Raw genomic sequence first — 57,671 nt, forward strand, 5'->3', positions numbered from 1 at the left:
TTTGGTAATCTCGTTAAAGACCACGCGCTCATACTTACTGTCTGCGCCGCCGATGACTTCTTTTAGATGCCAAGCAATCGCTTCCCCTTCTCTATCCATATCCGTTGCGAGATAGATTTTATCAGCGTCTTTAGCTAAGGCTTTAAGCTCTTTGATGACCTTGGTCTTGTTGGGCAATACTTCATAGACTGCCGCCCAGTTATGTTCTGGGTCAACGCCCATGCGCCGTACCAATGCTTGTTGGGTTTTTTCTTCTTTGCTCAGGCTGTCATCTTTTTTGCTCGCCGCTGGCTTCTTCGCGCTTTTGCTCGCGCCCACTGGCAAATCACGCACATGACCGATACTTGAGCGTACGATAAAGTCGTCGCCCAAGTATTTGTTAATGGTTTTTGCCTTGGCGGGTGATTCTACGATCACCAAAGACTTGCCCTTTGGACTGTCTTTAGTTTTGTCAGCAGCCGCAGCTGGACTTTTTTTGGTTGCGGGTTTTGCCATAAGTGACGACACCATAATAAGTAGATTAAAATAAGGATAAATTCAGCAGCATGGCAATTTATAATAGTTAGTTATAATGGCTCAGCGAATTATTGTAGTAAGGGCTGCTGATAAAAACGGTTATAAAACAAACAATAACCATAACGCATACATACAGTTATAAAGACGTTACACTGCTAAGCATTAAGCTGTCAACTTAAAATGACTGAGAGTTTGCCAAAAGGACTTGCATATTGCCTCTTAATGGAGACGAAAAACTAATTTGCTAGCTTGCAACGACTTTTATAGCTGCTTTTGCATCTGTAATGCCCATCTCTCAAGGTTTTCTTTCAGTATTAATAAGTCGGTTTCAATGGCTTTTTGCTGATAAGCAGGGTTGGTTATGGGGCGCACATAGGCAATATCTTCCCAATAAATAATAATGCTATTCGACTTAACCAATAATGCTTTTACAAATGGCTCAATACCAACGGGCAGCGCTAAAGGCTCTTTATCCAAGCTAAAATTGGCCTGTATTGCTAAGCCATTGTTTAAGCTGTTGTTGTCGCTACTGGCATTGATATTGTTACTGCTGGCATTGCTAGCCGGACGCCATTGTCCATCTATCACCTGATAGCGCGTCAACGGCAGCTTGACATTATCCAGCACCAAACCATATTGTCCAATCATGCCGCGACCATACTCATTGTCTTTGCCCTTTACCCAATCTGGGCAAGTAACTAACTTGGGATTGAGTTGTAAGCGACGCGCCGTCATACGCAGCTTATCCAAACGCTGGTCGATTCCGCTAGGTTTGAGCGCCATCATACTCCCTAATACGAATAGTACAATGGCGATCGCAATCCACATTCCCATAACAGTCAGACCTTTTAGCTTAAATGAAGTAATGCTATAAATTAAAATAGGGCTAATAACCTATAAGCGTGGTTATTGATATAAAAAGCTTAAATACAAACGGCTGCTAGCTAGGTGCTTATAATGAGCGCAAACCTTTAAAAATCAAGCGCCCTTAAATGCTATCGTTGATAACTAGCGAAATGCTGAGTAAACCTGGCACTTAGCAATGCCTTATTATTTATAGTGGTATATCAAATACTTAGTACAGAAAGCCACTGATTCGATAACAAGATGCAAAAAGTTGGTCGCCTAAAAAAGTGCTATGATAAACCATAATTTTAAACACGCGCAGGTTTATTATGAATTATCATCTTAAGCGAAACTCATCGACCGCCTCACAAGTAAGTAAATGCGTCGGTAAAATCATGCGTAAACCTCGTCTTGCTATCTCGCTAATGGGCGCGGCTTTGTTTACATTATCCGGCTGTGCGACGACCCAAAACTTAACGCCCGAACAATGCCAAAGTAGCAATTGGCAAGAAGTCGGCTATGCGGATGGTATCCGTGGGCGCTCAGGGGCCTACTTTGGGCACTATACCAATCAATGCGCAAGTGTCGTTGGCGCAACGCCAAACCGCGTATTGTGGGAACAAGGTCGCCAGCAAGGGCTGAAAAATTACTGTACTGAGCTCAATGCTTATAAGCTTGGCCGCGAAGGCTATGATTGGCAGCCTGTCTGTCCGCTCGAAGGTATCGAAAAGCTCGAGGAAGCGTACTCCCAAGGGCGTTACTATTATATCCGCCAGCGTGACCTTGATTATCTGCGCTCGCCCTATCCGTTTGGTTATGGCTCTGGACGCTTAGGTTATGGTTATCGCCCATTTGGCTATGGCTGGTAATCGCTATATAAAGCATTCAACTTATAAGCTATTCGCTTAGCTCAAAGGCAGCTGAAAAAAAGATAACCTCGCAAGGTTGCCCAAGCGAGGCCGGAGAAAAGAGTTATTATTTTAATTATTCTTGTTATTGTCTTGGTTATTTTTTTATTGCTAAGCCTGCTGGTTTATCTTGGCAGTCTGTTTTTCTAGAGACTGTTTTTCTAAAGGCTGTTTTTCATAGCACATGTACTTTTGAGCATTACTCGTTTAAACCTTACTCGTTAACAAATGCAATCTTACTTAGCCCCGCTTGACTGGCAGCCGCCAATACTTGCGCCACGGTATCATACTTACCTTCTTTATCGGCACGCAGCTGGATAGACGGATCCTTACCGCTCGCCGACTGCGCTTGCAGACGCGCTGCTAACGCTTCCATACTGATAGGCTCATCATCCCAAAATAAACCCGCATCTTTATCAATGCTAATTTGAATGGCTTCTGGCGGCGCTTGGTTTAGCTCAGCACTGGTCTTTGGTAAATCTAAGGGTACGGTTGGGTTTAGCACCGTCGCCGTCAATAAAAAGATAATCATCAATACCAGCATGATATCAATAAGCGGAATAAGGTTCATCTCATTCATGCTTTGAACGTCATCATCACCCAATTGAAATGCCATAATTATTCTCAATATTGTTAATTAGCGTCTTTGCCGCTTGTGCTTCCAACTGATTTTCGCGTTGCTTTTTTTAAACTGCTTTTTAAACTGCTTTAGCTTAGCGCTTTATTGTTAAACAATCATGACAACTGCGCTGGCGCTGACTTGCGATAAGGTTTGGATGACTGAACGGCTTTTTGCTCAGAATTCATACTTTTGGTTGATTGTGCTTGATTGGCGCTAGACAAATTGTCTGCTGTTGATTGCTGAACTGATGGTTGCTGAGAAGCCGCAATGTCGGCAGATTGCGCCAATAAATCATGCGCTCTATCATTGGCATGGTACATCACGCGGCGATTGATACGCACTGAAAGGTTATAAAACACCACCGCTGGAATGGCAACAGCGATACCCAAACCCGTCATAATAAGAGCTTCACCAACTGGGCCTGCTACTTGCCCTAGTCCCGCTTGCCCACTGACACCAATATTATGTAGCGCATGAAAAATACCCCACACCGTGCCAAACAATCCGATAAATGGCGCAATTGCTGCCGTCGTACCAAGGATAGGCAGTCCGCGCTCACTGGCAAAACGGTAGCGACCGATATGCTTAAGTAAGGTCTGCTCAATCACCAAACGCCGTGTCGCACCATCCGTATCAACCAAACGTGCCTGCTTGCTATGAATCTGCGCACTCAAATCATCGGCGACACTAGCGGCCAGTTTGCGACTTTGCAGTATGCGAATGATACCGGTCACCCAAGAGACGATAGATAAGGCAAGGAGCAAGAAAAATAAGGTTCTGGTCACCATATCGCTATATTGCCAGTAGGTTGTAAAGTCCATATCAGACTCCTTAAAGTGGGATGTCATTACTTGTTATTTTATAATTATAGATAACAGTTGGCGGCAATAATGTGTGCCATTTAGATATCTTGATAACTGGTTTTTATATCTCTATGGAACTGTATAAGCGATAGGCAAGGTCACATTACCAACCACTGGCACACCGTTTTTGCTAAAGGGTTTAAATTTACCAGAGCGTACCTGACGCTGCGCCTCTTTATCGACCAGTGAGTTGCCTGATGATTGGGCAATTCTCACGCTATCGATACCGCCTTGTTTATTGACCCTTAGCACTAATACCACGTTGAGCGTATCGCCTGAACGGGCTCGCTTGGCGGCACGCTCAGTAAAGCTAAAGTTTGGCGCTGATGCCCAATTGGCATTGCTGGCGGTAAAATTGACAGGCTCATTACTCGCCGCCGCAGCTTTGGCGTCAGCATCTGCTTTTGCTCGAGCAGCCGCCTCTGTTGCTTCCCTTTCAGCCTTTGCCTGTGCTGCTTTTTGAGCGGCCTCTTTTGCAGTCTTTGCATCTGCAGCAGCTTGTGCCTCGCGGGCAGCTTTGGCGTCTGCAACTGCCCTAGCGTGGGCGTCTTGAGCGGCTTTTTCCGCTTGTGCCGCTATTATCTTACGTTGCTCATCGGCCATCGATGTATCTATTTTAGGAGATTCTTTCTTAATAACGTCAGGCTTTTTGTTTTCTACTTTAGCAACAGGTTCGACATCAGCCGTTTTGTTCTTTATCTCTGTTGGCTTTGCTGTTGGCTTTACTGTTACTACTTTAGCCTTCGGTTCTGCTATTGGTTTTTGTTGCGGCTGCGATTTAGGCGGTTCTATTCGCTCAGACTCTACTTTTGGCTGAGGCTTTTGCTGAGCGGTTAGTTGCTCCGCTTCTACCTCAGGCTCGGTATTTGGAGCAGGCAATGAGATTAACTCTATCTCGATAGGCAGCGTTTCTTTGATAGGCTCAATTTTAGGCTCAGACGGTTTTATCGTCACCAAAGCCACTGCCGTGAGCACATGTAATCCCACCACAACGATAATAGCGATAAGTATTGCTTTCAGTGGTGGCGCGTCTAAATCCGTTGAACTCATAACACCCTAACATTTAACCGTCATAGAATGGTGTCGATAATAATGCAAACGATAATTATTATCAATAGTAAATTTCCAATATCTTTAGTCTAATCTCTCATATTCTAGAAAATCCTGATCAGCAAAACCCAATATAAATAATTACTGACACCTTATGACGTAAGCATTTTATAAGATTAATATAGTAAAAATTGTCAACGTTAATAAAAACCATTATCATTGTTATTGATAATAAGTCTCAATTAATTTATCATGATGGCTGTTTTATGATACTTATATAAGCAATTTATCATAAAAAACCAATTATAAAGCAACGATAGAAAACAGCCTTGATAAGTTATAAGTTGATTCATTATTTAGCAGTTTTTATTTAGTATTTTTCCTATAAGACTGCCCAACCCTTTGATAAACCGAGTTATTTATGCCTACTACTTTATGCTCAAACCACAACGCTAGCCCCCTTTTTAAGCGTCCTTTATTAGCTGCCATGATGACAGCGCTGATTGCCAGCATTGGCATGGCAGGCTGTAGTTCGCCTGAATCCAATGACTCTGAGCCAGCAGATGCCAAGACTGAGAACCAAACGGCTGACAAATCCTCGAACGTTGCCAATAATGACAATGTTTCTGTGGCGACTATTGCCGTCGATACGACAAAAGGTAAGGTCGACTTGGCAATGAATCCGTCACCATTGGTCGTTTATGACATGACCTTGATGCAAGATTTGGCGGCACTTGATGTGGCGGTCGATGGCATGCCAAGTGGGCTTCATTTAGATAATTTACACTCAAAAACTCAGCCTGAACCAAAATCAGTCGGTACGGTATTTGAGCCAGACCTTGAAGCCTTGAACGCTATGCAGCCACAAGCTATCTTGGTCGGCTCACGGATGGCAGAAAAATACGACGCGCTATCAAGCATTGCGCCAACGCTTGATATGACCATTGATACGACAAATATTTATGAGTCGAGCAAGCAACGCCTGCATGATTTGGGCGCTTTGTTTGGTAAAAGTGCTCAGGCAGCGAAACTACAAGGCAATATTGATGGTCTTATCGCTGATACTAAAACCTTAACCAAAGATAAAGGTAAAGGCTTAGTGGTTATGGTGAATGGCAATAAGCTGTCCGCCTATGGTGATAAGTCGCGCTATGGTTTTATTCATACGGTATTAGATATCCCGATGGCTGATGACCAAATCGCCGACGCGCGTCACGGTCAGCCAATATCTTTTGAGTATCTACAAAAAACCAATCCAGACTGGCTATTCGTCGTCGATCGCAGTGCAGCAATTGGGGAAGATGGCGCTGGTGCAAAAGCAGTATTGGACAATCCATTGGTCGCGCAAACCAATGCTTGGAGTAAAGGACAAGTGGTTTACCTTAGCCCAGATTCTTACCTAGCATTTGGTGGCTACTATCAATGGATGCAGGACTTGACCACGATTAAAGATGCTTTTGCTAGCGCAAAATAAACGCAATTACTGTTCGAGCAACCGTTACTGATTGCATATTTAATCATTCATTTCTAAGCCAGTAGACGTTATGTCGTTATTTTCATCTCGCGCTGATGCCAGTGTCAAAGACAATCCTTCTTTGCCAGCTATACCATCAAGTTGGCAAAAAAAGACCCGCAATGGTCTGAGTCCTAACCATCAACGTGCCGCCATACCACCGTGGTTAATCAACACGGGCAGCCTCATTATGATGGGGCTTTTGGTGCTGCTAAGTCTATCGATTGGGGTGGCGGATTTTTCGTGGTCAGGTATCTTCCATAGTATTATCAATCATAGCGCCAACTCGGACAGCTCACTGCTATTGGTCAGCCGCATACCGCGCACCATTGCCATTATCTTGACTGGTATCGCTATGGCTGTTGCAGGGATGATTATCCAAGTGGTGCTAAAGAACCGCTTTGTTGAGCCATCGATGGTTGGGGCGACTCAAAGTGCGGCATTGGGATTATTGGTCGTCAGCTTACTGTTTCCTGCGAGTGCGCTGCTTATTAAAATGGGCGTCGCGACCATTACTGCAATGTTTGGCATGATGCTATTTATGCTGCTTATTCACCGTATTCCGCCGACGGATTTTTTAATGATTCCGCTGATTGGCATTGTTTTTGGCGGCATTATCGAGGCGGTGACAACTTTTATTGCTTATCAAACTGAGTCGTTACAGATGCTTAGCGTTTGGCAGTTTGGTGACTTCTCGGCTGTATTAGCGGGGCGTTATGAATTGCTCTGGCTGACAGGTGGATTGTGCGTACTGGCTTATATTATCGCCGACAAGCTAACCATCGTTGGGCTAGGGGATAATATCGCGCTGAACTTAGGAATTAGCAAACGCCAAGTCACGTGGCTTGGCGTCGGTATGGTGGCGATGATGAGCGCTGTCGTCGTTGTCACAGTTGGTATGATTCCCTTTATTGGCCTGGTCGTGCCCAATATCGTCAGCCGTCTGATGGGTGATAAATTACGCCGTAGCTTGCCAGCAGTCGCACTACTAGGTGCTTCAGCAGTACTGCTTTGCGATATCATCGGGCGCTCTATTCGTTATCCATTTGAAGTGCCAGTGGCCACTGTCTTTGGTGTGGTCGGTACGGTGCTGTTTTTATGGCTGTTATTACGCGCGCCTGCTGAGCAATAATATATATCACAATAAGACAGCTCCCTAATTGTTATTAACTCTTTTCTTAATTTATTCGTCCTGTTGTCTGATTAGATAAGCTTGGCGTTGTTACTATTAAAGGTAGCATAGTAGGATTTACGTATGTTCTCATCGTCTAAGCATAACTTTATAAATGACAGTTCTACAAAGACTGGCTCGGTAGAAAAGAGTGTTCTAGCAAATGATACTTTAGAAAATGATACTTTAGAAAATAACAGCTACGCTAATACTTCTATGCAAGGACGCTTAGCACAATTTTGGGCATTTATCGCCAACCATCCAAAATCAATTGCCGCCATTATTTTATTGATCTCAATGACGCTATTTTTGACGCTCAACGTCAATGGTTATTGGGATTTCGCGCTGCCGTTACGTGCTAAGAAATTACTGGCGCTAATGGTAGTCGGCTATGCGATTGGCGTATCGACCTTACTGTTTCAAACCTTAACGCACAATCCCATTCTGACGCCGTCACTATTGGGTTTTGATTCGCTATATGTTTTGCTACAAAGCTTATTGGTGTTCTTTTTGGGTGCGATGAGCTTTACCAGCATCAATCCTATTGCCAAATTTACCCTTGAGATTGTCCTCATGTTTGGCGCGTCGTTATTGTTATTTCGGCTGTTATTTTCAAAGAGCAGTCAGGATTTGACGCGGTTGATATTGGTAGGTGTCATCTTTGGCGTATTGTTTCGCAGCTTATCAGCATTGATTGCCCGCCTGATTAATCCTGATGATTTTGTCGTCGTACAATCTGCCAGTTACGCGCAATTTAATACAGTCAATCCACAGCTACTGGGTATCAGCCTCTTTATTTGTGTCATTAGCGCTGTATTCATCTGGCGCTGGTGCTATCAATGCGATGTATTGATGCTTGGCAAATCACAAGCGATTAACCTTGGTATTAATTATCAACGCCTAGCCTTTGGACTATTAACGGTCATCGCAGTATTGGTTGCCACGGCAACTGCTTTGGTCGGTCCGGTAACCTTTTTTGGCTTACTAGTCTGCGCTTTAACCAATCGCATCGCGCGGCACATGTATCATAGCGAGCGCCTGATATTGGTCAGTTTAGTAGCGATGATTTGCTTAGTACTCGGTCAGACGGTATTTGAGCAAGTATTGGGCATGGCAGGGGTACTGTCGGTAGTGATTGAATTGGCAGGCGGCTTGGTCTTCTTAATACTAATTTTTATGACCCAGCGCCGTTAATTATGGCTCAGTAAGACTGCACGGATCAAAAAAACTTTAACGACAAGATATATAAATACATACGAATGCTAGTGGAATAAATTTTTGCAGCCTCTGTCTGCATCGGCGCAGCAAGCGAAAAAAACTTATTCCATTAGCGTTATAGCGTTTTTAAATCGGACCAACTGTATGATTAAACTCGATAATATCTCCCACCATATTGGCAAACAACAAATCCTGCATGACATTACCTTGTCTTTACCACCCTCACAAGTGATTGCTTTAATTGGCCCCAATGGCGCAGGTAAATCCACCCTGTTTTCAGTAATGGCACGTTTGCAACCGCTACAGTCAGGACAGGTAAGTTTTGCTGTAGATAATGAGGAACGTGATATCGTCAGCTGTCATGCGCGAACCTTGTCTAAGACAGTAGCGATGCTTGGACAAGACAATCAAGTACAAGGGCGATTGCGCGTGCATGAGCTGCTGATGTTTGGGCGCTATCCCTATCATCAAGGGCAACCAACGGCGAACGATGAGCAAAAAGTGCAGGATATTATTGAACGCTTTGAGCTTGAGCCATTAGCCGAGCGTTTTTTATCAACATTGTCTGGTGGTCAGCGGCAGCGCGTACTGATTGCGATGATTGTCTGCCAAGATACGCCGTATTTATTACTTGATGAGCCGCTAAATAATCTAGATATGTACCATGCTGGGCGTCTAATGCGTGAGCTATGCGAGCTGAGTCATAGCCAGCAAAAAACGGTGGTGATTGTCCTACATGATATCAATCAAGCGGCGCAGTTTGCCGATACCGTGGTCACGATGAAAGCAGGTCAGGTAATGGCCGTTGGTAAACCTGCCGATGTCATTACCCAAGAGACAATGAAGGACCTATATAATGTCGATGTGACGGTATTAAATCATCAAGGTCGGCCAGTAATTATAGATACGGTTTAAAGGTATAAACATCAGTTTTATCTCAATTTTTGCAAAACCTTCAAACGTTGCTGTCTAACTTTATACCATAAATACACACCCGTACCGGATAATACCGCCACCGCTAATCCAATCAACGCTAAGAATATCTGATAGACAAAATGACTGACGCCGTGACTGATATGTCCCATATGCAGCGTCGATAACCATTGGTCAGCCTTACTGCCAAATGTGCTTTGATAACCAAAGTTAACGCGCACAACGCTACCGGTTGCTGCATCGACAGTGATAGACGAAGCGCCGCTGTGAATACCTATATCCTTATCCGTTTTAAAGCGCATCTGCCATTGATTGTCCTCTGCTACCCAGCGTATGCCCAATAACTGCTGCACGGTTACCCCGTTTTTTTGCGCGGCAAGATTCGCCCGCTTGCTAACATACTCAATACTATTGGTCTTATTGACAATATCAGCAGTTGCGTTGATAACTGGCGTAACATTTGGCAGAACTTGCGCGCTAAATTTATCCGGTTTATGCGACTTACCTTTTTCTCTTTCTTTACCTTCTTTACCTTCTCTGCTTTCAAGTCCGACCACCGCTTGCATCACAGGTTGATACACCGATTTCAAATTAAAACCGACACTCGACCAAGCAATGACAAATAGCATCAGCCACAGCCATAAACCAAAGGCGTGATGCACATCATAATTGAGCTTAAAGGTGTTGGTTTTGCGGCGTATTTTCCATGCCGGTAGCCAGCGTTTTAATACAGAAGCGCGTTTTTTAACTGTTTTTCGATGGGTTTCATGACTCTTCTTCAAGGTACGTGGCAAGGTTAAATAAAAGCCTATAAAGCAATTAATCGTCCATAGCAGTGCAATCACGCCTAATAGCAACTTACCGATATCGCCAAGCAATAAATCACGGTGTAGCCAAAACACCTTCCACATAGTATTGCGCCACGCCCATTCATCTTTATCACGCGTCCCTAAAATATCGCCGTTATAAGGGTTTATATAAACCTCTTGAAACGGCGCTTTTGGCTGATTTTTACTGGCCTTATCGCGGACTCTATCTACCGAAAATACCGCAGATTTATCCGCTGCTACTGAAGTTGGCATACTAGAAAAACTGTATTTTGGATAGGCGCTAATTACCTTATCATGCAGTATTGCAATGGGTAATGGCGGCGTATTTTGCTTATCGATGTGAGCCAATTTATGATTAAACGTAGTATCCAGCTCGTCATGGAATGCCAATAGCGCGCCAGTGAAACCCGCCATGATTAAAAACCCTGCCATCACAAGCCCCGTATAAAGGTGAATCCAAAGGCAAATGCGGCGCAGATTAAATGAAAAGGAGGACAATGAAAACGAGGTCATAAGTGCTGATTCTTTATAAATGTAGATAGTTAATCGTGATACCGTCAAAGTCGAAGCTGAGCACAATTTCCAAAAAAAGGGCGATAAAAAAGCCAGCTCTCTGTTATAGACAGCTGGCTTTTTTGCTATTAGAAAATAAATGCAGGCTTAAAACTGATAGGTTAATGAAGCTTTGATATTACGACCCGGCTCAAAGTCGGTGCGTAAAGTACCATCGTCAGGGCTTGGCGCCACGATACGTGAAGCATGACTGGCATAGGTTTCGTCAAAGATATTGTAGACCCCAACCGTCGCTTTTAAACCGTCTACTTGTTTTGGCGAATAACTCATAAAAATATCATGGACGTCATAGCTCGGTTTTTCGATATCATCACCACCCGTATTTGGCGTCACTGAGGCAACATAGGTACTGCGCCAGCCAAGCTCGGTGGTGTCCGTTGGCTCATAAGCCAAATTGACCATGTATTTATCGCCAGAATCAGAGCTGCTGCCTGTCACTGAAGAAATGCTATGACCGCTGTCGTCACCTTTACTACGGGCATGAGCGTAGCTTAAACCCATACTAAAATTATCCATCTTATAGTCAGCGGCAAGCTCAACACCTTTAATTTTATAGTCTTCGTCTTTATTAATCGCACCTTGGCAGCTACCGCCTAACTGACCTGTTGTACAATCTAAACCAATACGACTACCGCCAGAACGTACAAATTCAATATAATTTTCGATATTGGTTTCAAAGTATTTCGCACTTAATTGCAGCGCGTCATCAGTAGTGGTCAAACCACGTAAGGTGCTGACAATACCAATCTCTGCGTTATCGCCTTCTTCTGCCTTTAAGTCATTGTTAACAAAGGTTCCAGCACCATCTTGGTTAAAAATCGCTTGGCTTAAATCTGGACCATTAAATAACTGCGTATAGCTGGCAAATAATTGCGTACGCGGGGCAATCTCATAGCTAGCAGCCAAGCCACCGACGACATTATTATAAGTTTTACCACCAGCGACGAACTCTGGAGATTCATAACGGTCATAGCGTACGCCCGGCGTTAAGCTAAATTTGCCCATTTGCCATTGGTCTTCTAGATAAACTGAGGTATTTTTTGCCTCATCGTTACCCGTCTTAGCAGCGTCACGTGCCATTTCAGACTCTTTTTTATAATACTCAACCCCAGCGATAAGCGTATGAGTACCTGAGATACCCTCAACGATACTCTTATCAATCACACTGGTATTCTGAATTTTACCGCCTGTTGTTTTAACGCCTGCTTCCCAGTCATAACCAGGATTTACCGTATAATCAGTATCTCTTGAAATCCGAGTTTTGGTTTGATAAACATTGCTATCAATATCAATCAATTTATTAACGGGATTGTAAGTATAGTCTAGCCCATACGTATCGCGTTTTACTTTCTGCGGTAGTATCTCATTCCAGCTACCCACGCCTGGACTGGCAGGGAAATCGGGGCGTAATGGGAATCTCCCTTCGTTTTCCGTACTGCTAAAGCTGGCGCCTACATGATGATCATCGCCGATATAGACACCGGCTTTTAATAGGATATTCTCACCCTTGCTGTCTTCAGTTTGAATTTTACGGCCTTCACCGTCTTCACCAGCTTCGGCATCACGCTTCCCATAATAGGCAAGCAAATCCACGTTCTCAGTTGGTGCGGCAAATACTGTCGCTGACGTCAGTAGCTCATCATTATTGCTGGCATAACCTGCATGAAGCTTGGCACCTATCTTTTGGCCAGGTTTGAGTAAATCTGCGGCATCAACGGTTTTAAATGCCACCGCGCCGCCAAGCGCATCATTACCGAGCGTCACGGAGTTGTTACCCACCGAGACATCTGCTTGTTTTAGCAAGTCAGGGTCAATCGTCAAATCGCCCATATGATAAAACATCTTGCCCTGTTGGCGCGCGCCATCAATCGTGACTTTTAAATTGGTATCATCAAGACCACGGATGCGCACGCGCTGATTGACTGATGAGGTGCCGCCGACGGTGACACCAGGTACCACATTTAATACATCACTTAAATGGTTGGCCTGAGCGGCGGGCGTATAGTCTTCAATATAAACGCCATCTTCTTGTACCCTTTCACGTGCTGAGCTATTGGCAGTCACGGTGATGGTTTGTAAGGTGGTACTAGGCAATTCCTCTGCCGCCATTGCCATCTGTGACCATAAAACGGCTGAAACCGCCATGGATAAGACCGTTAGTTGATTAGAAAACGTTGCTGACTTAACTTCACGCATAACACACTCACTTTACTTACTATTAGGATTGAAGGAATTAAGAGCCACTTTTGAGAATTTATTTAAGAATTTTTTTATAAAGCTTATTTGAGGCTTTGCTCTACAACGACTGCTCTACTACTGCGCTAAAAAAATCTGTATCACCTATAAACTTGTCATACTTATTAATACACAACGCGTATTGCGAATCACATCGGTAGTGTTAATGATAATGATTAGCATTTAAATTATGACAGGCATAATAACGAAGTATTAACAATTTGGCAATAAATAATGTGAGAAATTCACTTCAATGATTAGGTTGTAAATGTAAGCATGCAATTAAGACTTGCTATCCATTTCCTATAAACAATTGATAATCTCAGGGTTTTTAGCCAGAGAGCTTGGACTGTGCGCTTTTAAACCATCATTATTGCGATATAAATAAATCTACGAGTATGAAAAAAAACGTTGCAATAGCAGAGCCTTTCACTATACCCTTAGATAGCTGACCAATTAGTCAGGTTTTTATTACAATGATTGGCAATCTTGATAAATAATGGTTAGGTATGATTATTTATTAGCACAAGGATAAGTGCGATTTTCTGTTGGCGATTGGCTTTTGAATAAATAAGCAATATGAATTGCTCTAGCGATGACATTATTTTTGTCGACTCTAGGTAGTTATGATATTGCTGAGTAAATGCCGCAGAGATTGGACTAAAAGTCACTTCAGGAGGAAGCCAAGATGAGTGAGCACACTCAAGGGAACCGCGATTTATTATATGGTTTGCACGATCGCCCCGCCCCTGCAAAAGCCTTTTTAGGCGCAACCCAACACGTACTTGCGAGCTTTGTCGGTATCATTACGCCATCACTAATTATAGGCGGCGTACTAGGTTTAGGAGAACACATCCCCTACCTCATCAGTATGTCTTTGATGGTATCAGGGGTTGCGACCTTTATTCAGACCCACAAAGTTGGACCCGTAGGCTCTGGATTGATGGCGCTACAGGGTACCAGTTTTGGTTTTTTAGCGGCGGTATTGGCAGCAGGTTTTGTGGTAAAAAACAAAGGCGGTAGTGCAGAGGAAATTCTCTCTGTGATTTTTGGGGTCTCGTTTCTCGGAGCATTCGTCGAGATTTTCTTAAGCCAATTTATTACCAAGCTTAAATCCTTGATGAGCCCTATCGTGACGGGTTGCGTGATTGTCACTATCGGACTTTCATTGACTAAAGTAGGTCTGACCGATTTGGCAGGCGGCGTCGGAGCAGAGAACTTTGGGAGTATGCAAAACCTATTGCTCGGTGGTGGTGTACTGGTCAGCGTGGTGTTAATCAGTATTATTGACAATAAAGTTATTCGCTCAAGTGCCATCTTTATTGGGTTAATGCTAGGCTTGATTGCCGCGATGTTTATGGGACGTATTGATTTCTCATTGGTCGCTGAAGCCCCAATCTTTACCCTACCTGTTCCTTTTAAATTCGGCTTTGGCTTTGAGTGGCAAGCGTTTATCCCCATTGCTTTTATGTATATTATTACCAGTATTGAAACCTCAGGGGATTTGACGGCGACCTCGATGATTTCAGGCGAACCCATTAAAGGCCCGCTATATGAAAAACGTATCAAAGGTGGGGTGTTAGGCGACGGGGTTAACTCGCTGATAGCGGCGGTATTCAATACCTTCCCAGTGACGACCTTTAGCCAAAATAATGGTGTCATTCAGATGACCGGCATTGCTAGCCGATATGTCGGCTTTTATGTAGGTGCTATCTTATTTACCATGGGCATGTTCCCTATCCTCGGCGCAATTTTTACGCAATTGCCAAAGCCAGTCGTTGGCGGTGTAACGCTGCTGATGTTTGCCACCGTTGCCACTGCTGGTATTCGTATCCTATCGACAGTCGAGTTTACCCACCGTAATATTTTAATCATTGCAACATCACTAGGCTTATCAATGGGTGTGGCCTTTGTGCCGGATGTATTCGCCCAAACGCCCCAGTTATTCCGCAATATCTTTGGTTCTGCGGTGACGATGTCAGGTATCGTTGCTATCGCTCTCGATATGATTTTGCCAAAAAATTACGGCGTCGAGTTTGATGAGCCAGAGCAACATGCTGATGAAAAGCTAACGCCTGTTCGTGAAATGTCTGAGAGCGCTATTGAAGGTCAGATATTATAGTTGTCATAACAGATATCATAATTGTTATAAAATGCCATTGAGCGCAGTGAGAGATTTTTTCTGCTTTTCAATCACTGCCTTAACGATAAAGTCGTCATAACGCTCTATCGTTAAGGCGATTTTCTGTATGTACCTTTTTACTTTGAATGGACTATATAAGATATTAAAGCCCGCAACCACGCAAAATAAATGGCACTAAAAAATCAGCAGCACGCGCTTCATCTTGCTTATCGTATTTATCCTTACCCATTAAACCGACGATTTCTGTCTCAAACTCGGCATAGCGTTGCGTCGTGGCCCAAATCAAAATTAATAATTGTAATGGATCACTAACACCAATCTTGCCTTGTTCATACCAAGTTTTCATGACCTGCGCCTTATCAACTGCCCATTCTTGCATCGTCGTTGACATAAAGTCGTGTAGGTGTGGCGCACCGCCAATGACTTCAAGCGCAAACAGCTTATGTTGGTTTGGGTGCGCAAATGCTTGATGCAGTTTCGTGCGCACAAATTTTTCGATCACTTCCTTGGGGTCACTCTCGACTGTCATGGTCACCAAGCCCTCATTCCACTCTTGGATGATAGAGTGCAGTACCGATTGGTAGAGATTCTTTTTATTTTTAAAATAGTAATGAATATTGGCTTTTGGCAGCTCAGCTCTATCGGCAATACCTTGCATCGTCGCACCGCGAAACCCTTGTAACACGAACTCTTCTTCTGCAGCTGCCAAAATGACAGCTTGATTGTGCGCGCGAATGTCTTGCTGATTGCGCTGGACATTTTGCTCTACAAGCACTTCTGAACTCTCTGGTGTATTAACGTCGTTATTGTGCGCCGTGTCTTTTCCAGTTGTAACACTTTTAGTCGTATCTTTTTTAGTTATAACACTTTTAATTGTATCGCTGGTGGCCATGATTAGTAACGCCTGTAATGATGTTCAATGAGTGGCGATGCGCCAATGTAGGTTTATATTTTAATAAAGCGTAAGGCTTATGGCCTGATTTTTATGAAATATATCTCACTAAAATAAATTATTTGCATAAAGCAGTTGACCAAATGGTCAGGTTTAAGGAGAATGGTTAATATTAAAGCAATTACTGATTGATGCATACCCATTTAGCATGAGATTTTTCATCAATAGATACTAATCAATAGATATTAGCATGCCGCTATACATCAATATCAGCTTATTCAGCCCTATGGATTGGGGACAAAGGAAAAGGATGCCACTGTGAAATTATCGCTACAGCAATTTAACCACCTAGCGCCAGCCGACGCGACCTCACACCTATTGACCTGTTGCACCAGTACAGCGTGGGCAAAAGAATTAGTCAGTAATCGTCCTTTCACTGATATAGATAACTTACTTACTAATAGTGACAACGCGTGGCAACAAGCACAATCCAACGAGGCCAATTTGCTCGAGGCCTTTGACGGCCACCCGCAAATCGGCAACGTCGACTCACTAAAAGAAAAATACCGCAACACTCAAGACAGTGCCGCGCATGAGCAATCAGGCGCAAATGATGCCGAGGATGAGGTGATTGCCGCCTTGGCGCAAGGCAATCAAGATTATCTGGATAAATTCGGCTTTATCTTTATCGTGTTTGCGACTGGCAAGAGCGCGCAGCAAATGCTGGATTTATTGTTAGCGCGTTTGCCAAACGATCGCGCTACTGAGCTGGTTAATGCCGCTGCTGAGCAAAATAAAATTACCCGTTTACGCTTACAAAAACTGCTGGGCGCCGCTTAATGTAAACGCTGCCTTACTGGTTCACTATATAAAAGGAATTATCATGTCAGGTACTCTCTCATCCCATATCTTAGATACCCATCTTGGCAAACCTGCCGCTGACATAGCGGTGACGCTACACCGCGTAAGCGCAAGCGGCGAGGCCTCATTATTAGCCAATGGCGTCACCAACGCTGATGGACGCGTGACACCAGACAGCTGGTCATTTAACCCTACTATTGATATTGCTGAATATCACTTAGATGTTGGTCGTTATACCTTAACCTTTGATACTCAAGCTTACTTTGATACACAAAACCTAACGGCTTTTTATCCGCAAGTAGTCATCGACTTTATCATAAGTGATAACGGTCACTATCATGTACCGCTGCTACTTAGCGCGCATGGCTATAGCACCTATCGCGGCTCGTAAAGGTATTACGTTATCGTTTAAAAGCACACTGGATGAAAGAACATTGGACAAAAGGACACTTGCCACATGGGCGCATATCTTCTCGATTGGGTAGCTTTATTTTTTCGCTGGTTTCACGTTATCGCTGGGATTGCATGGATTGGCGCGTCTTTCTATTTTGTTTGGTTGGATTTAAGCTTGCGAAAACCGCCACAGTGGAAAGCCGATAAAGGTATCTCGGGCGACTTATGGGCAGTACACGGCGGCGGCTTTTATGAGATTGCCAAATACAAGCTTGAACCTGAAGAGATGCCAAAGACCCTGCATTGGTTTAAATGGGAGGCTTATACCACGTGGCTGACTGGTATGGCGATGCTTGCTATCGTCTATTATGCCAATGCAACAGCTTACTTGATTGATCCCAGTAAAGTCGCTTTTGGTAGCAGTATCGGTGCCATATCAACCAGCTTATTATTCTTATTCGGTAGCTACTTTATTTATGAGGTGATTGTCCGTAGCCATTTAGGTAAAAACTCGTTTATTTTTAGCACCATTATTTTTATCTTATTAGTCATTGCTTGTTGGGGTTCTTATCAGTTGTTTAGTGACCGAGCCTCATTTATCCATATTGGTGCCATATTGGGTACAGTCATGGCCGGTAACGTCTTCTTCGGTATCATGCCCGCTCAGCGTGCGCTTGTAGACTGTGTTCGGCGCGGCGAAAAGCCGGGTAAAGAAGTCGCCGACTTAGCATTACAAGCAAAAAACCGCTCATTGATGAACAACTACTTTACCTTACCGCTTATCTTTACCATGATTAGTAACCACTATCCGATGATGTATTCTCATGCACACGGCTGGTTGGTATTGGTCTACGTCGGCATCATCACGGCGATTGTTCGCCATTACTTTAACCAAAAGCATTTAGACAATCATAAGCCGCGCTATTTGGTTATCCCTGCTGTTTTAACCGTTTTATTGATTATTTGGATGCGCCCAGCGCCAATCGAGCCGTTACCTGCTACTAGCGCTCCAGTCGCTGCCGCGCCTGCAGTAAATGACAGCACGCCACCAACGGCTGGCAATGACCTAGCAAGTAACGCGGTTAATTCTAATGCCAGCTCTAATGCCAGCTCTAATGCCAGCTCTGATGTTAAGTCTAATGAAAACGTTACCGCAGCAGCCGTTCCAGTGACGGCCTCAGCTGACGATGCCATCATGAATGTTGTGCATACGCGCTGTAGTACTTGTCATGCCGCGCAGCCAACTCAGCAAGGATTTGCAGCGCCGCCAGCAGGTATTATCATCCAAACACCGTCAGATATGAAAATCCATAAAGATAAAATCATTACGGCGGTGCAAACAGGCTATATGCCACTGGGTAATCTGACTCAATTGACTGATGCAGAACGCCAACAAATCGTTGCTTATACCTCAGGTTTGTAGCTTTAAATGTTAGTAGCTAATTAGCGATACTCACTCTTATGTTGCTTTAAGATATTTAGGATATATTTACAATGAATAAAAAAATAACCAGCGATTTTAATCACGATACCTATGCACGCGACCTAAAAGGCTATGCAGGCAATCCACCGCAAGCCAACTGGCCGGGCGGTGCAAAAATTGCTGTGCAGTTCGTTCTCAATATCGAAGAAGGTGCTGAGAACAGCGTTATTCATGGAGATGCAGAATCAGAGCGTTTTTTGTCCGATATCTTAGGCACACCCTCATTTAATAACCGTCATCAGTCTATCGAATCGGCTTTTGAGTACGGCAGCCGTGTCGGTGTGTGGCGGGTGCTTGATGTGTTTAAAGACTATGGCCTGCCTATTACTACCTTTACTTGTGCTGCAGCGGCTGAAAAGACACCGCATATTATTGAGCGCGTCTTAGAGGACGGTCACGAAGTCGCCAGTCACGGACTGCGCTGGATTACCTATCAATATATGTATCGTGAGACCGAGCGCGAGCATGTGCGCCGTGCTACTGAAATCTTTGAGCGGATGCTTGGTGGGCAGCCGCTAGGTTGGTACACAGGTCGTGATAGTCCCAACACCCGTGAGCTGGTCGCCGAGCAAGGTGGCTATATTTATGACTCCGACTCTTACGCTGATGAGCTGCCTTACTGGCTTAATGTTAAGGTAGAAAACGGTAATAAAATCGCTCGTAAGCCGCATCTGGTTATTCCCTATAGCCTTGAAACCAATGACATGCGCTTTTCATCAAGCCCGGGATTTACTCATGCCGAACCCTTTTATCAGTATCTAAAAGACAGCTTTGACACGCTTTATGAAGAAGGTCAGCACACGCCAAAAATGCTGACCATCGGTTTGCATTGCCGTATCATTGGCCGCGCTGGTCGCATCACCGCGCTTAAAAAGTTTTTAAAATATATTACGGACAAACCTGATGTTTGGATATGTCGCCGCGATGAGATTGCCAAGCACTGGTATGAAAACCATCCCGCCACGGCTGATAATACCGCTGACTGGATGTAATCTTAAATTCAGATGCTAAGTTCAGATAATAAGTTCAGACACCAATTTTAGACACCAGTTTATCGCGGCACAAAACCATTAAGGATTATTAACCATGTCAACAAAAAGCACTTATTATGCACCAACTGGCGGCTTGCCTCCGCAAACACAGCTACTATCCGATCGCGCTATCTTCACCGAAGCGTATGCGATTATCCCCAAACGTGTACTAACCGACATTGTTATTAGCTACCTGCCGTTTTGGGAAGGCATGCGCATGTGGGTGATTGCCCGCCCTTTAAGCGGTTTTGCAGAAACTTTCTCACAATATATCGTTGAAGTCGCACCAAATGGCGGCTCTCAAAAGCCTGAGCTGGATACCACAGCAGAAGCCGTATTATTTGTTGTTGAAGGTGCAATGGATATTACTATTGAAGGCGAAGCGCATCATCTTGAAGCGGGTGGCTATGTATTTTTACCACCGGCATGTAAGTGGACGCTGAAAAACAATAGCGACAAGCACGTTAAATTCCATTGGATTCGTAAAGCTTATCAGTTTGTAGACGGTATTGATGCGCCTGAACCTTTTGTCACCAGCGATCACGATGTTGCAGCGATTGAGATGCCCGGTACTAATGGTGTATGGGCAACCACCAGATTCACCGAGCAATCAGATATGCGTCACGATATGCATGTGAACATAGTCACTTTTCAACCCGGTGGCGTGATTCCATTTGATGAAACGCATGTTATGGAACATGGTTTGTATGTGCTAGAAGGTAAAGCGGTATATCACTTAAACGGTGAATGGGTAGAAGTTGAGGCGGGTGATTTTATGTGGCTGCGCGCGTTTTGCCCACAATCTTGTTACGCCGGCGGACCCGGTCCATTTAGATACTTACTATATAAAGACGTGAATAGACATATGCCATTTATTCGCCCAGAACGATAAGCAATCCGGAATAATAAATAGTATAAAAGCATAATCGTTAATGCGAATACGGGTCTAGGGTAAATTTACTGCTACTGCCAATTAAACGACCCTATCAATTAACTCACGTTACTAATTCAACTAACGTTACTAACCCTTATTAAGGTGAATTCATGAGTACTACAATCATAGCCAAACCTTTGACTAAAGCTGAGTTTGCGCCCTATGGTAAGGTTATTGAGCCGTATGATAAAGACGAAGAAACGCCTGAAAATTGTTATGAGATTAACAATGGCTACGCCAAGCGCCATCATGCTATCGCCGAGTCTAAGCTCGATGGTGGCAATGTCGGCATGAGTATTTTCTGTGCCAAAAAGCGCGAGTCTCCTATTGCCTTATCAGTAATGGAATATCACCCGTTTGGTACACAGGCTTTCTTTTCGATGAATGGTCAGGATTACATTGTCGTGGTTGCGCCTAAAGGCGAGCCGCCACAGTCTGCTGATGATTTGACTGTATTTTATGCCAAATCGCATCAAGGTGTGCAATATGACGCCAATGTTTGGCATCATCCCCTGCTCGCACTTGGTCGTGATTCTGACTTTTTAGTGATTGACCGTATCAACGGTGAAGGCAAAAACTGTTATGAGCTCGATATCAATGATTGGCGGGTACAAATTGAGCTTGCAGAATAGTAAGCTTAAGTATTAGCAGCTCATGTCTCAGCAATTTATATTAATAAGATATTAACGCTAACGTCATATTTAATAACGCTCTAATCGACACTGCCATTCAATGACTTTATCAAAAAAAATAGACAAGCCAGCTAATGGCGATTAGCTGGCTTGTTATGCTGAATAGCTCAAACTTAACACATTAAGTCAGATTACTTGTTTTTTATGTACTACTGTACTAGAATACTGAAACAACATACTGCTTACCTGACTATTATAAAGATTACATACTATGAGCACTAATCCCTATCACAGTTTATTAACTCATCTCGCAAATTGTAATGACAGTGCCGCTATTGAGCGGCTATTCAGTGCGTTATTGACCGATAAAGAGCAGCAAGAAATCGCCAATCGTATCCGTATTTTTGATTTGCTTGAACGCGGTGTGACCCAGCGTGAGATATCTGAGCAACTGGGTGTTGGTATCGCCACTGTCTCGCGCGGTGCTAAAGCAATGCAAGCACATGATGTGAGCGCTTTATTAAAGACTCATAGAGAAAGTACATCTATAAATAGCACACCTACTAAAGACGCTTAACTCGTTAAAAATTATGATGTTAATCCGCCTTATTTTTATTTGATAAATCATTGAACTATTTTGGACATTGTTATGACCTCTGCTACCTCCAAGCCTAACCAACCTGCTGCCATTGAAATTCCTAGTAAGCCACAGCGCATTAAACTCACGCAGGATATCGATTTTTTCGCATTATTTAAACGTATTGAGCGCGCTTTTGAGACCTGTTATTTACTCGAATCATTGGGTGAAGACGGTCATATGGCGCGCCATCATGCCATTGGCTTTGACCCCGTTATGACCATTGCCGCTATCGACCGTACAACTTTAGCGATTACTGATAATAAAACCGCTGAAACCAGTCATTATCAAACCGACAACCCTTACGAGCTATTGCGTAAAATTACCCCACAGCACGTTATTGCTCGCGATCAAAGCGGTGGACTGGTCGGCTATTTAGGCTATGACAGTGTCAATTTCTTTGAGCCAAGTCTCAATGCTAAAGCCAGTGACGACTTTGAACCCTTTAAATTTGGTGTCTATTTAGATGGTCTGACGCTTGATAAGATGACCGGTGAGATTTTCTATTTCTACTATCCGACCGCGCAGCAAGACAATCGTATCGAGCAAATCAAAGCCTTGCTAGATGCGCCCATTCCAAATTATGAGCCGCCCACCGTTGAGTTTTTGGGTGATGGTATGAGCCAAGAACAGCATGCCAAAGTCGTGATGCAAGTCAAAGAAGACATCATCTCTGGGCGGATCTTTCAGTGTGAGGTTGGCTTTAAGTCCAAATATCGCATTGTAGGCGACAAGATGCCGATTTATGAAAAGCTGCGCGCGGTCAATCCATCACCGCATATGTACTTTATGAAATTTGCTCAGCAATGCATCATTGGCGCCTCCCCTGAGCTACTGTTTCGCTTACGTCAAGGTGAAATGGAAACCTATCCTCTCGCAGGCACCGCCAAGCGCGGTGTCGATATCGCAGAAGACCGTAAGCTTGCTCGCGCTTTGCTAAACGATGCTAAAGAGATTGCCGAGCACAATATGCTCGTTGACCTGCATCGTAACGATATCGGTCGCGTCGCACGCTTTGGTACGGTAAAAGTACGTAGTTTAATGGATATCAAACGCTTCTCACACGTCCAACATATCTCCTCTGAAATCGTTGGGATTTTGCATCCTGATGAAGATATGTTTAGCGCGCTTGCCAGCAACTTCCCCGCTGGGACATTGTCAGGTGCGCCAAAAGTCGAAGCCATTAAAGTCATCAATGAGCTAGAGCCAGATGGTCGCGGTGCTTATGGCGGTGCGCTTGGGTCATTTAACTTTAATGGTGACTGTATTTTTGCCATTCCTATTCGCAGTCTATTTATCAACGGTGAGTCGGCTTATGCGCAAACCTGCGGCGGTAATGTCTACGACTCCAATCCTGCTGATGAATACTTAGAAATTCAGCGTAAGCTTTCTGCCATGAAAGTGGTCTTAGACAGCTTTATGACAGCCTAAACTCCCTATATTTCAGCAAAGAGCTTATGACTTATGAATGTTTTAATTATCGATAACTACGATTCTTTTACCTTTAATCTTTATCAATATATCGGTGAGATTCTGCAAACCATGGACAGTGATAAAGACGGTACTAAAGAAGCAGCCAACGTCATCGTCAAACGTAATAACGAGATTACCTTGGCCGATGTGCAGGCGATGAATCTTGACCGTATCATTATCTCACCCGGTCCTGGTGCCCCTGATGACCCCGCTTATTTTGGCATTTGTGCAGAAGTGATTGAGGTGATGGGCAAAACAACGCCGCTTCTTGGCGTCTGCTTGGGTATGCAGGGTATCGCCCACGTATTTGGCGGTGATGTGGTACGAGCTAGCGTACCGATGCATGGCAAAGTCTCAGCCATTCGCCATGACGATGCAGGTGTCTATCAAGGCTTGCCACAAGAGATAGAAATCATGCGCTATCATTCTTTAATGGTGCAAGCAGATACCTTACCTGACTGCCTAACCGTCACCGCTGTCGTTGCTAATGACGAACATCATGATTTAAGTTTGGCTGAGTCGGCGCTAGCCGGTGATGAGATTATGGGATTGCAGCATAAAGACTATCCGATTCAAGGCGTACAGTTCCACCCAGAGTCCTTTGCCACTGAAGGGGCTAAGCGCTTGCTAAGCAATTTTCTACTACAAGTTTAAATCATGCAGCCCAAGTAAATTGAATTTTAAGTTTAATGGACTTGTGTTAGTCCTTCATTAACGCTTTAATGTTAGACTGAAAATAATAAATAAAAGGCAGCCTTTAACAAGGTTGTCTTTTGTTATTTCAGCATAGGATTGAGCAATGGGCAATGAGCACCAAGTCAAAAAAGTGCCATTAGCTAAAAAACTTACACAGTTTATTGTTTAAATTTTCTAGGAAATAAAATAGAGAGCGATATGGCAAACACCGGTAGCGCAATGTCAGCACGGCAGTCATGGATAGGCACCATTCAAATTATCACAGCCGCTGTCTGCTGGGGTACCTTGGGAATATTTTCGACCTACCTCAATCAAATCGGCTTTAGTGGCTGGCAAATTACCATTTTGCGTATTGTGACCGCTGCCTTTCTTATTCTCATTATGTTACCAAAGCTATGGCCATACCTCATTAAGCTGCGTCCAAAGCAGTGGCTTGGACTGGCGATACAATCGTTAATTGGCGTACTCGGTATGTCGGTATGCTATTTCTTTGCGGTTATCTATGTTGGTGCAGGTCCTGCCGTTGCTTTGCTTTATACCGCACCCGTTTTTAGCTTATTATTTTCGGCATTTTTGCTTGATGAATCCATTACTCGGCAGTCGGCATTACTGGCGCTCATGGCAGTATTCGGTGTTGGTTTAACCATGTTAGGCGATGCGGCACAAATTAACTGGGGCATCGTGCTTGGGCTGCTATCAGGCGTATGTTATTCCCTCTATGGTGTACTCGGCAAGCGCGCGATGCACTATGCGCACCCTGCCCCTTTGGTGTTTTTTACTTCTATCATTATCAGTGCTGGCGTATTGCTTTTACTACCCGAGACCTATAAAACGTATGGGCAATTATTAACCTTGCCTTTGCATACGTGGGGCTACGCCTTGGGACTGTCGTTGATTGGAACCGTCGTGCCCTTTGCCCTCTATATGAAGGCTTTAGAGAAGCTGCCTGCTACTCGAGCATCGGTGTTTACTATCTTTGAGCCTTTAACCGCGATTGCCCTTGCAACTCTACTGCTTCATCAATCATTATCATGGATTCAATATTTAGGCGTGGTACTCATTTTACTAGCGGCTTTATTTAATGCGATATTAAATGGTACGACCACTCGTGTGCCGCGTTGGTTAAGAAGACGGCAAAAGGTTTAGTCTTACGTTCTATTCGTTTTTATAAGACAAAAAAAGCCCCAACCATAAAATATCGTTGGGGCTTTTCACTTAACAGCTTTTAAAAAGCCTAAAACCTTACTTTATAGTAACTTATTTACGCTATAAAAACTTGATTAACACCTTAAATCATTCTTACTATTGCACAATACGCTGTAAAAACGCTTGCGTACGTGGATGCTTTGAGTCCTCAAACAACTGCTGCGCGCTGCCCTCTTCGACCACCACACCGTCTTCAATCAAGACCACATGATCAGCGACATCACGCGCAAAGTTAATTTCGTGGGTCACCACAACCATCGTCCAGCCTTCAGAGGCCAGCTGCTTCATCGTTCCTAGGACATCTTGTACCAGCTCTGGATCAAGCGCAGAGGTTGGCTCATCGAACAACAGTAACGACGGTTCAATAGCGAGCGCACGCGCAATACCAACTCGCTGCTGCTGACCGCCAGATAGCTGAAACGGGTACAAATCCGCTTTATCCGACAGACCGACTTTTTCAAGTAATGCTAAAGCCTGCGCGCGTGCTTGCGCTTTACTTTGCCCTTGTACCACCGTCGGCCCAAGCATTAAGTTTTCAAGCGCGGTCTTATGCGGAAACAAATTATAAGACTGAAATACCATCCCAGCTTTACGTTGTAATGCCAGCAGGGTTTTCTTTTTAGGCTTAGTAGCAAAGTCGACCGTCAAGCTACCATCATCAAAAGTAATAACGCCTTGATCAGGGATTTCTAGTGCATTTAAGCAGCGCAAAAAGGTAGTTTTACCCGAGCCTGACGGCCCTAATATCACAACCACTTGACCTTTATGAATGGTCAAATCAATGCCTTTGAGCACTTGATTACTACCAAAGGCTTTGTGAATATTGCTGACTTGAATCATAAAAGTTCCTGTTACGCGGTTAATGCTACATGCGGATATTGCTAAAACTGTCGTAAAATGAGTAGATGAGCAGATAAACTACTTAGCCACATAGCGGTCGAGTCTGGTTTCAAGCTTACCTTGGATAAAGGTCAAGAACAGACAAATACCCCAATAAATAACCGCCGCTTCGGTATAAACCAGCATAAACTCATAGTTACGCGCGGTGATAATCTGCGCTTCCTTAAACAGCTCAGTGACCAGTACCAATGATGCCAACGATGTATCTTTTACCAAACTAATAAAGGTATTGGATAACGGTGGCACTGAAACGCGTAACGCTTGCGGCAAAATCACATGGCGAAAAGTCTGTAGATACGTCAAGCCGACGGTTGAGCCTGCTTCCCATTGCCCTTTTGGAATAGACAAAATCGAGGCACGCACCGTCTCCGACGCATAAGCACCGATATTTAACGAGAAAGCTATAATCGCAGATGGAAAGGGATCAAGCTTTAAGCCAACACTTGGCAGCCCATAAAAAATAATAAATAGCTGCACCAGCATCGGCGTGCCACGAATGGCAGACACGTAAATACGGGCAAGTCTATAGATAATCTCATGGAACCAACCAGCACGCGGCACAATACGAATCAGCGCCACTGTTAGTGCAATGGCCATCCCAATCGCAAATGAAATCAATGCCAGCGGTATCGAATAATAGATACCGCCTTTGAGCATTGGCCAAAACGAATTGATAACGATTTGCGCCCGCGCAGGGTCCATAAATGGCAGTAGTGCCAGTAGTTCAGCTAACATAGACGTGATAGAAGCGAGCATTATTTTTGTTGACTTATATCAGCACCAAAGAATTCTTCGCTAAGTTTGGTTAGCGTCCCATCGGCGATTAGCGCGGCCATGGCTTCGTCTAGTTTTGCAACAACGGCATCATCACCTTTTAGCAATACCAATCCCGAACCGGTCTGCTCACTAACAGGGGCCGTCAGTTTAATCTCAAGCGCACTGTCTGGGAACTTCTTTAAATAATCCAATACGGCAAGATTGTCATTCATGGTAAAGTCAGCGCGGTCTTGTTTGACCAACTGAATCGCTTGCGCCATACCGTCTACAGGGACAACTTCTGCGCCATAACGCTCGGCTAGCTCGCCATAGTTACTGCTAAGCGACTGTGCTGAACGTAGACCTTTTAGGCCTTCCCACGAACTATAGCGATTGTCATCAGTTGGTGCTAAAACCACCGCACCTGACCAGCTATAAGCGGTCGCTTTATCATATTTTGCTAAACGCTCAGGGGTGGTTAGACTGACCTGATTGGCGACCATATCAAAACGTTTGGAGTCAAGTCCTGCCAGCATCGCATCCCACTGGGTTTCTTTAAATTCAACCTCAACGCCTAGTTTGTCAGCAACGGCACGCGTCACTTCGACATCATAACCGGTAAGCTTACCGCTCTCATCATGATACGTGAACGGCGGATAAGTGCCTTCAGTACCGACGTTGATGGTGCCGCCATTATTGATACGTTGTAACAAATCAGAACCACCTGTTGCGGCACTGTCAGCCGTATTGGTTTCGGCGTCAGTAGTAGGTGACTGATTACAAGCGGCAAGCAGTACGGTGCTGGCGGCAAGGGCTAAAAGAGTACGACGTTTCATAAGACGTCCTTATAAAGTAGGTGAATAATGCAAAAAAGTATCAGACCAACAAATAGGGAGAAAACGAGCAAACAGTTTTGACTAAAAATCGCGCCTATTGACTGTCATGCTTGGCTTTGGCTTCCCGATTTGAGGATGCTAAAGATATTTTTCAATACTGTTTTTATATTATGTTGCATAGGTCATGCTAAGTGACGGTTAACATTAATAATAATTTTAACCGACCATGCTGATTATGCAACACTGACTTGCTCCTATACTAACGTAATTGGGTAAGAATAAACGTACAAAAACAGTGAGCATGGGTAAGATTGCTAGCATCTACTGGTTGATAAATATTTATGTCTCAACTTTTAAATAAAACCAGCTATAAAAAAACCGCGCCTATCATATAAGATAAGCGCGGCTTTTAAGAGACAGCGTTAGTTTTTAAGAAATGCTTAGTTCAAAATCCCATAAGCACATAGCGCATCAGCCACACGCTTAAAGCCAACGATATTGGCACCGGTCATATAGTCAATATAGCCATTATCAGTCTGACCATAATTTTCTGACGCTTCAGCGGCGCAGTCATGAATGTTTTTCATAATACACTTTAAGCGCTCATCGACTTCTTCAAAGGTTTTATATTGGCGTACTGAGTTTTGCGACATCTCAAGACCAGAGACGGCAACACCGCCGGCATTGGCCGCTTTACCTGGCGCATAGTGCACACGGTGCAGACGAACGTAATCAATCGCTTCAGCGGTCAATGGCATGTTAGCGCCTTCGGCAATATATTTGATGCCGTTTTCAACCATTAACTTGGCATCGTCTTCGTTGACTTCGTTTTGAGTCGCTGATGGAATGGCGATATCACCTTTGATATGCCATGGCTTTTGCTTGGCCAACCATTCACCACCATACACATCGACATAGTCACACAATGGCTTGCTTTGGGCTTTTTGCTGTTTTAGCCAATCAATTTTTTCTTGATCCATGCCATTTGCATCATAAAGCGTCCCTTGTGAATCAGATACGGTCAGTACCGTTGCACCCAGCATATGGGCTTTTTCAGCAGCATGTAGTGACACGTTACCAGCACCTGATATCAGTACCTTTTTACCTTTGATATTGTCGTTTTGCGCAGCAAGCATGCTCTCTAAGAAATAGACCGCGCCATAGCCAGTCGCTTCGGTACGCATCAAGCTACCACCAAAACCCACGCCCTTACCAGTTAAGACACCGCCGTGCTCACGCGTCAGGTTCTTATACATCGCAAACATATAGCTGACTTCGCGCCCACCGACACCGATATCACCAGCCGGCACATCAATATCTTTACTGATGTAAGGATGCAGCTCACGCATAAAAGCGTAACAAAAACGACGGATTTCGCTGTCAGACTTACCCTTAGGATCAAAATCAGCACCACCTTTACCGCCGCCCATTGGTAAACCTGTTAATGCATTTTTAAAAATCTGCTCAAACCCTAAAAACTTTAGTACCGATTGGTTGACGGTAGGATGGAAGCGCACGCCCCCTTTATAAGGACCCAAGGCATTACTGAACTGCACACGCCAGCCGCGGTTTACCTGTACTTCACCTTTATCGTTTTCCCAGTTGATACGAAAAGCGAAAACACGGTCAGGCTCAACCAAACGCTCAAATATTTTAAAAGTATCATATTCCGGGTGGGCGTCGTATAGCGGAGCAATGGTGATTGCAACTTCTTTTACCGCCTGAATAAACTCAGGTTGGTGGGCGTAACGTGCTTCGACTTTTTCGATTGCCTGACTGATACTCATATAGGTTCCTTAGGGTAAAAATTGTAATCATGCTGATTTACACCGGCGTTTTATCGCTTAACCGCAAACGATGGGATGCAAAACGCGAGCGTGGGATTGAAATCGTGCCTATACGCTGCTGGGTGCTAGGTATAGGAACTGGTGGGATTAGAAGCCAACTGATTGTGTTTCTAAATCATAAACCCAGAAGCACAAACAAGTTTTATCTCATAACTATATATCATTTTTTTGGTGTATAAGTCTAGTAAATATCGCCATCATGAAAAGTTATAATGGACATTTTTCTCATTATAGGCTATCGACGACGTGGTCGTGAAAACTCATCGGTCAAAAAACCTTTACATTTATTTGGCTTTTTTCATGCCAGTGCATCGACAAAACATAAGGCGATGACATGGCATTGACTGTTTTATTTAACGGTGTAGATTATTAAGAAAAAATTCAAACTGGTAAAACACACCAATACTAATCAACTTATATTTACTAATAAAAGATTGTCTAAAATAGACGGTCATAAAAGCGCACTCAAAGGTTAAAAATAAGCAACTTTCAGCCTTTAACGAGACTTTCTCTATATCAATACTAATAGTAAGGGTTTATAATATTGCCCGCTCATCAAAGACTATTGAAGATTTTATTCCTTCTTATTGTGTCAATTTTTCCATTTAATCACTCGTTACAGAGAAATTGTTATGCGTACAGATTCATTCCAGCAAATCTTAGAAGACCTAAACAGCTCATCAGCCGATGTGGAAGCATCTGCCCTTATCTCCAACGACGGTCTTATGATTGCATCAGCCTTGCCGACAGGCGTTGATGAAGACCGTGTTGGCGCGATGTCTGCCGCTTTATTGTCATTGGGTGACCGCGCAGGTCGTGAATTGGCTCGTGGTAGCATCGACCGTATTATGATCCAAGGCGAAAAAGGCTACGTGATTATGACCTCATCAGGCGATGAAGCGGTATTAACCATTATGGCAAAACCAAATGCCAAACTGGGCTTGATTTTCTTAGACATTAAACGGGCCTCTGAAGCCCTTGCAAAACTGATTTAATTGCTAATTTTAAAGGTTTGTCGATACAGTGTTATGCCACATTCATACGATAAATCGCTTTAGAAACAATATTTTAATAAACAACACTTTAAATGAAAATTGACGCTCTGTCTTATAAAAATTATTTAAGGTAATGCACACTGTTTATATTGAATGCGCGATTGTTGAATAGCTGATTGTTGAATAGCCGATTGTTGAATAGGTGGTTGTTGAGTTGTTGATATAGATGATTAAGATTGATACCTGCTTAGTTTCTGGGCGACTTTGCAAGAGTAATCACTATAAAGCCAGTATCAAGCATATATCGAGACCTACTTAACAGTTTTAGCAGTTAAGTGTTTTATTTGAGTTTAACCATTTGGTTTCAGACAGCGGCTTACATGATACGTTTTAAAGATACGTTTAAGACCATAAACTGAAACCAAATCCGCTTTTTAATAATTATCAAAATAATGATAAATAAAGGAGATTACAATGGGTTCTCCACTCCCCGACGCCATGAAGCCTGAGATGCCTGCCGAACAAGTCAGCATGACTTATCACGATGGCACTTCGCGCACTGTTTATGATACCGGTATCGAACGCCCTTACCCTGATGGTAAGCTAATTGTGTCACGTACCGATTTAAACGGTGTTTTGACGCACGTTAATGATGCCTTCGTTGAGATTAGCGGCTATGACGTCGATGAATTAATCGGCAAGCAGCATTATATTTTACGTCACCCTGATATGCCAAAAGCGGCCTATAAAGACTTATGGGCGACCGCTGCTGCTGGGCAAAAATGGCATGGCTATGTGAAAAACTTATGTAAAGATGGCAGCCATTATTGGGTGTATGCCACTGTGGTGCCAAACGTGCGCCGCGGTGAAACCGTTGGCTATACTTCGGTGCGCCGTAAGCCATCACGCAGCAAGATTGATGCGGCAATCGCTCAATATGCCCAAATGAAACAAGACGAGGAAGGCTAAATCATGACGACACATAATATGTTAATCGCCCCTGATTTTTCGCCTGAGCGTTTTGCAGGCTGGCACATGTTTAACACTTTGATTCAAAAGCGTGCCAATCTCAATATGCACCTAAACATACCCGCCTCGCAGGCTGAGCAACAAGGCATTATCAATCAAGGCGATATTCAGGTTATTTATGCTAATCCTTTTGATGCTGCGACCCTTATCCGTGAGCAAGGTTACCGTGCAGTTGCGCGCCCTATCGGCAAATCTGATGAGATGGTCATTGCCGCTGCCGCCAATAGCGATATCAATAGCCTAGAGGACATCAAAGCTGGCGCTACCGTGGCGATGGCTGATAATCGCGATGTCAAGCTCATTGGTTTACGTCTGCTTGAAGCAGTTGATGTAGCAGAAGCTGACCTTAATTGGACGGTGACTGAGACTTATCAAGCGGCAGCGCGCCAAGTGATTAAAGGTGATGCGCAAGTGGCATTCTTTATGGCGGAGATTTTCCATAGTTTTTCACGCCTAACCAAAGCGCAGCTATCAGTGCTAATTGAGAGTGATTTGGCAGATATCAGCCATGTCTTATTGATTAAAGACGGCTTCCCAGATAGCGATATCTTGATGAATGCGATTCTTAATCTGCATAACGATGATGATGGTAAAGAAGCGTTGGCTGAACTTGGTATGCCGCAAGGTTTTGAAGCCATGGACGAAGAAGACGCTGAATTTATGATTGATTTGATGCAAACCTTACTTGATTAGCAGATTCATTGTTCATGATTCATGGTTAATTGGCATCTTACTTAAGTCATAGTGGTTGTTTAATAGCGCTAAACAATAACTGTTAAACCGCACTTATTGAATAACAGCTATGACTAACAGGACTCGCTTATGTCTGATTTAGATCTCATCAAAGAAAGTGAAATGGCGGCGCGGCGCGTCTATCGTCTTTACTCACGTAAGATATTTATCGCCCCCAACAATCGCCATTTTCACGAACAACGTATCAATGCCGCGCTACTGCTAAACGAGAAAGAGCCGCTACAAGGCGCGGTGGCCGACTTCTTTTATGGCTGCTGGTATGACATCCCCTATGATGTCACCAATATGTTTACCCGCTTGCAAGGTCGCATGCTGCCGCATATCGAACAAGGCTTTCGCGATTGTATTAATAAAAAAAGCTATATTCAAAAAAACAGCATGCTAGCAACGCGCTGGAGCGTACTGGTATCGCCATCGTTAAATGAACAAAGCCAGCGGCTGCGCATTAGTAGTGATGACGCCAAAGAAATCGCTAAAGATATCACCAGCGACTTGATGCTTGCGCGCGATAATCAAGACTGGGACACCATAGAGCAAATCGAAAACGAGTTTTTTGCCCATTGTATCGCTCGTCATGACCGTCTGGCGTTCTCCTTGGTGTGGTTTCGCTTGGGTAAAAGTGATTGGCAATTCGATGAGCGCTGGAATCATTGTCAGCAAAAACTTGACCAAACTAAAAATGTACAAGACGCTTAGAGCCTCAATCATTTTTAATACCATTATAAAAAATCCATCTAACGGGTAGCCGCTATGTCTTCTTATTTAAACGCTGATAAAACCTATCTGACTTTGACCCCAGCCGGCATTTTTGAGGCATTTTCGCAAAGTGAACCAACGGCTGAGCAGTTATCACTACAAGACTTATTGTCCTATAACGAAACTTTGTTAGCCGCTGATTGGCTCGAGCGTTATTCTGATCAGTGGCTAGACAGCTTTTTAGAGCATGGCTGGATTGAGAAGCTGTCGCTATTTTTGCCCGCGCCAAACTTACCATTAGACCAGTTTTTACCCTATGTGGTTTCAAGCTTGTCTGGGAAACGCCGTGCGGCAATTGGCTCTGATGAAGGGTTTTGTTTGGCGCGGATTGGCTATAGCCAAGAAGAAGCCGACATGTTGAGTGTGGCGGCAGCTGACTTTTCAGGTTTTATGTTGCGCCAAAAACAACGCGGCTGGGCAGTAGAAAGCCAAGCCATCTCTTTCTTTCAGCAAGTCGATTTGCTGATTCCTGAAACCAGCTTTGTATTTTTATGGATTGATGGCTCAGGCTACGTGCTTATCATCGATGGCGAACCTTTGACCAACAATCGCGCTTTTGTTGAGCTGGTATGGGCACTTAAAACCTCTGGGCTTAGATTTACGAATTAAACCCGTTCTTTATTAAAGCCATCATTATTAACACCATCATTAATTAAATTCGTACTTAATCAAGCTAGCTGTTTCATATAAATGCGCCCTTTAACCATAAGCGGTGCATTTTTATATCTACAGCTTAAACATTATAATAATAACTATCTGTCTAAAATCGGCTTCTATTTTTATAAAATCACACAGTAATAATAATACCCTTAGAATTAACAACAACTTGTCAAATGTTAGGTCATACTAGCTGCAACCATTTGATTATTTTGCATACTGTATAGCTATACAGATTTTTATAACATTTCTACATTCTTATATTTAAATATTGCTACATTTTCCCATCTCCAAGCGTTAACCCACCCTTTTACTAATTACCATCCCCGAAAGTGGCAGCCTTTGCCAAACCTTGCATTCTTGCTTATTTTTTAGGACAGTTTATGACTTCGCTGACTACCGTGCGCGTGCGTTATCAAACGATTGAAATTGGCAGCACCGACATCCACATTTGTACTTTACGTGACAATCAACAATTTAGTGACCCTGATAATGAGGCATCAGACCTCGGTATTTGCTCGGCGTCATGGCCGATGTTTGGCGTGATTTGGCCATCAAGCTTGGTGCTCGCCAATCATATGCTTGATTATGATATTGCGGGCAAGCGTATCTTGGAAGTTGGCTGCGGCATGGCGCTCTCTAGTCTGCTACTTAACCATCGCCATGCCGATATTACCGCGACTGATTATCATCCAACAGTTGAGTATTTCCTTGATAGAAATACCACACTAAATAATAATAAAGAGATTAACTTTGAGCGCTTAGACTGGGCCGAAGACAATAGCCATCTTGGCAAGTTCGATATCATTATCGGTAGCGATTTGCTTTATGAAGACCAGCATATTGATATCTTGGCGGAGTTTATCGAACGTCATGCACTGCCAACTTGTGAAGTTATTGTCGTTGACCCTGGGCGCGGGCGCAAAAACAAGTTGACCAATAAGATGGTTGAATTTGGTTTTAGCAGTAAGCACGTTAAACCTGAGGACACCACTTATCTTGAACTACCATTCAAAGGGCATATTTTGACCTTTTCGCGTTAAAATCTGAAAAACCAATAACTTATATAATAAAAAAAGACGCCATTCCACGGCGTCTTTTTTATGCATTTTATAGCGTGATTTATTGCTAGTGTCATTTATAAGTTTATGAGTTTATAAGCGTCTAACCAAAGGTGGTTGCACACGTGAATACATGATTAACGAGATGCCGTTAGAGATCAGCTCAACGGCTAATAGGACGCCGAGAATATAGGTCGCTGACTGCGGATAGCTGGTAAATATCATGATAGCCAACGCAATCGAGATAAGCCCTGAGATTAATATCGGCACAAAAGCAACGGTTCTACGTAAACCAAAAGCAACTATCACTCTGACAATACCCGTTGCCATAAATAAGATAGCAATTACCATGGTCAAGGTTAAAATACCTTGTAGCGGGTTTTGTAGCAGCTCAATACCGATAAATATGCCAAGCACACCGCCAATGGCCGCTAGCACTTTACCCGTCGTGGTATAAGCACGGAACAGGGCAATAAACTGTAAGATACCAACAAGAAGGAATACAAACCCAGCCAGTTGTTCAGCAGCGAAACTGGCGCTAAGAGGATTGAAAAAAGCAAAGATACCGCCAAGAATACTAATGATACCAACCACCAGCCATAATGTACGACTCATAAGACTCTCCTCCTATTTAATAAAAATTAAATTATATCGCAGAGCATTTACACTCTTGTATGACGGTCGTAATAGATTCAAATAGTCCTGTTACTATCTAAGCGTGAACATTGCATTGTCATCATAAGCCTGCTAATCGCTATTTTACTCACACCCCTATTTCTTCTCTCTCAGCTACCTAATGATAAATTATGCCATCGTAATCATCTGCCAACCAGCCGTTGTTTGATACTTATCTTGATGGGCAAAGAGCGGATGTTTTTGCGCTTCCGCAAGCGTGAGCACTGGCGTCACGCAAACATCAACGGCGCTAAATATTTCTTGCCAATGCGCCAGTGTTTGACTGGCAAACTTTTCTATCATGGCTTGCTCGGCTTTTTTACTTTCAGCGGTATTTGGCATAAAGCCGCGCTGCCAATGAGCATCAACGTATTCAGACAAATCCAACGTCTCGCACAACAATCGCCAAAATTTAAATTCTAATGAGCCGACTGCCATATGACGACCATCTTGGGTTTTATACAACCGATAGCAAGGTAACACGCCGCCTAAAAAATCATTCTGAGGCTCTGGGCGTTGTCCATTTATGTTTTCCATCATATCGGCAGTTGCTTTTGGCATTACTAAATGATGATATAAGCTATGCGTCATGCTGACGGCGATATGGCGCCCGCGCCCGGTGTTTTTAGCAGCAAATACCGCGGCCAATAAGGCAATGACGGCAGTATCACTGCCACCAGCCAAGTCGGCAAACTGCATATTGGGCATGGCTTGCTCGCCTGTAGCGGTCTTTAATTGTGCCAAAGTCCCACTCATCGCCATAAAATTGATATCGTGACCCGCTTTGGCCGTCCAAGATTCAGCCGTTTCATCAAGAGCATCAGCAATCCCGTAACCAGTGATAGAGACCATGACGAGCTTTGGATTGATAGCATGTAAAGTGGCAGCATCTAAACCCATACCTAGCAGCACTTCAGGACGAAAGCTATCAAGCATGACATCGGCATCCTTGATATGGGCTTTGATAGTTTCAATCCCTGCTGCACTGCGAAAATCGATTTTTTCGCAGTGCTTCCCATGGTTTAAAGCTTTAAACAATTCACCAAACGCCCGTCCTGGGTCGCCATTTTCTGGTTCGATTTTGACAATCTCTGCCCCCAAATCAGCAAGTAGGCGCGTCGCAAATGGACCGGGTAAATTACGCGTCAAATCGACTACCTTTAAACCGTGTAAGCAATCAGCCATCATGTCTGTCATTGAATGATTGTTAATCGAAGAGCTGGGCGTTGAATAACAGGGTATTGAAGAGCTGGGCATTGAATCACTATTAACCATCTGCAAACACCTCGCCTTTATTAGCCATCTCAACCAAAATCTGGGCAGGCTCAAAACGTGCGCCATATTTTGCGGCAAGTTTGCGACTACGCGCAACGAACTGCTCTACACCTGTGGCATTGATAAATTGTAAGGTGCCGCCTTGATGCGGGGCAAACCCCCAACCAAAGATAGAGCCTACGTTAGCTTCAGCGACAGAACGCAAAATCCCTTCTTCATAGCAGCGCGCTGACTCATTGGCTTGGATATAAAGTAGACGATCAATCAGCTCTTGCATGTCAGGCTGCTCAGCAAGTGGCGGATATAGCTCAGTCAGCGCGGGCCATAGCTGTTTATCATTTTGACCCTCAGCATTTTGCGCATAATCATAAAAACCTTTACCGACTTTTTTACCTAAGCGCTCATGGTCTTTTACCAGCGTAGTAAGCACCGCTTCTGCAGGGTGACTGACCCAGTCTTTACCCTCAGCAAGGGTATCTTTTTTGGACTGCGCCATAATCAACATCGATAAATCAAGCGAGACTTCGTCCTCCAGCGCCAGTGGCGGCATCGGCATGCCAGCTTTAAGACCTGCGACCTCGATACGGCGCGGATGCACGCCCTCGCCTAACATCGCGATGCCCTCTGACACATAAGTGCCAAACACGCGCGAGGTATAAAAACCGCGACTGTCATTGACGACGATAGGCGTCTTGCCAATTTGCAGCACAAAATCAAAGGCTTTTGCTAACGTTGCATCATCGGTCTGCGCGCCCATGATAATTTCAACCAAGGGCATCTTATCGACGGGCGAGAAAAAGTGCAGCCCGATAAATTGCGTCGGACGTTTGCTTGCTACCGCTAAGCTGGTGATAGGAATGGTTGAGGTATTAGACGCATAAACGGCTGATTCAGGAATAATTGCTTCGGCTTGCTCGGTGCACTTGGCTTTGATATCACGATTTTCAAATACCGCTTCAATGACCAAATCACAACCTGCAATATCGTTATAAGATGTCGTGGTTTGGATTTTACTTAATAACCCTGCTTTTTTGGTAGCGTTTGAGCGACCGCGGCTAATGGCTTTATCCAATAGCTTTTCTGAATACTGTTTGCCTGTATTGGCGTTCTCAATACTGGTATCTAATAGCACCACATCGATGCCCGCTTTGGCAGCAACATAAGCAATCCCCGCGCCCATCATCCCTGCGCCAAGTACTGCAACCTTATTTACTTTTTGACGCTCAAAACCCTTAGGACGTGACTGACCTTTTTTAATTTGATTAAGCTGCGTCCACATCGAGGTAATCATATTATTCGATTCAGGCGACAGCACACAAGCGACGAAGTAATTGGACTCCACTTCAAGCCCAGCGTCGATATCGAGCAAACTGCCTTCAAAGACGCAAGACATAATATGAATAATAGCGGGATAATTGCCATGTGATTTTTGATAGGCTAGCGCTGGGGCAATAGACAGCATTTGCGAGTTTTTTGGCTGATTGGCATTGCCACCTGGAATTTTAAAACCCTTGATATCCCACGGCTGCTGCGCGTTAGGATTGGCTTTAATCCATGCTTTAGCTTGGCTGAGCATGTCAGCTTCATCACTCGCGAGGGCATCGATAAAGCCCAGCTCCTTTGCCCGGCTGGCACTGACTATCTGACCTTGAGTCATCATCTCAAGCGACTTTTGCATGCCGATGAGGCGCATCAAGCGCTGAGTCCCACCGCCGCCCGGTAATAAACCTAGCTTTACCTCAGGCAGACCAAACTTGGCGGTAGGCTGATCGATAGCGAGTCGATAATGACAGCCCAACGCTACCTCAAGGCCACCGCCAAGCGCAGTGCCAGTCATCGCAGCAACGACAGGTTTACCGCATTTCTCAAGTTGACGCATACTTGATTTGAGATTCTCAACCAGCTCAAAAGCTTGCTCATGGGTTTGAATGTTCGCCAGCTGATCGATATCAGCGCCCGCAATAAAACTGTCTTTACCTGAGGTGATAATTAAGCCTTTAGCGGATTCATCATTGATAAAAGCGTCGCTTAAAGCTGCAAACGATTGATTAAAGTTATCATCAATCACATTCATCTTTCGATCAGCTTGATCAATAGTGACGGTCACAATACCTTCATCATCACGTTTAGCTGAAAAGTTTGCCAGCTCATTAATTATTTGGGTGCAGTCCATGCTCATTATTCTTCCTTTTTTACATTCAAATGTCTTATTTAACCACTAGTATTAACGATAACTTATACACGCTCAATGATGGTCGCGATGCCCATACCGCCACCAACGCATAAGCTAATAATGGCGGTTTTTAGGTTACGACGCTCAAGCTCTTCAAGGACGGTAGTAAGCAGCATCGCACCCGTTGCACCTAATGGATGACCCATAGCAATCGCACCGCCATTGACGTTGACTTTATCGAGTGAAATGCCCAAATCTTTTGCTGTTTTCATCGGTATCGCCGCAAAGGCTTCGTTAATCTCCCATAGGTCAATATCAGCGGCGGTCATACCGGCTTTTTTCAGCGCTTTTTGGCAAGCAGGCGTTGGACCAGTTAGCATAATAGACGGCTCAGAACCGATAACTGAGGCCATAATGACTTTCGCCCGTGGACGCAAACCTGCTTTTTTACCCGCCGCTACACTACCCAATAAACAAAGCGCGGCGCCATCAACGATACCAGAGGAGTTACCCGCATGATGGACATGATTGATACGCTCGATACTGGTGTATTTATCTAGCAAAACACTATCAAAGCCCAGCGCGCCAAGCTTGGCAAAAGACGGTTTTAATCCTGCTAACGTATCAACCGTGGTATTAGGACGAATGGTCTCGTCTTTATCAAGTAGCAAACGCCCATTTAAATCATGGACAGGCATTACGGCATTATCATAGTAACCAGCAGACCATGCGTTAGCAGCGCGCTGATGTGATTCGGTGGCAAAGGCATCGACATCCGTACGACTAAAGCCTTCGAGAGTAGCAATGGTATCGGCACCCACCCCTTGCGGCGCAAAGCCCGTGGCAGCATTCACGCGCGGATCGGTTGCCCAAGCACCGCCATCTGAGCCCATTGGTACACGGCTCATCGATTCAACGCCGCCTGCTACCACCATATCCTCCATACCTGACATGATTTTGCTGGCTGCTAAATTAATGGACTCAAGCCCTGAGGCGCAAAAACGCGACAAGGTTACCCCAGCGACGCTTTCATGCCAGCCTGCATCAAGCACCGCAATACGGGCAATGTCTGCGCCTTGTTCGCCGACTGGCGTCACGCAGCCAAGCACCACATCATCAACCAAGCTGGTATCTAAATCATTGCGCTGCTGCATGGCATTAAGTAAGGTGCGAACCAGCCAAATGGGCGTTACTTGATTTAAGCTGCCGCCCGCTTTGCCTTTGCCACGCGGGGTACGAATGGCATCGTAAATATAAGCCGTCTGAATCATGCTATGTCCTTATAGTCTTAAAAATTTATAATCTTAGAAGCCTGTAATCTTAGAAACTTGTAGTTTTAAAAACCTGTAGTTTTAAAGGTTGGTTTAAATGAAAAATTACATAAAGCGTGACGCCAGCTCTTTCATAATCTCATTGGTACCACCGTAGATTTTCTGCACCCGCGCATCGGCATATAAGCGCGCAATCGGATACTCCATCATGTAGCCATAACCGCCAAATAACTGTACGCACTCATCCATGACGATACATTGTTTTTCGGTTACCCAATATTTGATTAAAGCAGCATGCTGTACCGTTAGTTTATTCTCTACTAAGGCTTCGATAGCAGCATCGCAAAGGGCACTGGAGGCAATGTAATGGCTATTGCATTCGGCTAATTTAAAGCGGGTATTTTGAAAGCTCCAAACAGGCTTGCCAAAAGCGGTGCGCTCTTTGGTGTAATCAATGGTCAAATCCAATGCCAGTTTCATCGCCCCAATTGCAGCCAATGCCACAATCAAACGCTCTTGCGGTAGCTCTTGCATCAATTGTGCAAAGCCTAAGCCTTCAACCGTACCTAATAAATTGGCTTGCGGCACGCGCATATTATTAAAAAACAACTCAGAAGTATCTTGGGATGCCATACCAAGTTTTTTAAGCTTTTTGCCGCGCTCAAACCCCGGCGCATTGTCGGTTTCGACCACGATTAAGGAGACGCCTTTAGCGCCAAGGGAGCGGTCCGTTTTGCAAGCGACGATGATTAGATTACCCAGTTGACCATTGGTAATAAAAGTCTTTGAGCCGTTAATAATATAGTCATCGCCGTCTTTGACTGCATAGGTTTTGATGTTTTGCAAATCTGAGCCCGTGCCCGGCTCAGTCATAGCTATCGCACCGATTAACTCGCCGGTTGCCATTTTGGGTAGCCATGCCTGCTTTTGCGCTTCAGTACCGTGATGTAAAATATAAGGCGCGACAATCCCTGAATGTAAAAAGCCACCGAAACCTGCTTGATTGGCTTCAGATTGTGCATAAATCAGCGCCGCTTCATGGCGAAAATCACCACCGGCGCCGCCGTATTCTTCTGGCATTGAAGCACATAAAAATCCCATCTCGCCAGCTTCTAGCCAAGCCTCACGATCGAGCATGCCATTTTCACGCCATTTTTCATCATGCGCTTCCCAATCTCTAAAGACTTTAAGCGCACTCTCATGCAGCATCTCAATCTCTTCGTCCATCCATTTTGGCTTAAAGCAGGCAATAGTCATTGATCCATCCTTGGTTTTAATTGGTCATCATTAGTATTCATTAATAGGTATAAGCTTGATATTGCTTTCATTATTGATCAAGCCAGCCGCGATTTTGAGCATAAATAGGCTATTCGGGCTTATCAATATCATAACTGAGTTATTGATTGATAACTATCGGCATTTTCTTGGCTAACAATAGTAGTCTGCTTAGCGCTAATCAGTTAGCAATATCAGGTATCTCAGAAACTTTATACTGATAACCAATGTCTCTTATGATGGTTTCGCGCCAAATCCTCGAGTGTATGGGTTGTGTGTTTTAGTCAAACTATCTGACTGCTTTGGGTTAATATAACCTCTACTCGCTATCCACATTTATTAGGTATTAGAACAGGCTACGATAATTTGGCACAGCAGATATTCTCAATTCTTTATCCCAATTATTTATAAACCTCCTTATAAAAACCCTTTATAAACAAATAAAATATCAACAATAAAATAGGTAGAAAGTTATGGAAAATTCAAAACAGACATTATCAAAACAGCCACTACGCATCGATATCGTCTCAGACGTGGTTTGTCCTTGGTGTATTATCGGCTACCGTCAATTGGCTGAGGCGCTTAAGCAAACCAATACCGAACATGAAATACATTGGCATCCGTTTGAGCTAAACAGCAACATGCCAAGCGAAGGACAAAACTTACGCGAGCATATTATGGAGAAATATGGCTCAAGCAAGGAAGAGTCGGACGCTAGCCGCATTAGAATGACTGAGGCAGGCTCTGAAGTCGGTTTTGAGTTTAATTTCAATGACGATACCCGCATGCACAATACTTTTAATCTGCATCAGCTGCTGTACTGGGCAGATCAGCAAGGGCAAAAGCCGATGCATGATTTAAAGCAGGCGTTATTCAGCGCTCACTTTACCAAGGGTCGCAATATTTCTGATAATGCGGTGCTTGCTGATATTGCCGCGGAAGTAGGACTTGATCGTAGCGAGGCGCTCGCGGTATTAGAAGAGCAGCGTTTTGCTAAAGAGGTACGTGCAGAAGAGCAGCATTGGCAACAGCAAGGCATTCAAAGTGTACCGGCGATGATTTTTAACGAGCGACATTTGGTCAGCGGCGCGCAGGGCGTGGAAAATTACGTCAATATTTTAGAGCAATTGGCCACTATGCAAGAGTAGGTAATAAAGGAGCATTGCTTAATTTAACGGTTATTTAACATTTAGCTATCATTGAAATTTCAGTAATTATTTAAACATTTAAACATTGGACATCGTCATTGGCATGTCTCTTAGGAATAGTTTTATATGAGCAAAGATAAACTGATTACCTTATCAGATGAAGCAGAAGAAATCGTTTTGGATAAGCTGAGAGATTATATGAACGCAGAGTTTGATGTCGATATTGGTAATCTGCCCGCTAAGTTTTTATTAGACTTTATTATCGAAACCATAGGTCCACATTTATATAGTCAAGTGATTGAGGATATTGAACCTTGGCTATACGATAGATTCACGGCAGTGCTAGAAGATATGCATAGCTTTAAGAAAGACTAAACGATAAACATAAAAATGCCGCCCCATAATAAGAGCGGCATTTTTATTTTATAACACTGTTATTTTATAAGGCTAAATTTACAATCCCTATAATTAATAATGATGCTTAAAAATGAATAACCGTGCGGATACTCTCACCTTTATGCATCAAATCAAAGGCTTCATTGATGTCTTCTAATGGCATGGTATGGGTGATGAAATCCTGTAGTGGGATGTCACCTGCTAAATAACGCTCAACGTAGCCGGGCAGCTCTGAGCGACCTTTGACGCCGCCAAATGCTGAACCGCGCCAGACGCGACCAGTCACTAGCTGGAATGGACGGGTTGAGATTTCTTGCCCAGCACCAGCAACACCGATGATAACCGATTCGCCCCAACCTTTATGGCAGCACTCAAGCGCTGAACGCATGACATCGACATTACCGATACATTCAAACGAATAATCAACGCCGCCATCGGTTAATTCAACGATGACCTCTTGGATTGGTTTGTCATAATCTTTTGGATTAATACAATCTGTTGCGCCCAATTTTTTGGCAAGCTCAAACTTGCTTTCGTTGATATCAATGGCAATAATACGGCTGGCCTTTGCCATTTGTGCACCGATAACCGCCGATAGTCCAATACCGCCTAGACCAAAGATAGCAACCGTCGCGCCCTCTTCAACTTTTGCCGTATTCATGACCGCACCCATACCCGTGGTGACACCGCAACCAAGTAGGCAGACTTCTTCTAGTGGTGCTTCTTTGTTCACTTTCGCTAAAGAAATCTCAGGCAGCACCGTATATTCAGAGAAGGTTGAACAGCCCATATAATGATAAATAGGCTCACCATCTTTATAAAAACGCGTGGTACCGTCTGGCATTAAGCCTTTACCTTGGGTTTCGCGTACCGCTGAACACAGGTTGGTTTTACCTGAAGTACACATTTTACAAACGCCACATTCTGCGGTGTATAAAGGAATAACATGATCGCCCACTTGCACGCTAGTAACACCTTCACCGATTTGCTCAACGATACCGCCACCTTCATGACCTAGGATAGCTGGGAATACGCCTTCTGGATCTTCACCAGATAAGGTAAACGCATCGGTGTGGCAGACGCCACTAGCAACGATTTTTACCAGCACTTCGCCTTTGCGTGGCAGCATCACATCCACTTCTTCGATAGATAGTGGCTCATTTGGCCCCCAAGCAATGGCGGCTTTAGATTTAATAAATTTATCTGACATAATATTCTCTCTTTTTTAATTAATGTTATCGCTTATTGAGCACAGACCCATTCATCTTATAGTGCTGACTTAGTAGACACAAGCCACTGTTGTGCGAGCCCGTACAGCTTTAAACTTTTATACTGACCATTATAGTCGTTTCTGAAATGATAACAATGTGCTATATTTGCAAATATCTTTTACACAGTGGTAATAATCATGCGCTGGGATGGTATTAGCGAGTTTGTCTATGTAGCAGAGCACGAGAGCTTTACGCGCGCCGCAAAAGAATTGGGCATTTCTACCGCGCAGGTTAGTCGGCAGATAAGCGCTTTAGAAAAACGACTAAATATTAAATTGCTGTATCGCACGACGCGTAAGGTATCGCTCACCGAAGAAGGCCGCGTGTTTTATCAGCACTGCCGCGGTGTGCTCGATGGCTTGGATGCTGCTGAGCAAGCGGTGAGTAACTTACAATCAAAGCCGCAAGGCAGGATTAAACTGACCGCCCCTGTCACTTATGGCGAGCAGCAATTATTGCCACTGGTTAATGATTTCATGGTGCAATATAGTGATATCGAAGTGACGGCTTTTTTGAGCAATCAAAAAATCGATCTAATTGATGGCGGCTACGACTTGGCAATTCGTATTGGCAAATTAAGCGACTCAACCATGATGGCAAAAAAACTCAGCCGTCGTACCAACTTTGTCTGTGCCGCACCTGCTTATCTTGAAAAATACGGCACACCACATTCTTTGAGCGATCTGAGTCAACATAACTGCTTACTTGGTACGCGTGATTATTGGCACTTTATAGATTTTAAAGAAACAGATTATGGAAAAGACGCTGATAAAGAAAAAAACCTGCGCGTGTCTGGCACGGTGCAATACAACAGTGGTCACAGCCTAGTCGATGCCGCTTTAAAAGGTCTGGGTATCGTGCAGCTACCTGATTACTATGTGCAAAAATACTTAGCATCAGGCGAGCTAGTCAGCTTACTGGATAACTATAGAGAGCCAGAAGAAAGTATCTGGGCTGTCTACCCGCACAACCGTCATTTATCGCCAAAGATTCGATTACTGGTAGATTATCTAGCAGAGCGTTTGGCTGTGTAATTAGTTTTGGCTTATTAATTCTTTAAGAGGTGTGGTAATGCGACCCTTTACTATACGCAGTTTATTACGCACAATGTTATAGTTCACAATGAATATTCGATGTTGCTAACCATCAATCGCTGAATAAACAACCACCATAAAAAAGGACTTTTTATGATTAAAATTATCTCTATTGCGGCGTTAGCTTTGGCCGTTTCCTCTTGCGCCAGTGTTGAAAGTATTTTAAACGCACCAGACAAGGTGCAGTCAACGCCAAAAACGATAGCTGCTATCAATGCTGAAAAGGGTCTGGTGACGATGCAAAGTAATCACTCCGTTCAAGATACTGCGGATAAACTGGCATCGATTATCGAAAGCAAAGGCATGAAAGTATTTGCGCGCGTCGATCATCAGAAAAATGCGCAAGGTGTCGATTTAACATTAAGACCGACGCAAGTGATTATGTTTGGTAATCCGAAAGCGGGTACGCCATTGATGAATTGCGAGCAAAGCGTCGCTATTGATTTACCGCAAAAAATCCTTATCAGTGAAGATGCCGATAAAAAGGTCTGGTTGTCGTACAATAATCCTGAATATCTCAAAGACCGCCATAATATAAAGGGTTGTGATACCCAGTTAGCGAATATCGCAAAAGCCCTTGATGGTGTTAGTAAAGCAGCTATTGCGAAATAAACTTCTAGCAAAAACCTGAACAAAAAAAGGTGGGATACAAAAGCATAACCCACCTTTTTCATATTTTAGAAAATTAACTTATTAGGAGTTCTCAGATTGTGCTATTTGCTCATGTAACTCTACTTTCAACTTCTTTGCACATTCAATAATTTTCTTTCGATTGGCAGGAATAGCGCCATATTCAATCGCTGTCTCTCTCATTTGTACCGTAACATCATAGTGCGGATAGCTGGCATGACGGTGAAATAAGCGTTTATCCACTTCAATCAATGCCGCAAAGTCATGCAACTCTTGCAGGTTATCTGCCAACATATGGCACCATTTATAGCCTTTAAATTCTATCTGCATAAAATCGACGTATATCGCCATAGAGTCGCCTCCTTTATTATCATTAGCTATTTTATCATATGCTAAACAACGCTTTCACAAAGCAGCCATTAGAACAACTCACGTGCATCTTTCTTAAGCTGTTTCAGTACGGTTTGGTATTCGCTATCATTGGTTTCAAGGCTGCTTAGGCGTCCATAACGCAGTTGACGATAGTCCTGCCTCATCTGTATAATTTTTGCTTGTACAATCTCTGAATGCCCGCTATCTGTTAGCTTACTCACTTTACTGCTCTTATTACTACTTTTAGCATTGGTATCGGCGTTGATATCAGCGTCGATATCAGTATTTGAATCAATTTCTCGGTCATTAACCGCTATTGCCAAGCGCTCAAGCCAAGCCAGCTGTCCTTCGCTCTCTTGACGAGCCAACTCTTTATCACTTTTACCAATACGTTTTGATAACTGTGCAAGTGGCAGGTCTGCTGGATGCCAACGCTTACGGCGACGTTGCCAAATGATAAAGACCAAAATCACCATGACAGTAATAGCACTTGCCGCTAGCCAAATAATTTGCTGCATGATTGAACGGATGTTAAACCATTTGAGTAGCGAGTCGGCTTGCTTGTCCTGATCGTAACCAACGACATCTTTTTGCCAATAGTAGCTCGCTTGGTCGGATAGACGGCGTAAGCTCTGTAGCATTTGATACTGCTGATAGCTGATTTGTGCCCCAGCGCCATCACCGAACATTGCTGCCCCTTGTGCCTGCGTCAGTGCATCCATACCCTGCTCGACACGCTCAGGCGCTACAAAAGCCGTCGGATCGACACGTACCCAACCTTGACCGTCAAGCCAAACCTCCGTCCAAGCGTGCGCATCCTTTTGGCGTACTTCCCAAACATTACCACCGCGGCTCAGCTCGCCACCTTGATAGCCCGCCACGACGCGTGCTGGAATGCCAGCGGCGCGCATCATAAAGGTGAAGCTGGAAGAATAGTGCTCACAAAACCCCGCTTTGGTCTCAAATAAAAACTCATCAATACGGTTATTATTCAGTCGTGGCGGAGACAGTGTATAACGAAAGTCCGTTTGGTTAATCCAGCGCTCAAGTGCTTGCATGTAGCGTACTGGGTCTGAGTCTGACTGGACAAATAGCTGCTGCGCCAATACTCGTGCTTGCGGATTACCGTCAGCTGGTAGGGTAAGATTTAGACGTCGCGACTCATCAGAGAGAATCGGATCGATACGCATCGGTGCAAATTGCAATACCTCGTAGCGCAGCTGCTGGGTAACCGGCTGGTCTTTTAATAAGGTAAAGTCTGAGGTGATACTGACGTCTTGGCGCTGAGCAAAAGGATAATCAAGTCCAAACAGCCAGTTTTGCTGCGTTGGCTCTAGGATAATCTCATAGTTGGTCGGCGCAACTTTTACTTCATCAGGGATAGTTGCAAAGGCATTCTCAATCCAAGCAGGTGTTTGCGGTGCAGGCTGCCATTGTCGTTGCTGAGGGCTAGGACGCCAAGTGACTCCATCAAAGTCGCTAAACACCAAACCACGCCAATAGAGCTGCTGCTGTGGTGGGCGGTTATCTGCAAACTCTACCCGAAACGCAAGCTCGGTCGATTGTCCTAAATTGGCAAAATCACCGGGCGACATGCTATCAGAGACACCCGTGGTCGCTTGCTGACCTGAGAGCTGCACTGACCATAGCGGTGGCAAGCGCGGAAAGAACAAAAATAGCACGACCAATAACGGCAACGCCCCAATACCCAGTACACCTAAAGTACGCAAGCGACCATCGCCGTTAGTATTGCCATCGTCATTTAAAGCAATAAATGCCAACAACACAATGACCGCCCCGACGATTACTTCTAACGTCGTCACAAGACCTTGATCCATCAAAAATAGCGAGGCAAGGACAAATAGTGAAAGATTCAATACCACATAAGCATCACGGCGCTTATACATCTCCCACAACTTACTGATGAGACATAGCACCAAAAACGCCACGCCCATATCGAGACCGAAAGCGCTATTATAAGTCAGCCATAGACCTGTAAGCCCCAATAAGAAGCCGAGCATTTGCATGCTTTGATAGACACGTTTTAGATGCGCTAATTTTTTAAATCGCGCTTTCACACGCGGCAGCTGAGCAATGATACTGACCACCGCAAAACCCATTAGCCATAACGGCAAATGCGCTGCATGCGTTAAGATAATGACAACTTGAGCAATTAATACCCAATAATAGGCTGGTAAGGCGAGTAGCTTGCGAGTCCATTTAGCATTGCTGCCCTGCATAGCATGAGCATTGGTATGAGCATTGATATTTTGACCCAAAGCCAACTGCGCAAAGCTCGCGGAGTCTATAAAGTCTGACTTATCAGAGCCAATAGAGGCATCGATCGCTTTTTTTGAAAAAAATCTTTTAGAATTGGTCATATTAGTCATGGCGCTTTTGCCAACCTTAGCAAGCACGCTTGCGCAAAGCCATTACCGTCACCCATCGTTGCAGCAGAAGGCGTGTCGCCGGCTAAACGCATGTTAAATGGCACACCCAACTCACCTAATGTCACTACGCCATAAGCCAGTTGTGCGAGTTTTTGTTCATGATGCGCCGCTGGCATATCAGCATAATCCAACGTTTGCTCATGACCGACTGGGTCGGCAAAATGCTTGGTAAACATTCCCTGACCGCGCGCCACGTGACCCCAAGAAACCCTTGCTAGCGACTCACCTTCGATATAGTTATCTAGCCGCTCAAAATCGTCCTGACCTTGCCTAGTCTGTCCACCAGTTGGCAAATCCTCCTGACTGGCAACGGCATACTGGGCCTGCCAATCAAAGACTTCAGGTTTTGGATACACCCAAGCGCTACGGGCAAAATAGACATAAGACCATGCGCGCATAATACCTAACGGATAAACGGTTTTGATAATTAATCTTGGTAATGTCAGCTGCCCACGACTGTGCGTTTGTACAGGCAAACGAATCACTTGCTCGCCTTGCAGTCGTGTCACCAGTATCGACTCTTGAGTATTAGCGCTATTTTTGATTTTCTTATTGGCTTTTTTATCTGTCTTATTATTAGCCTTGCTATTAATCTTGTCGTCAGTCTGCTCAAAGCTAAATAATAGCTGCCGTCTTGGTTGGCGGCTCTCACTAATCAGCTGCAAGGTCACCCAGACAGGCGCACCTGCTTCTGCCATGGTCACTTCTATCAACTGTACTTTAAGACCTGAGATATGGGCAAAGGTCACATGAAAGCTGATAAGCCAAACGCTGACCAGATAAAAACACAGACCCAACACCAAGTTATTGCCATAGTTGATACCAGCAATAAAGGTGATGATTAATAACACCGCATATAGCAGCCCTTCGCGGCTAAAAAATATATAGACATTACGCAAATTGAGCGTGGCGCTATCGCTTTTTGGGGCCCGCGCGGCAAACCAACGGCGTAATGCGGAACTAGCTGGTACGGTAAAGGCTTTTGGCAAAAGACTCATGACTACCCTATTCTTAAAATTAATAGTCTTATCGCTAATAAACGAGCAGCTTTGGAAGTGAATCTATTATGAGCAAACAAATGGTCAAACAATAATAGCCACGTCTGCCAAAATACGTTGGGCGATGGTCTGAGTCGCTTGCCCACCAGTCACATGCGCGGGTACAAAACGCTGACCGAGGCGATGATCAGTGACGGCAGCAAACACGGCTTGGATATCTTCAGGCGTGACCTCCCTATGCCCTGATACATAAGCATAAGCCTGCGCAGCACGCTGTAGCGACAGTACGCCACGTGGTGAAAGACCGTGATACTCAGAGCTTGCACGTGTTTTGGCGACCAGTCTTTGCAGATAATCTAAAACCACATCCGCGACATACACCTGCTTGACACCTTGTTGCGCTAATAATACAGCCTGCGTATCAAGCACCGCGGGCAGCTCTTTTAATAGCTCGCGGCGGTCTTGACCTCTTAGAAGCTCGCGCTCCGCGGCAGGTGATGGATATCCTAGCGACAAGCACAATAAAAACCGATCTAGCTGCGATTCAGGCAGTGGATAAACGCCCGCTTGCTGCAATGGGTTTTGCGTAGCAATCACAAAAAACGGCTGCGGCAAAGCATAAGTCTGCCCATCTTGGGTTACTTGCCGCTCTTCCATCGCTTCTAGTAGCGCACTTTGGGTCTTGGGACTAGAGCGATTGATTTCATCAGCCAGCAACAACTGAGTAAAGATAGGCCCGGGACGAAACTCAAACTGCTGTTTGCTTTGGTCATAGATGCTCATGCCCAAAATATCGGCCGGCAGCATGTCATTGGTAAACTGCACGCGGCTAAAGCTCAGACCGAGTAATTGCGCTAAGCCTTGCGCCAACGTCGTTTTCCCCATGCCCGGCAAATCTTGCAACAATAGATGCCCACCTGCCAGTATGCCGCTCAGCGCTAACTTGATGGCTTGCGGTTTATCTAGCACAATTTGATTTAACTGCGTCATTAGCTGCGCAATTTTTTGCTGGTTGCGGGGATAGTCATTGGCGGCATGGTTCATTATCAATTCTTAGCTCATTTTTTATGGTGATGATTATTTTAAATAGCCATGTGAAATAGCCCTGTCAAATAATCAGGTTAAATCGGGCGTTACTTTATATCATCAGCCGTTGGTACCGGTGCACGAAGCGTTGATAGATAGGCAATCACATCGGTACGCTCCTGAGCATCTGGCATCGGATCCGAGAGCATTTTCGAGTCTGGCATGGCTTTTTCTGCATCAGCGATATAAGTATCTAGCGTTTCAGCATCCCATACCCAACCTGATGCCTTAAGCCCCTCACTATAAGTATAATCTGCAAGCTCAGCCGCTTTGGCACCATAAATATTCATCAACTGCGGACCTTTTTTATTGAGTCCAGGATTTAGCTGATGACATTGACCGCAAGCATCTTGATATATAAGCGCACCATTATCGGCGTCGCCCTCGGTATAAAGTGGCAACGTTACAGGATCGCGATAGTCAGGCGGCGTTTTCTCACAAGCGCTGAGCAATAAAACAGCGGCAAACATACCGCTTAATTGATATTTTTTGAGTATAGACATGTTGTAGAAATCTTTAATTGAGGGGCATTGGCTATGTATGCGTCTACCTCGACCATTATACAAGGCAAAGAGTGATGAACCTACATAGCACTGCGTAGGAAATATAGGGGTAACTGCTAAAAATTAATAATTGCTGATTTTGCTAACATAAAAGTTGCTTGGCTCGCCTTTAGTTAAAATCCAATTCGCCTTTTAAAACTCAGTTGCCAGTTAAAGCCCAGTTGCCTGATAATATTTCACGTATTAGGTTTAGGCTTGGATTTATACTATGATTTAGGCTTAAATAACACCTTAACTCTCGCTAGCCACTTTGATGCTATTGCTAGGCGCTTCGAGATAAAAACCCTGCAGGTAACGCGCACCCACGCTCCAAGCAACCGACATGGTCGCAGCATCTTCAATATAAGGCATCAAGACATCGACGCCAATCTCATTGGTACGGACGATAAGCGATTTAACCGTCTCTAGATTTTCAGGGGTATCTATCCCTTCCACGTAACTACGGGCTAGACGCACCATATCAGGTTGCACGAAATTGGCAACCTCAACAGCCTTAGCAGACGAGCCAAAATTATTGATACATAACTGGCAATTTACTTGATTAAGGGCGGTAAACTGAGATTTAGAGACGGTTAAATGGTCAGCAATATCGTTTTCATTAAACTGTAAGGTTAATGCACCCGCTTTACCGCCCACCGCATTAATTAATTGACTGGCCACACTTGGCAGCTTTTTATCTATCAAAGAGGCGTTGGTCAGTTGTACCAGTAAGCGCGCTTCTGGATGGGATTTACGCACGTCATTGATTTTTTTACAGGCATTGATGAGTATCCAGCGGTCTATTTTTTCAAGTAAATTATGCGCTTTGGCCACTGCCATAAACTGGTCAGGCGTCAATATCGTATTGTCCGCATCCGCCAATGGCAAGCGCAGGTATACCTCAAAGAAATCACTGCGATCATGATTAATGTCATATATCGGCTGAAACAACAGCTCAAAGCGATTATTGGCAATCGCATCGACCAGAGATTCGGCCAGCGCATGATCATCACTATTGGCATGTTCACTGGCGTCATATAGATGATATCTGCCGCCATGACTGGAGGTTTCAATCAGAATTTGATTGATCGCATCCATCGCCCGCTCGAGTAGCACTCTCGGTTCAGGAGTATTTTTTTCTATCTTAACGATAGCGATACTTGCTGTGGTATTTGTCGTCCGCTTATCGACTTCGATAAACAGCTCACTGATGGTTGAACCAATTTTCCCAGCCAGTTTTTCAAGATCTGCGGTGCTTTTATTTTCCACCAAGATGGTAAAGACCGTATCACTAAAACGGCTTACATGGCTTTCTTCTAAGAGCTCATCTGTTACCAGCTTATCTAAAGCATAGGCAACTTGCTTAACGGTGGCATCTATCCCTTGCAGACCCAGACTGCTTCTAATTTTACCCACATTATCAAGCTGAATATAGAATAACCCTGCCGTCGACGCACCCTGTTTTGCTTGTTGATATAATGCCGCCAGCTGCTCTTCAAAGCTGCGGCGATTATGAATACCTGTTAGGCTGTCTTTACGCTCAGCCTCAGCCAAACGCTTCGCAACTTCAGCGCTATTACTGTTGTTTTGCTGAATAATAATTTGGGTAACCGGCTCACCATCTAAAGTTGCCGAGGCCAACTGTAATTTTGCCTCAAAGGTAGAGCCATCTTTACGTTTGCTTTCAAAATTAAACTCAACGTCTTTACGGCTTCCTTTATCAAACTGACGTAAAAACTGTTTAAAGGCTTTAACGTTATCACCGCCTGCAATCAAATCAATCACAGGTATACCGATAATGTCATTCATCGCCTCAAAGCCAAACAACTGCAGATAAGGGTCATTGGCAAAAATATGAATTCCTTGGTCAATATAAGCGACCGCACTTTTTGAGTTTTTAATCAGGACGTTGGCACGTTGTTCTGCTTCAGACAAGACATGACGCAAGGTTTTAAGCTGCTGACGACAGCGTAAACTCTCATGCTGCAAACAAATCGCCATGACGACTGCCATCTCTTGCTCTACGCAAATGGCTTTAACCATCGTACTGTTCATCACAGCCGGCAAGCCGTCTTCGTTTTGAGCGCTGGCAGCAGCCTCCTTATTCATTAAGCAAATCGTTGGCAAGTCTATACTCTGCTCTTGAACGACACCAACCACGTCAGTAAAGCTCATATCATAAGCCTGACCAAACACCAATACATCCCATGATTGTCGTAGCGACTTTAATAGCTCTTCTTTATCATCCAATAAACCTAAGTTCACATTGTCATAATATGACCCTAGCAATGCTACCAGTCGCTCAGCGTAAAGCTGGTCGTCATCGATTACTAATAGGTTTAAGACGGACTGAGTACGCATAGGAAGCCTTTTAAATCATAATAGCGGTTTTGTCATTATAAACAATAATCTAACCGACTGCTGCTTAAGTTACAATCACTAAGTGTTGTTTATCAAATTGTTGTTCATTCAATTACGGTGATTAAGTCGCTCTTATTAAGTCGCTCTTATTAAGCTGCAATCATAATGCCATCTTCTCATGAATTAAATCTGATGAATTAAATACGCTCAGCCTAATGTTAGAGTTTAAGCGTTCAGCGTTCAACGTTAAACATTGAGTATGGCAAAGTTATCTTATGCTTTGATAAGTAGGCAGTTAAAGTTGCGCCACTTCATATTGGCTAAACTCATCTGTCATCATTAAACGCCGCACTAAGCGCAATGTTTTTTGTTTGGTATTGATACGCATCATCACTCTATCCCCTACTTGAAAATGAGACGTCGGCACAATTAGGCTAGAGGGCGTTTGCAGCTGCTCGTCATCACCAACGACAAACGCGGGCACAAAATGCCGACTGCGACTATCTCTATCTTGCAGGCGAATACCACAAGCAATAAGCTGATGCCCTAGCACTTGCCAATCAACTTCCGGCTTTTCTTGGTCTAAATTGAGCCAGCGCACCACGCCTATTGACCAATCAGTCGAAGCTGGATTTTCAGAGCGACACAATAAGAAAAGACTCATCGTTCGCAGTGGCGGCGGAGCAATAGAGTTCAGGGCATCATTTTCTGCAACTTCGACTATATCCTTGACTTTCTTGCCGCTATATTTTGCTTTAGGGCTATTTTCTCCAGCACTGCTTGCGCTGATAGTTGGCTCCACTGAATCTGGCAGCAGGCGCAAGGTACGGAAATCGGACAAAGCATTGTCACTATCAAACGTTTCTACCCCTAACATTGTATTATTAGAAACGGTATTAGCAGAAACGGCATCAGGAGAAACGGTATTAGCAGACAGCTTTTTTGGCACGGTATCATAGCGAGGTTGCTGATGCTCAGGCAGATATTTTGCCGCAATGAGAGTCGATAAGCTTTGCTCATGACTAACGTGGTAATGAATGTCATTAAACCCTGTAATGATATGTGCCTGTTGTTTGGCGCTTTGTCTAATCGGTAGCGTCAATGGCGGCTGAATATAGCGATAGCTCAAGGTCATGGCAACCGTATTCATTAAGGAGGATTCAACCCCTTCTCGACCTTCCTCGATGAGGGTGTCCCTACGGGATTTTAGGTAGGTAACCAGCGGCGCCAACTCTATAAACACACAATCATGATGAGCATCATAAGGGTTAATGGCAGAATGGGCGGTCAAATAGGTGGGTGGATTGTCACTGTGCAGATTGACGAACACCTTTGTTTCCGTCTGCGGCTCTATAGATGCGACGAGATGTTCGCTCCACTCTAGGAGCAAACGCTGCATCATTAACACAGTGGCGCGGCGCATAGCGCGTACGTTCAATAAACTATGCAAGCATAGCTGACCATATAATTGATGAATATTATCGGCGCAATGGGTCGTAATATAAGAACTCAAATCGATATCAACTGTCTGCTGTTGGCACGCCATATAGTAGAGCTGATTAATATTAGACCATAAATATGGCACAGGCTTCTGATAACAAAGCGCTTCTTCGAATAACAGCTTTTGATACATCAACAGCGTTTGGTAAGTAGCAATGGCTAACGTGATTGATAAGGATTTCTCATTGGTCAGATAGCGCTGCAAAAGACCGTTTGATGCTTGCAGCTTTTTATCTTTTAAAAAGGTGATTTCTCGCTGTATAACACCGTCATAGACCATAATCATTAAATAATACAGCGACTTCACCTGTGCCACATAGCCGAGCTGATAGTCGTTAAAAGCATGTGCCTCATATATATAGTGTTGGCGCAGCGTCGCAATGAGCTTATTAGCTGCCTCCAGCACAATATTGAGTAATGTCAGACGTTGCCGATCATCTATAGCTGCCACGCGCAACTCTGTAAGGACTTTTTCTAGCTGCTCTGTTTGCTGCGCCTCCGTTTGCATGGGCAACAGCGCCGCCCATTTAAGCAAGTGCTGCTCATCTTTATTAAACGACTTCGTTAAATTAATTGATTTCGTTAACGTCCGCGATGAGCGCGCATCAATGCTTAAATACTGTTGAAACGTCGATAAATTTACCATTACTATCCTTAGTAATTACGCAAGTTATCAATAGGTCTATGCAGGTTTAATGCTTTATTTACCTCAGCAACATTAGCCCTAGGCATGACTATTACCTGACCTATTAACGATTTTTTAGTACTGTTTTTTAATGACTTTTCTTTATTTGGCGCTGGCTGCTGCGCTTTTCTTAATAACTAATTTAATCGGTCTTTGTTTACTAAAACTAAAATACACCATATTGCCCATTTTAAGCATCATTGTAAATATCAATCGGTACTTTAAAGGGTTTATTTGGCAACTCTCTGACCAATTTTGGCACTAAGTAACCGGGCAATACGGCGAGTAACGACCAATAAAGCGCAATGGCGGCGCGCACATCACTATCAAAATGAGCCGCGCCTGCCACTTTATCCAACACATGCAGATAATATGGCAGCACGCCAGCGGCAAACAAGCGCTGATTGAGTGCCGCTTGCACCGCCACGCTGTCATTGATATCTTTTAATAATACCGCTTGGTTTAATAAGGTCACGCCAGCGGCGCGCGCACGCTGCAAGTACTCAGCGGTCAACGTATCAATCTCATTGGCATGGTTACAATGAATGACCATGACGATTTGACAGCGGCTTTGCGACAATCTATCCAATAAGGCATCATCTAAGCGCGCTGGAATCACCAATGGCAAACGGGTATGCAGCCTGATGGTGGTCAGTTGCGGAATCGCCTCTAAGGTATCGAGCCAAGCAAATAAGCGCCTGTTGGTGACATTTAACGGGTCGCCGCCGCTCAAAATCACCTCATTGATTTCAGGATGGGCGCTGATATAGTCGATAATGTGTTGTTTGGCATCGGCGGTTGGCATATTGGCGCTATAGTCAAAATGCTGGCGAAAGCAATAACGACAATGAATCGCACAGGCACCAGTAATCGTTAACAATACTCTTGACTGGTATTTATGCAATAAGCCTTTCACCGGATTGTGCGTATTTTCACTTAGAGGGTCGGCCACGTAACCGGTGACAGCGATTTGCTCTTTTTTATTGGGCAATACTTGTTTGAGCAGAGGGTCATCACCGTCACCGACCGTCATTTTTGCCACAAAAGCGCGCGGTACACGCAGCTGAAAGTGCTCAGGTATATAGACCTCTGAGCGCAGTGATTCCAGCTTTAAAAGTCCAAGCAGCTCATCAATAGAGGTTATCGCTTCGGATAATTGCGTTTGCCAGTTTTTTTGTGTGATTAAATGGTTTATCATGACAACCTTATACCTGTGCCCA

The 57,671-nt window shown here is 44.2% G+C and carries 52 protein-coding genes (1 of these 52 only partly in view); 26 read left to right on the forward strand and 26 right to left on the reverse strand.

Annotated elements, in window-relative coordinates; genetic code table 11:
- Nucleotides 1–495 carry the start of a type I DNA topoisomerase gene (gene topA / locus JMX50_RS01340; RefSeq protein ID WP_201628143.1) on the reverse strand. 2,184 nt of this gene lie to the left of the window's left edge, so the window shows 495 of its 2,679 coding nt (coding positions 1–495); the start codon lies at nt 493–495; its stop codon lies beyond the left edge, outside the window.
- Nucleotides 496–777: 282 nt separating this feature from the next.
- Entirely contained in the window at nt 778–1,350 is a 573-nt protein-coding gene (locus tag JMX50_RS01345) for a hypothetical protein (RefSeq protein ID WP_201628144.1), read from the reverse strand.
- Nucleotides 1,351–1,691: 341 nt separating this feature from the next.
- On the opposite strand from JMX50_RS01345, the gene JMX50_RS01350 reads away from it, so the two are divergent.
- Nucleotides 1,692–2,231 (forward strand): DUF2799 domain-containing protein, encoded by a 540-nt coding sequence (locus JMX50_RS01350; protein ID WP_227670472.1) that lies wholly within the window; start codon nt 1,692–1,694, stop codon nt 2,229–2,231.
- Nucleotides 2,232–2,484: 253 nt separating this feature from the next.
- On the opposite strand, the gene JMX50_RS01355 is transcribed toward JMX50_RS01350, so the two are convergent.
- From JMX50_RS01355 to JMX50_RS01365, 3 genes are all read right to left on the reverse strand, one after another.
- A complete protein-coding gene (locus JMX50_RS01355; RefSeq protein ID WP_201563135.1) occupies nt 2,485–2,886 on the reverse strand; it encodes an ExbD/TolR family protein in 402 nt (133 codons plus the stop codon).
- Nucleotides 2,887–3,005: 119 nt separating this feature from the next.
- Entirely contained in the window at nt 3,006–3,713 is a 708-nt protein-coding gene (locus JMX50_RS01360) for a MotA/TolQ/ExbB proton channel family protein (protein ID WP_201628145.1), read from the reverse strand.
- Between the two features lie 111 nt (nt 3,714–3,824).
- The gene (locus tag JMX50_RS01365) at nt 3,825–4,805 is read right to left on the reverse strand and encodes an energy transducer TonB (RefSeq protein ID WP_201628146.1); all 981 of its coding nucleotides are present in this window, start codon (nt 4,803–4,805) and stop codon (nt 3,825–3,827) included.
- A gap of 421 nt (nt 4,806–5,226) precedes the next feature.
- Between JMX50_RS01365 and JMX50_RS01370 the strand changes: the two genes are divergently transcribed.
- The 4 genes from JMX50_RS01370 to JMX50_RS01385 all read left to right on the forward strand — a co-directional run bounded on the left by JMX50_RS01370 (nt 5,227) and on the right by JMX50_RS01385 (nt 9,622).
- A complete protein-coding gene (locus JMX50_RS01370; RefSeq protein WP_201628147.1) occupies nt 5,227–6,279 on the forward strand; it encodes a siderophore ABC transporter substrate-binding protein in 1,053 nt (350 codons plus the stop codon).
- A gap of 70 nt (nt 6,280–6,349) precedes the next feature.
- Complete coding sequence (locus JMX50_RS01375; RefSeq protein ID WP_201628148.1) at nt 6,350–7,450, forward strand: ABC transporter permease; 1,101 nt, start codon at nt 6,350–6,352, stop codon at nt 7,448–7,450.
- A 255-nt stretch (nt 7,451–7,705) separates the two neighbouring features.
- Complete coding sequence (locus tag JMX50_RS01380) at nt 7,706–8,683, forward strand: iron chelate uptake ABC transporter family permease subunit (RefSeq protein WP_413786806.1); 978 nt, start codon at nt 7,706–7,708, stop codon at nt 8,681–8,683.
- Nucleotides 8,684–8,851: 168 nt separating this feature from the next.
- Nucleotides 8,852–9,622 (forward strand): ABC transporter ATP-binding protein, encoded by a 771-nt coding sequence (locus JMX50_RS01385; RefSeq protein ID WP_201628150.1) that lies wholly within the window; start codon nt 8,852–8,854, stop codon nt 9,620–9,622.
- 17 nt (nt 9,623–9,639) lie between these two features.
- Here the strand turns inward: JMX50_RS01385 and JMX50_RS01390 are convergent, their stop codons facing one another.
- Nucleotides 9,640–10,983 carry a PepSY-associated TM helix domain-containing protein gene (locus JMX50_RS01390; protein ID WP_201628151.1) on the reverse strand — a complete coding sequence of 448 codons (1,344 nt, stop codon included), beginning with the start codon at nt 10,981–10,983 and terminating at the stop codon, nt 9,640–9,642.
- Nucleotides 10,984–11,130: 147 nt separating this feature from the next.
- A complete protein-coding gene (locus JMX50_RS01395) occupies nt 11,131–13,239 on the reverse strand; it encodes a TonB-dependent receptor domain-containing protein (protein WP_201628152.1) in 2,109 nt (702 codons plus the stop codon).
- Nucleotides 13,240–13,966: 727 nt separating this feature from the next.
- Between JMX50_RS01395 and JMX50_RS01400 the strand changes: the two genes are divergently transcribed.
- On the forward strand, nt 13,967–15,400 hold the full coding sequence (locus JMX50_RS01400) for a nucleobase:cation symporter-2 family protein (RefSeq protein WP_201628153.1): 1,434 nt from the start codon (nt 13,967–13,969) through the stop codon (nt 15,398–15,400).
- Nucleotides 15,401–15,563: 163 nt separating this feature from the next.
- Here the strand turns inward: JMX50_RS01400 and JMX50_RS01405 are convergent, their stop codons facing one another.
- Nucleotides 15,564–16,313 (reverse strand): TetR/AcrR family transcriptional regulator, encoded by a 750-nt coding sequence (locus JMX50_RS01405; RefSeq protein ID WP_201628154.1) that lies wholly within the window; start codon nt 16,311–16,313, stop codon nt 15,564–15,566.
- A gap of 318 nt (nt 16,314–16,631) precedes the next feature.
- Here JMX50_RS01405 and uraD point away from each other — a divergent pair, with 318 nt between their 5' ends.
- The 10 genes from uraD to JMX50_RS01455 all read left to right on the forward strand — a co-directional run bounded on the left by uraD (nt 16,632) and on the right by JMX50_RS01455 (nt 25,599).
- On the forward strand, nt 16,632–17,153 hold the full coding sequence (gene uraD, locus JMX50_RS01410; protein ID WP_201628155.1) for a 2-oxo-4-hydroxy-4-carboxy-5-ureidoimidazoline decarboxylase: 522 nt from the start codon (nt 16,632–16,634) through the stop codon (nt 17,151–17,153).
- Between the two features lie 43 nt (nt 17,154–17,196).
- Nucleotides 17,197–17,565: a hydroxyisourate hydrolase gene (gene uraH / locus JMX50_RS01415; RefSeq protein ID WP_201628156.1), complete on the forward strand. Its 369-nt coding sequence runs from the start codon at nt 17,197–17,199 to the stop codon at nt 17,563–17,565.
- Between the two features lie 66 nt (nt 17,566–17,631).
- Nucleotides 17,632–18,990, forward strand: a complete 1,359-nt coding sequence (locus tag JMX50_RS01420) for a urate hydroxylase PuuD (RefSeq protein ID WP_201628157.1) — start codon at nt 17,632–17,634, stop codon at nt 18,988–18,990.
- Nucleotides 18,991–19,061: 71 nt separating this feature from the next.
- Complete coding sequence (puuE, locus tag JMX50_RS01425) at nt 19,062–20,042, forward strand: allantoinase PuuE (protein ID WP_201628158.1); 981 nt, start codon at nt 19,062–19,064, stop codon at nt 20,040–20,042.
- Between the two features lie 94 nt (nt 20,043–20,136).
- Nucleotides 20,137–20,973 (forward strand): bifunctional allantoicase/(S)-ureidoglycine aminohydrolase, encoded by an 837-nt coding sequence (locus tag JMX50_RS01430; protein ID WP_201628159.1) that lies wholly within the window; start codon nt 20,137–20,139, stop codon nt 20,971–20,973.
- Nucleotides 20,974–21,125: 152 nt separating this feature from the next.
- Nucleotides 21,126–21,647 (forward strand): ureidoglycolate lyase, encoded by a 522-nt coding sequence (locus tag JMX50_RS01435; RefSeq protein WP_201628160.1) that lies wholly within the window; start codon nt 21,126–21,128, stop codon nt 21,645–21,647.
- Nucleotides 21,648–21,918: 271 nt separating this feature from the next.
- Nucleotides 21,919–22,224: a Trp family transcriptional regulator gene (locus tag JMX50_RS01440; protein ID WP_201628161.1), complete on the forward strand. Its 306-nt coding sequence runs from the start codon at nt 21,919–21,921 to the stop codon at nt 22,222–22,224.
- Nucleotides 22,225–22,296: 72 nt separating this feature from the next.
- On the forward strand, nt 22,297–23,715 hold the full coding sequence (locus JMX50_RS01445) for an anthranilate synthase component I family protein (protein WP_201628162.1): 1,419 nt from the start codon (nt 22,297–22,299) through the stop codon (nt 23,713–23,715).
- Between the two features lie 33 nt (nt 23,716–23,748).
- The gene (locus JMX50_RS01450) at nt 23,749–24,411 is read left to right on the forward strand and encodes an anthranilate synthase component II (protein WP_201628163.1); all 663 of its coding nucleotides are present in this window, start codon (nt 23,749–23,751) and stop codon (nt 24,409–24,411) included.
- A gap of 240 nt (nt 24,412–24,651) precedes the next feature.
- Nucleotides 24,652–25,599, forward strand: a complete 948-nt coding sequence (locus JMX50_RS01455; protein ID WP_201628164.1) for a DMT family transporter — start codon at nt 24,652–24,654, stop codon at nt 25,597–25,599.
- A 156-nt stretch (nt 25,600–25,755) separates the two neighbouring features.
- Here JMX50_RS01455 and JMX50_RS01460 read toward each other — a convergent pair whose 3' ends face one another.
- The 4 genes from JMX50_RS01460 to gdhA all read right to left on the reverse strand — a co-directional run bounded on the left by JMX50_RS01460 (nt 25,756) and on the right by gdhA (nt 29,938).
- Nucleotides 25,756–26,499 carry an amino acid ABC transporter ATP-binding protein gene (locus tag JMX50_RS01460; RefSeq protein ID WP_201628165.1) on the reverse strand — a complete coding sequence of 248 codons (744 nt, stop codon included), beginning with the start codon at nt 26,497–26,499 and terminating at the stop codon, nt 25,756–25,758.
- Nucleotides 26,500–26,577: 78 nt separating this feature from the next.
- Nucleotides 26,578–27,261 carry an amino acid ABC transporter permease gene (locus JMX50_RS01465; protein WP_201563345.1) on the reverse strand — a complete coding sequence of 228 codons (684 nt, stop codon included), beginning with the start codon at nt 27,259–27,261 and terminating at the stop codon, nt 26,578–26,580.
- 53 nt (nt 27,262–27,314) lie between these two features.
- Nucleotides 27,315–28,151 (reverse strand): amino acid ABC transporter substrate-binding protein, encoded by an 837-nt coding sequence (locus JMX50_RS01470; protein ID WP_201628166.1) that lies wholly within the window; start codon nt 28,149–28,151, stop codon nt 27,315–27,317.
- Between the two features lie 440 nt (nt 28,152–28,591).
- A complete protein-coding gene (gene gdhA, locus JMX50_RS01475) occupies nt 28,592–29,938 on the reverse strand; it encodes an NADP-specific glutamate dehydrogenase (protein ID WP_201628167.1) in 1,347 nt (448 codons plus the stop codon).
- Nucleotides 29,939–30,630: 692 nt separating this feature from the next.
- Here gdhA and JMX50_RS01480 point away from each other — a divergent pair.
- From JMX50_RS01480 to JMX50_RS01505, 6 genes are all read left to right on the forward strand, one after another.
- On the forward strand, nt 30,631–30,993 hold the full coding sequence (locus JMX50_RS01480; protein ID WP_010201036.1) for a roadblock/LC7 domain-containing protein: 363 nt from the start codon (nt 30,631–30,633) through the stop codon (nt 30,991–30,993).
- A 474-nt stretch (nt 30,994–31,467) separates the two neighbouring features.
- Nucleotides 31,468–31,962, forward strand: a complete 495-nt coding sequence (locus JMX50_RS01485; protein ID WP_201619697.1) for a PAS domain-containing protein — start codon at nt 31,468–31,470, stop codon at nt 31,960–31,962.
- Between the two features lie 3 nt (nt 31,963–31,965).
- Nucleotides 31,966–32,715: a PhnD/SsuA/transferrin family substrate-binding protein gene (locus JMX50_RS01490; RefSeq protein ID WP_201628168.1), complete on the forward strand. Its 750-nt coding sequence runs from the start codon at nt 31,966–31,968 to the stop codon at nt 32,713–32,715.
- A 129-nt stretch (nt 32,716–32,844) separates the two neighbouring features.
- Complete coding sequence (locus tag JMX50_RS01495; RefSeq protein WP_201628169.1) at nt 32,845–33,471, forward strand: hypothetical protein; 627 nt, start codon at nt 32,845–32,847, stop codon at nt 33,469–33,471.
- A gap of 54 nt (nt 33,472–33,525) precedes the next feature.
- Nucleotides 33,526–34,140 (forward strand): hypothetical protein, encoded by a 615-nt coding sequence (locus JMX50_RS01500; RefSeq protein WP_201619700.1) that lies wholly within the window; start codon nt 33,526–33,528, stop codon nt 34,138–34,140.
- Nucleotides 34,141–34,571: 431 nt separating this feature from the next.
- On the forward strand, nt 34,572–35,231 hold the full coding sequence (locus JMX50_RS01505; RefSeq protein ID WP_201619701.1) for a class I SAM-dependent methyltransferase: 660 nt from the start codon (nt 34,572–34,574) through the stop codon (nt 35,229–35,231).
- A gap of 111 nt (nt 35,232–35,342) precedes the next feature.
- Here the strand turns inward: JMX50_RS01505 and JMX50_RS01510 are convergent, their stop codons facing one another.
- The 5 genes from JMX50_RS01510 to JMX50_RS01530 all read right to left on the reverse strand — a co-directional run bounded on the left by JMX50_RS01510 (nt 35,343) and on the right by JMX50_RS01530 (nt 41,900).
- A complete protein-coding gene (locus tag JMX50_RS01510) occupies nt 35,343–35,864 on the reverse strand; it encodes an HdeD family acid-resistance protein (protein ID WP_201563186.1) in 522 nt (173 codons plus the stop codon).
- Nucleotides 35,865–36,053: 189 nt separating this feature from the next.
- Complete coding sequence (locus JMX50_RS01515; RefSeq protein WP_227670850.1) at nt 36,054–37,109, reverse strand: CaiB/BaiF CoA transferase family protein; 1,056 nt, start codon at nt 37,107–37,109, stop codon at nt 36,054–36,056.
- Between the two features lie 82 nt (nt 37,110–37,191).
- Nucleotides 37,192–39,378, reverse strand: coding sequence for a 3-hydroxyacyl-CoA dehydrogenase NAD-binding domain-containing protein (locus tag JMX50_RS01520; protein WP_201628171.1), 2,187 nt, complete (start codon nt 39,376–39,378; stop codon nt 37,192–37,194).
- Nucleotides 39,379–39,434: 56 nt separating this feature from the next.
- Entirely contained in the window at nt 39,435–40,640 is a 1,206-nt protein-coding gene (locus JMX50_RS01525; protein ID WP_265088575.1) for an acetyl-CoA C-acetyltransferase, read from the reverse strand.
- Nucleotides 40,641–40,748: 108 nt separating this feature from the next.
- The gene (locus JMX50_RS01530) at nt 40,749–41,900 is read right to left on the reverse strand and encodes an acyl-CoA dehydrogenase family protein (protein ID WP_201563192.1); all 1,152 of its coding nucleotides are present in this window, start codon (nt 41,898–41,900) and stop codon (nt 40,749–40,751) included.
- Between the two features lie 491 nt (nt 41,901–42,391).
- Here JMX50_RS01530 and JMX50_RS01535 point away from each other — a divergent pair, with 491 nt between their 5' ends.
- Nucleotides 42,392–43,066: a DsbA family oxidoreductase gene (locus JMX50_RS01535; RefSeq protein WP_201628173.1), complete on the forward strand. Its 675-nt coding sequence runs from the start codon at nt 42,392–42,394 to the stop codon at nt 43,064–43,066.
- Nucleotides 43,067–43,192: 126 nt separating this feature from the next.
- On the forward strand, nt 43,193–43,441 hold the full coding sequence (locus JMX50_RS01540) for a DUF2164 domain-containing protein (protein ID WP_201628174.1): 249 nt from the start codon (nt 43,193–43,195) through the stop codon (nt 43,439–43,441).
- A gap of 106 nt (nt 43,442–43,547) precedes the next feature.
- Here JMX50_RS01540 and JMX50_RS01545 read toward each other — a convergent pair whose 3' ends face one another.
- Nucleotides 43,548–44,672: an S-(hydroxymethyl)glutathione dehydrogenase/class III alcohol dehydrogenase gene (locus tag JMX50_RS01545; RefSeq protein ID WP_201628175.1), complete on the reverse strand. Its 1,125-nt coding sequence runs from the start codon at nt 44,670–44,672 to the stop codon at nt 43,548–43,550.
- A 198-nt stretch (nt 44,673–44,870) separates the two neighbouring features.
- On the opposite strand from JMX50_RS01545, the gene JMX50_RS01550 reads away from it, so the two are divergent.
- Nucleotides 44,871–45,767: a LysR family transcriptional regulator gene (locus tag JMX50_RS01550; protein ID WP_227670851.1), complete on the forward strand. Its 897-nt coding sequence runs from the start codon at nt 44,871–44,873 to the stop codon at nt 45,765–45,767.
- Between the two features lie 153 nt (nt 45,768–45,920).
- Nucleotides 45,921–46,439, forward strand: a complete 519-nt coding sequence (locus JMX50_RS01555; protein ID WP_201628176.1) for a DUF302 domain-containing protein — start codon at nt 45,921–45,923, stop codon at nt 46,437–46,439.
- A gap of 81 nt (nt 46,440–46,520) precedes the next feature.
- Here the strand turns inward: JMX50_RS01555 and JMX50_RS01560 are convergent, their stop codons facing one another.
- From JMX50_RS01560 to epmB, 8 genes are all read right to left on the reverse strand, one after another.
- Nucleotides 46,521–46,808, reverse strand: coding sequence for a DUF4031 domain-containing protein (locus tag JMX50_RS01560; protein WP_201628177.1), 288 nt, complete (start codon nt 46,806–46,808; stop codon nt 46,521–46,523).
- A gap of 68 nt (nt 46,809–46,876) precedes the next feature.
- Nucleotides 46,877–49,210 carry a DUF3488 and transglutaminase-like domain-containing protein gene (locus tag JMX50_RS01565; protein WP_201628341.1) on the reverse strand — a complete coding sequence of 778 codons (2,334 nt, stop codon included), beginning with the start codon at nt 49,208–49,210 and terminating at the stop codon, nt 46,877–46,879.
- A gap of 5 nt (nt 49,211–49,215) precedes the next feature.
- Nucleotides 49,216–50,277, reverse strand: coding sequence for a hypothetical protein (locus JMX50_RS01570; RefSeq protein WP_201628178.1), 1,062 nt, complete (start codon nt 50,275–50,277; stop codon nt 49,216–49,218).
- Nucleotides 50,278–50,361: 84 nt separating this feature from the next.
- Nucleotides 50,362–51,321 (reverse strand): AAA family ATPase, encoded by a 960-nt coding sequence (locus tag JMX50_RS01575; RefSeq protein ID WP_201628179.1) that lies wholly within the window; start codon nt 51,319–51,321, stop codon nt 50,362–50,364.
- Nucleotides 51,322–51,410: 89 nt separating this feature from the next.
- Nucleotides 51,411–51,866, reverse strand: a complete 456-nt coding sequence (locus tag JMX50_RS01580) for a c-type cytochrome (RefSeq protein WP_201628180.1) — start codon at nt 51,864–51,866, stop codon at nt 51,411–51,413.
- A gap of 291 nt (nt 51,867–52,157) precedes the next feature.
- A complete protein-coding gene (locus JMX50_RS01585) occupies nt 52,158–54,266 on the reverse strand; it encodes an EAL domain-containing protein (RefSeq protein ID WP_201628181.1) in 2,109 nt (702 codons plus the stop codon).
- A 295-nt stretch (nt 54,267–54,561) separates the two neighbouring features.
- Nucleotides 54,562–56,412, reverse strand: a complete 1,851-nt coding sequence (locus JMX50_RS01590; RefSeq protein ID WP_201628182.1) for a hypothetical protein — start codon at nt 56,410–56,412, stop codon at nt 54,562–54,564.
- Nucleotides 56,413–56,641: 229 nt separating this feature from the next.
- Nucleotides 56,642–57,649 (reverse strand): EF-P beta-lysylation protein EpmB, encoded by a 1,008-nt coding sequence (epmB, locus tag JMX50_RS01595; RefSeq protein ID WP_201628183.1) that lies wholly within the window; start codon nt 57,647–57,649, stop codon nt 56,642–56,644.
- Nucleotides 57,650–57,671: the final 22 nt, after the last annotated feature.

This window comes from Psychrobacter maritimus (assembly GCF_904846345.1).
GTDB lineage: Bacteria > Pseudomonadota > Gammaproteobacteria > Pseudomonadales > Moraxellaceae > Psychrobacter > Psychrobacter maritimus.

Coding starts and splice junctions, on each gene's coding strand:
- JMX50_RS01345 (WP_201628144.1), bottom strand. CDS start 1,350: ATGGGAATGTGGATTGCGATCGCCATTGTACTATTCGTATTAGGGAGT.
- JMX50_RS01350 (WP_227670472.1), top strand. CDS start 1,692: ATGAATTATCATCTTAAGCGAAACTCATCGACCGCCTCACAAGTAAGT.
- JMX50_RS01355 (WP_201563135.1), bottom strand. CDS start 2,886: ATGGCATTTCAATTGGGTGATGATGACGTTCAAAGCATGAATGAGATG.
- JMX50_RS01360 (WP_201628145.1), bottom strand. CDS start 3,713: ATGGACTTTACAACCTACTGGCAATATAGCGATATGGTGACCAGAACC.
- JMX50_RS01365 (WP_201628146.1), bottom strand. CDS start 4,805: ATGAGTTCAACGGATTTAGACGCGCCACCACTGAAAGCAATACTTATC.
- JMX50_RS01370 (WP_201628147.1), top strand. CDS start 5,227: ATGCCTACTACTTTATGCTCAAACCACAACGCTAGCCCCCTTTTTAAG.
- JMX50_RS01375 (WP_201628148.1), top strand. CDS start 6,350: ATGTCGTTATTTTCATCTCGCGCTGATGCCAGTGTCAAAGACAATCCT.
- JMX50_RS01380 (WP_413786806.1), top strand. CDS start 7,706: ATGCAAGGACGCTTAGCACAATTTTGGGCATTTATCGCCAACCATCCA.
- JMX50_RS01385 (WP_201628150.1), top strand. CDS start 8,852: ATGATTAAACTCGATAATATCTCCCACCATATTGGCAAACAACAAATC.
- JMX50_RS01390 (WP_201628151.1), bottom strand. CDS start 10,983: ATGACCTCGTTTTCATTGTCCTCCTTTTCATTTAATCTGCGCCGCATT.
- JMX50_RS01395 (WP_201628152.1), bottom strand. CDS start 13,239: ATGCGTGAAGTTAAGTCAGCAACGTTTTCTAATCAACTAACGGTCTTA.
- JMX50_RS01400 (WP_201628153.1), top strand. CDS start 13,967: ATGAGTGAGCACACTCAAGGGAACCGCGATTTATTATATGGTTTGCAC.
- JMX50_RS01405 (WP_201628154.1), bottom strand. CDS start 16,313: ATGGCCACCAGCGATACAATTAAAAGTGTTATAACTAAAAAAGATACG.
- uraH (WP_201628156.1), top strand. CDS start 17,197: ATGTCAGGTACTCTCTCATCCCATATCTTAGATACCCATCTTGGCAAA.
- JMX50_RS01420 (WP_201628157.1), top strand. CDS start 17,632: ATGGGCGCATATCTTCTCGATTGGGTAGCTTTATTTTTTCGCTGGTTT.
- puuE (WP_201628158.1), top strand. CDS start 19,062: ATGAATAAAAAAATAACCAGCGATTTTAATCACGATACCTATGCACGC.
- JMX50_RS01430 (WP_201628159.1), top strand. CDS start 20,137: ATGTCAACAAAAAGCACTTATTATGCACCAACTGGCGGCTTGCCTCCG.
- JMX50_RS01435 (WP_201628160.1), top strand. CDS start 21,126: ATGAGTACTACAATCATAGCCAAACCTTTGACTAAAGCTGAGTTTGCG.
- JMX50_RS01440 (WP_201628161.1), top strand. CDS start 21,919: ATGAGCACTAATCCCTATCACAGTTTATTAACTCATCTCGCAAATTGT.
- JMX50_RS01445 (WP_201628162.1), top strand. CDS start 22,297: ATGACCTCTGCTACCTCCAAGCCTAACCAACCTGCTGCCATTGAAATT.
- JMX50_RS01450 (WP_201628163.1), top strand. CDS start 23,749: ATGAATGTTTTAATTATCGATAACTACGATTCTTTTACCTTTAATCTT.
- JMX50_RS01455 (WP_201628164.1), top strand. CDS start 24,652: ATGGCAAACACCGGTAGCGCAATGTCAGCACGGCAGTCATGGATAGGC.
- JMX50_RS01460 (WP_201628165.1), bottom strand. CDS start 26,499: ATGATTCAAGTCAGCAATATTCACAAAGCCTTTGGTAGTAATCAAGTG.
- JMX50_RS01465 (WP_201563345.1), bottom strand. CDS start 27,261: ATGGACCCTGCGCGGGCGCAAATCGTTATCAATTCGTTTTGGCCAATG.
- JMX50_RS01470 (WP_201628166.1), bottom strand. CDS start 28,151: ATGAAACGTCGTACTCTTTTAGCCCTTGCCGCCAGCACCGTACTGCTT.
- gdhA (WP_201628167.1), bottom strand. CDS start 29,938: ATGAGTATCAGTCAGGCAATCGAAAAAGTCGAAGCACGTTACGCCCAC.
- JMX50_RS01480 (WP_010201036.1), top strand. CDS start 30,631: ATGCGTACAGATTCATTCCAGCAAATCTTAGAAGACCTAAACAGCTCA.
- JMX50_RS01485 (WP_201619697.1), top strand. CDS start 31,468: ATGGGTTCTCCACTCCCCGACGCCATGAAGCCTGAGATGCCTGCCGAA.
- JMX50_RS01490 (WP_201628168.1), top strand. CDS start 31,966: ATGACGACACATAATATGTTAATCGCCCCTGATTTTTCGCCTGAGCGT.
- JMX50_RS01495 (WP_201628169.1), top strand. CDS start 32,845: ATGTCTGATTTAGATCTCATCAAAGAAAGTGAAATGGCGGCGCGGCGC.
- JMX50_RS01500 (WP_201619700.1), top strand. CDS start 33,526: ATGTCTTCTTATTTAAACGCTGATAAAACCTATCTGACTTTGACCCCA.
- JMX50_RS01505 (WP_201619701.1), top strand. CDS start 34,572: ATGACTTCGCTGACTACCGTGCGCGTGCGTTATCAAACGATTGAAATT.
- JMX50_RS01510 (WP_201563186.1), bottom strand. CDS start 35,864: ATGAGTCGTACATTATGGCTGGTGGTTGGTATCATTAGTATTCTTGGC.
- JMX50_RS01515 (WP_227670850.1), bottom strand. CDS start 37,109: ATGGCTGATTGCTTACACGGTTTAAAGGTAGTCGATTTGACGCGTAAT.
- JMX50_RS01520 (WP_201628171.1), bottom strand. CDS start 39,378: ATGAGCATGGACTGCACCCAAATAATTAATGAGCTGGCAAACTTTTCA.
- JMX50_RS01530 (WP_201563192.1), bottom strand. CDS start 41,900: ATGACTATTGCCTGCTTTAAGCCAAAATGGATGGACGAAGAGATTGAG.
- JMX50_RS01535 (WP_201628173.1), top strand. CDS start 42,392: ATGGAAAATTCAAAACAGACATTATCAAAACAGCCACTACGCATCGAT.
- JMX50_RS01540 (WP_201628174.1), top strand. CDS start 43,193: ATGAGCAAAGATAAACTGATTACCTTATCAGATGAAGCAGAAGAAATC.
- JMX50_RS01545 (WP_201628175.1), bottom strand. CDS start 44,672: ATGTCAGATAAATTTATTAAATCTAAAGCCGCCATTGCTTGGGGGCCA.
- JMX50_RS01550 (WP_227670851.1), top strand. CDS start 44,871: ATGCGCTGGGATGGTATTAGCGAGTTTGTCTATGTAGCAGAGCACGAG.
- JMX50_RS01555 (WP_201628176.1), top strand. CDS start 45,921: ATGATTAAAATTATCTCTATTGCGGCGTTAGCTTTGGCCGTTTCCTCT.
- JMX50_RS01560 (WP_201628177.1), bottom strand. CDS start 46,808: ATGGCGATATACGTCGATTTTATGCAGATAGAATTTAAAGGCTATAAA.
- JMX50_RS01565 (WP_201628341.1), bottom strand. CDS start 49,210: ATGACCAATTCTAAAAGATTTTTTTCAAAAAAAGCGATCGATGCCTCT.
- JMX50_RS01570 (WP_201628178.1), bottom strand. CDS start 50,277: ATGAGTCTTTTGCCAAAAGCCTTTACCGTACCAGCTAGTTCCGCATTA.
- JMX50_RS01575 (WP_201628179.1), bottom strand. CDS start 51,321: ATGAACCATGCCGCCAATGACTATCCCCGCAACCAGCAAAAAATTGCG.
- JMX50_RS01580 (WP_201628180.1), bottom strand. CDS start 51,866: ATGTCTATACTCAAAAAATATCAATTAAGCGGTATGTTTGCCGCTGTT.
- JMX50_RS01585 (WP_201628181.1), bottom strand. CDS start 54,266: ATGCGTACTCAGTCCGTCTTAAACCTATTAGTAATCGATGACGACCAG.
- JMX50_RS01590 (WP_201628182.1), bottom strand. CDS start 56,412: ATGGTAAATTTATCGACGTTTCAACAGTATTTAAGCATTGATGCGCGC.
- epmB (WP_201628183.1), bottom strand. CDS start 57,649: ATGATAAACCATTTAATCACACAAAAAAACTGGCAAACGCAATTATCC.